Source organism: Streptomyces sp. NPDC048419 (assembly GCF_043200415.1).
GTDB lineage: Bacteria > Actinomycetota > Actinomycetes > Streptomycetales > Streptomycetaceae > Streptomyces.
On sequence record NZ_JBICXT010000026.1, the window covers coordinates 1 to 57,412 of the forward strand.

47 protein-coding genes and 1 pseudogene are annotated in these 57,412 nt (G+C 71.8%); 31 read left to right on the forward strand and 17 right to left on the reverse strand.

The annotated features are described in order from the left end of the window. Both ACGFYN_RS37565 and ACGFYN_RS37570 read left to right on the forward strand, forming a co-directional pair. Positions 1-417, forward strand: a 417-nt coding sequence (locus ACGFYN_RS37565) for a cbb3-type cytochrome c oxidase subunit I (RefSeq protein WP_393870457.1), incomplete at its 5' end; no start/stop codon positions are given. Continuing rightward, a complete protein-coding gene (locus ACGFYN_RS37570; RefSeq protein ID WP_393870458.1) occupies positions 414-749 on the forward strand; it encodes a hypothetical protein in 336 nt (111 codons plus the stop codon). The genes ACGFYN_RS37565 and ACGFYN_RS37570, both read left to right, overlap by 4 nt. Before the next feature lie 7 nt (positions 750-756). On the opposite strand, the gene ACGFYN_RS37575 is transcribed toward ACGFYN_RS37570, so the two are convergent. Continuing rightward, positions 757-2,724 carry a ricin-type beta-trefoil lectin domain protein gene (locus ACGFYN_RS37575; RefSeq protein WP_393870459.1) on the reverse strand — a complete coding sequence of 656 codons (1,968 nt, stop codon included), beginning with the start codon at positions 2,722-2,724 and terminating at the stop codon, positions 757-759. Positions 2,725-2,945: 221 nt separating this feature from the next. Here ACGFYN_RS37575 and ACGFYN_RS37580 point away from each other — a divergent pair, with 221 nt between their 5' ends. Further along, entirely contained in the window at positions 2,946-4,187 is a 1,242-nt protein-coding gene (locus tag ACGFYN_RS37580) for a glycosyltransferase (RefSeq protein WP_393870558.1), read from the forward strand. Here the strand turns inward: ACGFYN_RS37580 and ACGFYN_RS37585 are convergent. After that, complete coding sequence (locus ACGFYN_RS37585; protein WP_393870460.1) at positions 4,165-4,821, reverse strand: TetR/AcrR family transcriptional regulator; 657 nt, start codon at positions 4,819-4,821, stop codon at positions 4,165-4,167. The two genes, ACGFYN_RS37580 and ACGFYN_RS37585, sit on opposite strands and share 23 nt — an antisense overlap. Before the next feature lie 203 nt (positions 4,822-5,024). On the opposite strand from ACGFYN_RS37585, the gene ACGFYN_RS37590 reads away from it, so the two are divergent. Together ACGFYN_RS37590 and ACGFYN_RS37595 are read left to right on the forward strand one after the other, a co-directional pair. After that, positions 5,025-6,281: a YncE family protein gene (locus ACGFYN_RS37590; RefSeq protein WP_393870461.1), complete on the forward strand. Its 1,257-nt coding sequence runs from the start codon at positions 5,025-5,027 to the stop codon at positions 6,279-6,281. A gap of 180 nt (positions 6,282-6,461) precedes the next feature. Next, positions 6,462-7,739: an MFS transporter gene (locus ACGFYN_RS37595; protein ID WP_393870462.1), complete on the forward strand. Its 1,278-nt coding sequence runs from the start codon at positions 6,462-6,464 to the stop codon at positions 7,737-7,739. 46 nt (positions 7,740-7,785) lie between these two features. Here ACGFYN_RS37595 and ACGFYN_RS37600 read toward each other — a convergent pair whose 3' ends face one another. Beyond that, positions 7,786-9,642: an endoglycosylceramidase gene (locus tag ACGFYN_RS37600; RefSeq protein ID WP_393870463.1), complete on the reverse strand. Its 1,857-nt coding sequence runs from the start codon at positions 9,640-9,642 to the stop codon at positions 7,786-7,788. A 94-nt stretch (positions 9,643-9,736) separates the two neighbouring features. Then, a complete protein-coding gene (locus ACGFYN_RS37605; protein WP_393870464.1) occupies positions 9,737-11,764 on the reverse strand; it encodes a GTP-binding protein in 2,028 nt (675 codons plus the stop codon). A gap of 229 nt (positions 11,765-11,993) precedes the next feature. Between ACGFYN_RS37605 and ACGFYN_RS37610 the strand changes: the two genes are divergently transcribed. From ACGFYN_RS37610 to ACGFYN_RS37640, 7 genes are all read left to right on the forward strand, one after another. Then, a complete protein-coding gene (locus ACGFYN_RS37610; RefSeq protein ID WP_393870465.1) occupies positions 11,994-12,464 on the forward strand; it encodes a (2Fe-2S)-binding protein in 471 nt (156 codons plus the stop codon). Next, positions 12,461-14,824 (forward strand): xanthine dehydrogenase family protein molybdopterin-binding subunit, encoded by a 2,364-nt coding sequence (locus ACGFYN_RS37615; RefSeq protein ID WP_393870466.1) that lies wholly within the window; start codon positions 12,461-12,463, stop codon positions 14,822-14,824. Before ACGFYN_RS37610 ends, ACGFYN_RS37615 begins: the two co-directional genes overlap by 4 nt. Further along, a complete protein-coding gene (locus ACGFYN_RS37620) occupies positions 14,821-15,675 on the forward strand; it encodes an FAD binding domain-containing protein (protein WP_393870467.1) in 855 nt (284 codons plus the stop codon). The genes ACGFYN_RS37615 and ACGFYN_RS37620 overlap by 4 nt, the downstream gene beginning before the upstream one ends. Before the next feature lie 6 nt (positions 15,676-15,681). After that, positions 15,682-16,587 carry an AAA family ATPase gene (locus tag ACGFYN_RS37625; protein WP_393870559.1) on the forward strand — a complete coding sequence of 302 codons (906 nt, stop codon included), beginning with the start codon at positions 15,682-15,684 and terminating at the stop codon, positions 16,585-16,587. Between the two features lie 65 nt (positions 16,588-16,652). Beyond that, positions 16,653-17,795 (forward strand): VWA domain-containing protein, encoded by a 1,143-nt coding sequence (locus ACGFYN_RS37630; RefSeq protein WP_393870560.1) that lies wholly within the window; start codon positions 16,653-16,655, stop codon positions 17,793-17,795. Next, the gene (locus ACGFYN_RS37635) at positions 17,788-18,897 is read left to right on the forward strand and encodes an XdhC family protein (RefSeq protein ID WP_393870468.1); all 1,110 of its coding nucleotides are present in this window, start codon (positions 17,788-17,790) and stop codon (positions 18,895-18,897) included. Before ACGFYN_RS37630 ends, ACGFYN_RS37635 begins: the two co-directional genes overlap by 8 nt. A gap of 10 nt (positions 18,898-18,907) precedes the next feature. Further along, positions 18,908-19,576, forward strand: a complete 669-nt coding sequence (locus ACGFYN_RS37640) for an SRPBCC domain-containing protein (protein ID WP_393870469.1) — start codon at positions 18,908-18,910, stop codon at positions 19,574-19,576. 18 nt (positions 19,577-19,594) lie between these two features. On the opposite strand, the gene ACGFYN_RS37645 is transcribed toward ACGFYN_RS37640, so the two are convergent. From ACGFYN_RS37645 to ACGFYN_RS37655, 3 genes are all read right to left on the reverse strand, one after another. Beyond that, complete coding sequence (locus tag ACGFYN_RS37645) at positions 19,595-20,509, reverse strand: aminoglycoside phosphotransferase family protein (protein ID WP_393870470.1); 915 nt, start codon at positions 20,507-20,509, stop codon at positions 19,595-19,597. Between the two features lie 218 nt (positions 20,510-20,727). Next, on the reverse strand, positions 20,728-22,158 hold the full coding sequence (locus tag ACGFYN_RS37650; protein WP_393870471.1) for an MFS transporter: 1,431 nt from the start codon (positions 22,156-22,158) through the stop codon (positions 20,728-20,730). A gap of 105 nt (positions 22,159-22,263) precedes the next feature. Next, a complete protein-coding gene (locus tag ACGFYN_RS37655; RefSeq protein ID WP_393870472.1) occupies positions 22,264-22,764 on the reverse strand; it encodes a metallophosphoesterase family protein in 501 nt (166 codons plus the stop codon). A gap of 114 nt (positions 22,765-22,878) precedes the next feature. On the opposite strand from ACGFYN_RS37655, the gene ACGFYN_RS37660 reads away from it, so the two are divergent. From ACGFYN_RS37660 to rfbC, 4 genes are all read left to right on the forward strand, one after another. Beyond that, a complete protein-coding gene (locus tag ACGFYN_RS37660; RefSeq protein WP_393870473.1) occupies positions 22,879-23,340 on the forward strand; it encodes a MarR family winged helix-turn-helix transcriptional regulator in 462 nt (153 codons plus the stop codon). 73 nt (positions 23,341-23,413) lie between these two features. After that, a complete protein-coding gene (locus ACGFYN_RS37665) occupies positions 23,414-23,998 on the forward strand; it encodes a hydrolase (RefSeq protein WP_393870474.1) in 585 nt (194 codons plus the stop codon). 115 nt (positions 23,999-24,113) lie between these two features. After that, positions 24,114-26,069 (forward strand): glycosyltransferase family 2 protein, encoded by a 1,956-nt coding sequence (locus tag ACGFYN_RS37670; RefSeq protein WP_393870475.1) that lies wholly within the window; start codon positions 24,114-24,116, stop codon positions 26,067-26,069. A gap of 4 nt (positions 26,070-26,073) precedes the next feature. After that, positions 26,074-26,679 (forward strand): dTDP-4-dehydrorhamnose 3,5-epimerase, encoded by a 606-nt coding sequence (rfbC, locus tag ACGFYN_RS37675; protein ID WP_393870476.1) that lies wholly within the window; start codon positions 26,074-26,076, stop codon positions 26,677-26,679. Here the strand turns inward: rfbC and ACGFYN_RS37680 are convergent. From ACGFYN_RS37680 to ACGFYN_RS37705, 6 genes are all read right to left on the reverse strand, one after another. Next, positions 26,669-27,472 carry a class I SAM-dependent methyltransferase gene (locus tag ACGFYN_RS37680; protein ID WP_393870477.1) on the reverse strand — a complete coding sequence of 268 codons (804 nt, stop codon included), beginning with the start codon at positions 27,470-27,472 and terminating at the stop codon, positions 26,669-26,671. The two genes, rfbC and ACGFYN_RS37680, sit on opposite strands and share 11 nt — an antisense overlap. Next, positions 27,459-28,340 carry a dTDP-4-dehydrorhamnose reductase gene (gene rfbD / locus ACGFYN_RS37685; protein ID WP_393870478.1) on the reverse strand — a complete coding sequence of 294 codons (882 nt, stop codon included), beginning with the start codon at positions 28,338-28,340 and terminating at the stop codon, positions 27,459-27,461. Before rfbD ends, ACGFYN_RS37680 begins: the two co-directional genes overlap by 14 nt. Then, positions 28,337-29,305: a dTDP-glucose 4,6-dehydratase gene (gene rfbB, locus ACGFYN_RS37690; RefSeq protein ID WP_393870479.1), complete on the reverse strand. Its 969-nt coding sequence runs from the start codon at positions 29,303-29,305 to the stop codon at positions 28,337-28,339. Before rfbB ends, rfbD begins: the two co-directional genes overlap by 4 nt. Then, complete coding sequence (locus ACGFYN_RS37695; RefSeq protein ID WP_393870480.1) at positions 29,302-30,369, reverse strand: glucose-1-phosphate thymidylyltransferase; 1,068 nt, start codon at positions 30,367-30,369, stop codon at positions 29,302-29,304. Before ACGFYN_RS37695 ends, rfbB begins: the two co-directional genes overlap by 4 nt. 99 nt (positions 30,370-30,468) lie before the next feature. Continuing rightward, positions 30,469-30,648, reverse strand: coding sequence for a hypothetical protein (locus ACGFYN_RS37700; RefSeq protein WP_393870481.1), 180 nt, complete (start codon positions 30,646-30,648; stop codon positions 30,469-30,471). Positions 30,649-30,805: 157 nt separating this feature from the next. Next, positions 30,806-33,247: a SpoIIE family protein phosphatase gene (locus ACGFYN_RS37705; RefSeq protein WP_393870482.1), complete on the reverse strand. Its 2,442-nt coding sequence runs from the start codon at positions 33,245-33,247 to the stop codon at positions 30,806-30,808. 195 nt (positions 33,248-33,442) lie between these two features. Here ACGFYN_RS37705 and lanKC point away from each other — a divergent pair, with 195 nt between their 5' ends. The 4 genes and pseudogenes from lanKC to ACGFYN_RS37725 all read left to right on the forward strand — a co-directional run. Then, the gene (gene lanKC, locus ACGFYN_RS37710) at positions 33,443-36,028 is read left to right on the forward strand and encodes a class III lanthionine synthetase LanKC (protein ID WP_393870483.1); all 2,586 of its coding nucleotides are present in this window, start codon (positions 33,443-33,445) and stop codon (positions 36,026-36,028) included. A 58-nt stretch (positions 36,029-36,086) separates the two neighbouring features. Beyond that, on the forward strand, positions 36,087-36,206 hold the full coding sequence (locus ACGFYN_RS37715; protein ID WP_393870484.1) for a SapB/AmfS family lanthipeptide: 120 nt from the start codon (positions 36,087-36,089) through the stop codon (positions 36,204-36,206). A 112-nt stretch (positions 36,207-36,318) separates the two neighbouring features. Then, positions 36,319-38,019 (forward strand): ABC transporter ATP-binding protein, encoded by a 1,701-nt coding sequence (locus tag ACGFYN_RS37720; protein WP_393870485.1) that lies wholly within the window; start codon positions 36,319-36,321, stop codon positions 38,017-38,019. Positions 38,020-39,107: 1,088 nt separating this feature from the next. Beyond that, positions 39,108-39,479: pseudogene (locus ACGFYN_RS37725) on the forward strand (ATP-binding cassette domain-containing protein); the annotation flags it as partial. Positions 39,480-39,785: 306 nt separating this feature from the next. On the opposite strand, the gene ACGFYN_RS37730 reads toward ACGFYN_RS37725, so the two are convergent. Then, positions 39,786-40,394: a LuxR C-terminal-related transcriptional regulator gene (locus ACGFYN_RS37730; RefSeq protein WP_393870486.1), complete on the reverse strand. Its 609-nt coding sequence runs from the start codon at positions 40,392-40,394 to the stop codon at positions 39,786-39,788. A 336-nt stretch (positions 40,395-40,730) separates the two neighbouring features. Here ACGFYN_RS37730 and ACGFYN_RS37735 point away from each other — a divergent pair, with 336 nt between their 5' ends. After that, positions 40,731-42,875: a SpoIIE family protein phosphatase gene (locus ACGFYN_RS37735; RefSeq protein WP_393870487.1), complete on the forward strand. Its 2,145-nt coding sequence runs from the start codon at positions 40,731-40,733 to the stop codon at positions 42,873-42,875. Between the two features lie 114 nt (positions 42,876-42,989). Here the strand turns inward: ACGFYN_RS37735 and ACGFYN_RS37740 are convergent, their stop codons facing one another. After that, a complete protein-coding gene (locus ACGFYN_RS37740; protein WP_393870488.1) occupies positions 42,990-44,414 on the reverse strand; it encodes a S1 family peptidase in 1,425 nt (474 codons plus the stop codon). 190 nt (positions 44,415-44,604) lie between these two features. Between ACGFYN_RS37740 and ACGFYN_RS37745 the strand changes: the two genes are divergently transcribed. The 5 genes from ACGFYN_RS37745 (at position 44,605) to ACGFYN_RS37765 (ending at position 51,655) form a co-directional block, all read left to right on the forward strand. Continuing rightward, positions 44,605-45,018 carry a PaaI family thioesterase gene (locus ACGFYN_RS37745; protein ID WP_393870489.1) on the forward strand — a complete coding sequence of 138 codons (414 nt, stop codon included), beginning with the start codon at positions 44,605-44,607 and terminating at the stop codon, positions 45,016-45,018. 456 nt (positions 45,019-45,474) lie between these two features. After that, on the forward strand, positions 45,475-45,690 hold the full coding sequence (locus ACGFYN_RS37750; RefSeq protein WP_393870490.1) for a type A2 lantipeptide: 216 nt from the start codon (positions 45,475-45,477) through the stop codon (positions 45,688-45,690). Positions 45,691-45,811: 121 nt separating this feature from the next. Continuing rightward, positions 45,812-46,618, forward strand: a complete 807-nt coding sequence (locus ACGFYN_RS37755; RefSeq protein WP_393870491.1) for an HlyD family efflux transporter periplasmic adaptor subunit — start codon at positions 45,812-45,814, stop codon at positions 46,616-46,618. After that, entirely contained in the window at positions 46,615-48,837 is a 2,223-nt protein-coding gene (locus ACGFYN_RS37760; RefSeq protein ID WP_393870492.1) for an NHLP family bacteriocin export ABC transporter peptidase/permease/ATPase subunit, read from the forward strand. Before ACGFYN_RS37755 ends, ACGFYN_RS37760 begins: the two co-directional genes overlap by 4 nt. A gap of 1 nt (position 48,838) precedes the next feature. Continuing rightward, entirely contained in the window at positions 48,839-51,655 is a 2,817-nt protein-coding gene (locus tag ACGFYN_RS37765) for an NHLP bacteriocin export ABC transporter permease/ATPase subunit (RefSeq protein ID WP_393870493.1), read from the forward strand. A 4-nt stretch (positions 51,656-51,659) separates the two neighbouring features. Here the strand turns inward: ACGFYN_RS37765 and ACGFYN_RS37770 are convergent, their stop codons facing one another. Both ACGFYN_RS37770 and ACGFYN_RS37775 read right to left on the reverse strand, forming a co-directional pair. Continuing rightward, entirely contained in the window at positions 51,660-52,187 is a 528-nt protein-coding gene (locus tag ACGFYN_RS37770) for an SRPBCC family protein (protein WP_393870494.1), read from the reverse strand. Positions 52,188-52,193: 6 nt separating this feature from the next. Continuing rightward, positions 52,194-52,538 (reverse strand): ArsR/SmtB family transcription factor, encoded by a 345-nt coding sequence (locus ACGFYN_RS37775; RefSeq protein ID WP_393870495.1) that lies wholly within the window; start codon positions 52,536-52,538, stop codon positions 52,194-52,196. 162 nt (positions 52,539-52,700) lie between these two features. On the opposite strand from ACGFYN_RS37775, the gene ACGFYN_RS37780 reads away from it, so the two are divergent. The 5 genes from ACGFYN_RS37780 (at position 52,701) to ACGFYN_RS37800 (ending at position 57,326) form a co-directional block, all read left to right on the forward strand. Then, entirely contained in the window at positions 52,701-54,203 is a 1,503-nt protein-coding gene (locus tag ACGFYN_RS37780) for an MFS transporter (RefSeq protein WP_393870496.1), read from the forward strand. 154 nt (positions 54,204-54,357) lie between these two features. Continuing rightward, positions 54,358-55,365, forward strand: coding sequence for a Ppx/GppA family phosphatase (locus ACGFYN_RS37785; RefSeq protein WP_393870497.1), 1,008 nt, complete (start codon positions 54,358-54,360; stop codon positions 55,363-55,365). A gap of 94 nt (positions 55,366-55,459) precedes the next feature. Beyond that, entirely contained in the window at positions 55,460-56,473 is a 1,014-nt protein-coding gene (locus ACGFYN_RS37790) for an iron-containing redox enzyme family protein (RefSeq protein WP_393870498.1), read from the forward strand. Then, on the forward strand, positions 56,474-57,148 hold the full coding sequence (locus ACGFYN_RS37795) for a HemK2/MTQ2 family protein methyltransferase (protein ID WP_393870499.1): 675 nt from the start codon (positions 56,474-56,476) through the stop codon (positions 57,146-57,148). Then, positions 57,129-57,326 (forward strand): CDGSH iron-sulfur domain-containing protein, encoded by a 198-nt coding sequence (locus tag ACGFYN_RS37800; RefSeq protein WP_393870500.1) that lies wholly within the window; start codon positions 57,129-57,131, stop codon positions 57,324-57,326. The genes ACGFYN_RS37795 and ACGFYN_RS37800 overlap by 20 nt, the downstream gene beginning before the upstream one ends. The last annotated feature ends 86 nt before the right edge of the window (positions 57,327-57,412 follow it).

The following is a 57,412-nucleotide window of genomic DNA, read 5'->3' on the forward strand; positions in this document are numbered from 1 at the left end:
GGCAAGATGCTCGACGAGCGCCTCGGCAAGATCACGTTCTGGACGCTGTTCATCGGCTTCCACGGCACCTTCCTCGTCCAGCACTGGCTGGGCGCGAACGGTATGCAGCGCCGGATTCCCGACTACCTGGCGGCGGAAGGCCTGACGACCCTCAACACCGTGTCGACGATCTCCTCGTTCCTCCTCGGATCGTCGCTCCTCCCCTTCTTCCACAACGTCTGGAAGACCGCGAAGTACGGCGTGAAGGTCGAGGTCGACGACCCGTGGGGCTACGGCCGTTCGCTGGAGTGGGCGACGTCCTGCCCGCCCCCACGGCACAACTTCGCGGCGCTCCCCCGTATCCGCAGCGAATCCCCGGCGTTCGACCTGCACCATCCTCAAGTCGCCACCCTGGAGAAGGAGTTGACGGCACCGTGAGCAGTGAGGACGCGCAGGTGCTCCTCGACGAGATCGAGGGGCACCTGCTGATCGCCGCCGCGCGCGAGGAGGGCCGCACCGCCGCCACGCGGTTCAGTGCCCCCTTCGACTGGCTCACCGAGGCGCAACGGGAGGAGGTGGAGCGCCGGTTCGAGACGGAGTACCTCGCACTCGCCCGCGGCTCGTGGCAGCACACGGCGGAGCGTGCCCGCGAGCTGCGGGGCGAGTACGAGGAGGTCTACCGTGGCCTCCGGCGCCGCCTGCTGGCCGGCTGGCTGCTGGCATGCGCCGCGATCGTGGCGGCCGGGGTCGTGCTGCTGCCGCTCGCCTAGGCCGGCGCTACGACAGCGACCACTTCTGGTTGGCCTGGCCGTTGCAGCTCCAGAGCACCATGTCGCTGCCGTTGGCCGTGCCGTTGTCGTAGGCGTCCAGGCAGAGCCCGGCGTGGACGTTGGTGAGCGTGCCGTCGCTGTTGACGTTCCACTTCTGGTTGTCCTGGCCGTTGCAGTCCCAGACGACGACCTTGGTGCCGTTGGTCGTGCCGAGGTTGTAGGCGTCCAGGCACTTGTTGCCGTAGACCACCAGCTCCTTGCGGGAGGTGTACGTCCAGGCCTGGTTCTGGCCGCCGTTGCAGTCCCAGAGCTCGGCCTGGGTGCCGTTGGAGATGGTGTTGTCGTAGATGTCCAGGCAGCGGCCGGACTGGGCGCCGACGACCTGGTGGCCGTCGGCTCCCGGCAGCGGGCGGACGGTGATGCCGGACAAGGCCGGTGCGCCGGAGAAGGTCAGCGTGTTCGTGGAGCCCTTGGCCAGGCCGACCATGACCGAGACCGTGCGCGGCGAGGAGCCGGTGGGCGGGAAGGAAACAGCCGTCGAGCCCTGCCCGTCGACCTTCAGGGTCGCCGTGCGGGCGCCGGCGGTGTTGTTGGTGTAGGCGACGTCCACGACCTTGATTCCGGTGCTGCCGGCGACCACGCCGGAGAAGGCCGAGGTCCCGGCGTAGCTGCTGCTCGACGCCTCGGTGCCGCCGGTGACCGTCAGCAAAACCGAGCCGCCCGCCGGGACACCGGTCGTGTAACCAGTGCCGTAGGAACCGACGTTGGAGCGTGTCCACAGGTCGCGCACGGTCGCGGAGGCGTTGGTCAGGCCGAGGTCGGACCAGCGGACGGTGATGTTCTGGGCGGAGGAGGTGCGGTTGAGCAGGACGACGGCCCGGTTGCCGGTGCCGGCCAGCACCTTGCCGTACACCTGGAGTCCGCTCGTGTCCTCGGCGACCTTGACGCCCTGGAGGCCGCGCGGGTCCTGGTCGACGGCGACGACCTCGGGGTTCTTGAGGATGCCGGCGGTCTCGCTCGTCATCGTGGCGAGGTTGTTGCCGGCGAGGAGCGGCGCGCCGGAGATCGCCCACAGGTTCATATGGGTGCGGTTCTGGGCGGCGGTGAAGCCGTCCATGCCGACCATCAGCATGTCCGGGTCGTTGTAGTAGCCGGTGTGCTGGGCGAGCGGGTGCAGGGTCTGGTCGAAGTTGGACAGCAGGTTCGTCGTCGACGGCGAGTTGCCGTAGTAGATGATGTCCGTGCTGGTCCGCCACATCGGGGCCTGGCCGGGGGCCCAGTTCCAGGGGTTCTGCTTGCCCCAGTTGCAGACCGAGAGGGTCAGCGGGCGGCCGGTGACGGCGGAGGCCTTCGCGACCGCGTCGCTGATCGACCGATACGTCGTCGCCGCGTCGAGTCCTTCGGCGTCGCCGCCGCACCAGTCGACCTTGACGAAGTCGAAGCCCCACTTCGAGAACTGCAGCATGTCCTGGTCGTAGTGGCCCTCGCTGCCGCTGCCCGGGGCGGCGGGGCGGCCGGTCGGGTAGTAGTAGCCGCAGCCGTCCTTGCCGGCGTCGGTGTAGATGCCGGCCTTGAGGCCCTTGCTGTGGATGTAGTCGGCGATGGCGCTCATGCCGCCGGGCCACTCGCCGGTGTCGACGGTGATGTTGCCCGCGCTGTCGCGGGTGCCCTGCCACCAGCCCTCGTCGATGTTGATGTACTTGTATCCGGCCGCCGGCAGGCCCGCCGCGACGAACGCGTCGACCTGCTGCTTGATGACGCTGTAGTCGATCTTCGCGGCGAAGCTGTTCCAGGAGGCCCAGCCCATGGGGGCGGTGGGCACGGCGATCTGACGGGTCGTCGCCGCCTGCGCCGGGGCGGGCGTCACGAAGAGGAGTGTGGCGGCGGCAGTCAGGGCGAGGGCGAGGAGACGTGCGGCGGCGGCTCTGCACCGGCGGGCGAGTCCTCTGCGAGGCGAGCGCGGAGGGAGGGTCATGTGGCTCCTTCATGGGGGGGACGAACTCGCGAGCGGATTGCGGCAGTTATTCGATATACCGAACATAGATCGGTGAACCGAACGCGTCGCGCGCCGAAAGTAGAGCGACCGGGACAGGGAAGTCAACGGAAGTGACAGGCGTGAAGTGGCCGTTGCGCACGGGTCGTTCTCGCCGAGCGGCGCACCGCGGAGCCATACTGGCCCTCGTGCGGGTAGCGATCATGACGGCGGGATCCCGGGGCGATGTGGCCCCGTACACCGGACTCGGAGACGGGCTCGCCCGTGCCGGGCACGAGGTCACCCTGGTCACCCATGCCCGTTTCGAGCCGCTCGTCGCGGGGTCGGGGGTGCGCTTCCATCCCCTACCGGTCGATCCCAGGGCCGAGTTGGAGTCCTCGCGCGGGCGCGGGCTGCACCGCAGCGCGACCGGCGCGGGGAAGCTGGTGCGGGTGGTCGGGCTCGCCCGGGCGCTGGTCGGGCGGATGACCGACGATCTCGTGGCGGCGGCCCGGCAGAGCGACATGCTGCTCCTGTCCGGCTCGGTGGGACCCCTTGGGCACACGGTCGCGGAGGGACTGTCGCTGCCGTATCTGGACCTGCCGCTCCAACCACTGGCCCCCACAAGGGAGTTCGGTCCACCCATGCTGGGCGGTCGCTCACTGGGAGGCGCGGTCAACCAGGCTGCCGGGCACGGGGTGAGCCTGGCCGTGGAGCTCGTCTTCGCCGGGGCCCTGCCCGCCCTGCGGCAGCAGTTGGGCCTGCCCCGCCGCAGTGCCGCCGCCGCGTGGCGGGAGCGTGAGCGGCAGGGGCGTCCGGTGCTGCACGGCTTCAGCCCCTTGGTGGTGCCGCGGCCCCACGACTGGCGACCGGGCCTCACGGTGACCGGATACTGGTGGCCCTACGACGCCGCCACCCAACTCCCTGCTCCTCTAGGGGACTTCCTCGACGCGGGACCGCCACCGGTGTACGTCGGCCTGGGCAGCGCCACCGTGCCCGAGCCCGAGCGGCTCAGCGGTGCCGTCGTGCGCGCCCTGCGGCGGGCCGGGCTGCGTGGCGTCATCCAGCGCGGCTGGGCCGGACTCGAGGCGTCCGGCGACGACATGCTGACCATCGACGAGGTCCCGCACTCCGCGCTCTTCCCCCGCATGGCCGCCGTGGTCCACCACGCGGGCGCGGGCACGACGGCGGCGGGCCTGCGCGCGGGGGTGCCCGCCGTACCGGTGCCGGTCCAGTTCGACGAGTCGTTCTGGTCCGCCCGTCTGGTCACCCTCGGCGTCGCCCCACGCGCCCTCCCCCTGCGCCACCTCACCACCGACACTCTGGCCACAGCACTGATGCGCGCCACCCGCGACCCGTCCTTCGCGCGGCGCGCCGCGAAGGTGGGGGCACTGATCCGGGAGGAGGACGGGGTGGCGCCGGTGCTGGCCGCGGTGAACGGGGTCAGCTCTCCCCCCACCCCGTAGGCCGCATGATCGCCAGCAACTGCCGGACCAGTTCGTCCACCACTTCGTCCAGCGTCGCGTTCACCCATCCCGCGCTCCAGTCGTGCAGGAGCCCGTTGACGCTGCCGATGAAGGCCGTCGCGGCGATGCGGTAGTCGCGGGGGGCCGCTTCGCCACGGGCGGCGGCCGCGTCGGCCTCGGCGCATATGAGGTCCACCCAGCGGGAGCGGCGGGCGAGGCGCTGTTCCTCCAGGCGGGCACTCACACCGATGATCTCGACGAAGGTGATGCGGATCCGGCGCGTATCGCCGGTGACGTTGGCGGCGTAGGCGCGGAAGATGTCGGTGACGCGCTCGGCGAGCGGCCGGCCCTCGACCTCGGCGAAGGCCGTGAGAACGGCCTCCTCGGCCCATTCGTTGACCTGGAGGTGCAGCGCGGCCAGCACGTCCTCGAGGGTGCGGAACTCCTCGTAGAACTGCCGGGTGGAGAGGCCGGCGGCCTCGCTCAGCGCGGCGACCGTGGTGGCCCGGTAGCCGGGGTCGGCGCCGAACAGTTCGAGCGCGGCGTCCAGGAACCTCCTGCGCCGCTCGGCCTGTCGTTCCGCGGCGGTCCTGCCCCCGTACCGACCGGTCGGCGCCTTGAGCCTGCCCGCCACTGAACCTCCCTTGTCGCCCGTGCCGCCAATTTTGTCGTGTACGCAGTCTTGTGGAGAAGGGCGCCTCTTCCTTACTTTCCAGTAAGTAGGAATCTGAAGGCATCTCACTTCAGATTCGCACCCCCTCGCTTGGCATGCACTGATCACGTCCACGCACCCTCGCTTCCCCCTGCCCGCCCCACCTTTCAGAGGAGAGAGCACTCATGCCTGCCTTCAGACCCAGGCACCTTTGCTCCGTAGCCGCCGCCCTCGTCCTGACCGTCGCCGCTCCCGCGACGGCCGCCACCGCCGCCGACCCGGCCTCAGCCACCGCCCTGCGCGAGGTGATGTTCGTCGGCAACAACTGGGACGGCACCGCGGACGTCATCAGGTCCAGCGGTGACTTCGCGAAGGTCGGTCATCTGAACGTCGTCCCGGACAAGGACCAGCGGATGGCCGAGATCAACGCCGACCCGATCAAGTGGATCTACTTCATGGCGATCCGCAACGGCGTCGGCGAGGGCCACGACCAGTTCGTGGACGACATGTACTCCACGCCTGACGGCAGGTCGGTGGTGGTCTCCCGGCCGAGCTTCGCCGACGTCGTCTCGATCGACCTCACCACCGGCAGCATCAACTGGCGCTTCCCGGTGTCGGGTTACCGCTCCGACCACATGGCCGTCTCCCCGGACGGCACCCGCGTGGCGGTGTCCGCCTCGACCTCGAACACCGTGCACGTGCTGGACATCGACACCGGCAAGCAGCTGGGCTCGTTCGCGACGGGCGACAAGCCGCACGAGAACATCTTCACCAAGGACGGCAAGTACATCTGGAACATGGCGATCGGGGACGTCAACACCTCCCTCGACGACCCGGCCTGGGACTGGACGAAGGGCGACCGGCACATCACGGTCGTGGACGCGACGACGTACAAGCAGGTCAGGACGATCGACATGCGCCAGCGGCTCGACGCGTTCGGCCTGAAGGACTTCTCCGACGCCGTCCGTCCGGCCGTCTTCTCACCCGACGAGTCGAAGCTCTACTTCCAGGTGTCCTTCTTCAACGGCTTCTTCGAGTACGACGTCGCCGCCGACAAGATCACCCGGATGAAGACGCTGCCGAAGAACCCGGCGACCAGCGAGGACCGCACCACCTGGGTCAACGACTCGCGCCACCACGGCATTTCGATGAACCCGGCCGGCACCAAGCTGTGCGTCGCGGGCACGATGGACGACTACGCGACGGTCGTCGACCGCGCCACGCTCCAGGAGGGTCCGCTGATCACCGCGTCCAAGCCCTACTGGGCCACGGTCAGCGGCGACGGCAAGGACTGCGTCATCTCCGAGAGCGGCGCCGACCAGGTCACCGCCATCGACTTCGCGACCGGGCAGAAGGTCACGTCCGTCGCGGTCGGCGACCATCCGCAGCGGGTGCGGCTCGGGCATGTGCAGGCCGACTGGACGGGACCGTCCGGTCAATGACCCCGGCCGAACGGCGCCGGACGACCGCGTCCGGCGCCGTTCGCGCTGTCCGGGGACGGGCCGTCGCCGAGATGCGGACCCGTCGGGGAGCGCCAATGATGAAAGTCGTTGTGGGAGATCGGACGCCCCGAGCCGCCGTCGGCCGCCGGGCGCCCGGCGCGGCGAAGCTGGAGCATGCTCATGACCGGCCCCATCAGCGACCACACGAGCGGCCCCCGCACTGATCCCGGCACCGCGCCGGGCCGGCCGCCCGCCGCGGCCTGGCGCAACCTCGTGGTCGCGACCCTCGGCTTCGCCCTCACCTTCTGGGCCTGGAACCTCGTCGCCCCGCTGGCCGGCGACTTCGACGCGCGCCTGCACATGAGCTCCTCCGCGCAGTCCCTGCTGGTCGCGGTCCCGGTGCTGGTCGGCTCGCTCGGGCGGGTGCCGGTGGGCGCGTTCACCGACCGCTACGGGGCCCGGCTGATGTTCCCGCTGGTGAGCGCCCTGACCATCGTGCCGGTCCTGCTGCTCATCCCGGCGAAGGGTTCCTACGGTGCGCTGATCGTGGTGGGCTTCTTCCTCGGCCTCGGCGGTACGACCTTCGCCATCGGCGTCCCCCTGGTCAACGCGTGGTTCCCGCCCGCCCACCGGGGCGCGGCACTGGGCGTGTTCGGCATGGGCATGGGCGGTGTGGCCCTGTCCGGGTACTTCACGCCGCGCATGTACAAGCACAGCGAGAACCTGCCTTTCCTGGTGCTCGCGGCGGCCCTCGCGGTCTACGCCGTCCTGGCGGCCCTGCTGCTCAGGGACCGGCCCGACCGCCCCATCCCGTCCACTGCGCCGACCCACCGCCTCGCGCAGGCCGGCCGGCTGCGCGTGACCTGGGAGCTCTCCGCGCTGTACGCCATCGGCTTCGGCGGCATCGTCGCGTTCGGCGTCTACCTGCCCACCTACCTCAAGACCTGGTACGAGCTGAGCCCCACCGAGGCAGGCACCAAGGCGGCGGGGTTCGCGCTCGTCACCGTGATCTTCCGGCCCATCGGCGGCTGGCTGGCCGACCGCATCCACCCGGCCGTCGTCACGTCCTGGGCGCTCGGCGAGGTGGCCCTCCTCGCCGTCGTCCAGGCCTTCGACCCCTCGCTGTCGCCCGGCGCGACGATCAGCCTGCTGCTGATGGCCGCAGGCCTCGGCACGGCCAGCGGCTCGGTCTTCGCCCTGGTCGCCCGGGTCACCCCGCAGCCCCAGGTGGGCAGCGTGACCGGCATCGTAGGCGCGATGGGCGGCCTCGGCGGCTTCGTCCCGCCGCTGGTGATGGGCGCCGTCTACAGCGCCAAGAACTCCTACTCCATCGGCTTCATGCTCCTCTCCGACCTCGCCCTGGCAGGCTGCGTCTACGCCTACGGCCGCATGCGCGACGCGGGCCGGACCGTGGACACCGGGAAGCGGAGGGATGTGTCCGAGAAGGTGCCCGGGTAGCACGGTCCGGCGGTTCACGACGGGCCACGTCCGCGTCGGCGCCGCGTCAGAAGTGCCCCGCCGCCCAGGCCGACAGCTCCGCCTTGGCCGCGTTCAGCAGGGTGGCCGCCGGGGACGTCGCGCCGTTCGTCACCAGGGCGTAGTGCAGGGCGCCCGAGTCCGGATCGGTGAGGAGGAGGCGGCGGCTGCCGGTGCCACCGGGTTCGGGGGCCGCGGCGATCGGGGCCGACGGGGTGTAGGCGGGCGGGGCGCAGACCGTGCCGAGGTCGGAGACCACCGTGGTCGTCGAGGTCGGGAACGAGGCGGGCAGATGGAGTTCGGTGGGGGCCGAGCCGGAACCCGAGCGCCAGACGAGCAGGCCGTACTGGCCGGAGCCGACCAGCCGGGACACGTTCGGCAGTGAACCGGGTACCGGGTTCCAGGTCAGGGTCGTGGAGCCGTCGCGCGAGCGGTCCTCGTAGGTGAAGGCGAGCGTCGTACCGGCGGTGGCGCTCGGGTAGACGCGGTCCAGCAGCCGAGCGTCCTGACGCAGTGTCACCACGCCGGAGTCGTCGAGGCGCACGGCGGAGAGGTCCTCGTCGTTCCAGGCGTCGCCGGACGTCCGCACCTTGTCGGGGTTGTCGTTCATCAGCTCGTGATGGCGACCGTTGTAGATGTCCCACTGCCACTGGCTGCCGCTGAGCACCGGGCCGGAGGCGGCCGGGTCGCTCCACCAACTCGCGCCGGGGACACGGGAGTCCAGCGCCTGGTACATGGCCTTGTCGACCGTCGGCGCCTTGCCGGCCACCGTGCCCGACAGCGGATGCCCGAACTCGCTGACGACCGCGGCCGTTCCGGCGGCCGAGGCGCGGTCGCGGACCGTACCGAAGTCGGTGGCGTACTGGCCGTCGGAAGCGTTGCCCCACATCAGGATTCCGGAGATGGCCTTCTGGTCGTAGAAGTGCGTGTTGAAGACGTAGCGCGGGCCGAGTGTGCCCGCGTCGAGGAGGCCGCCCTCCTGCTTCTGCGAGTCGATGTTGGCGTTCCAGAAGAGGTTCGGCTCGACGAAGGCGGGCTTGTCCTGCCAGCCGGCGGCGTCCATCCGGGCCCGGAACTCCTCGTAGAACGGCCACAGCAGACTCTGCTCCCAAGTGCGGCTGCTCTGACCCGGGTCGTAGCTGCCGGCGTAGGGCTCGTTGTACGGGTCGAAGCCGACGACGCCCGCGAACTCGGCGTCGCTCAGATGCTCTCCGACGTACGTCATCGTCTTCTGGGCGGTGTCGAGGAACGAGTCCTGAAGGCCGTAGGTGTTGTGCCAGAAGTCGTACTGGGCCTTGGTCACGGCCTGGTTCTGGGTGATGTTCTGGCCCCAGAAGAAGCAGATCCCGCAGGACTCCTTCGGGTAACCCCCCAGGTCCACCGCCCACTTGGGGGCGCCGTCGCCCGTGTACCAGCTGCCGGAGTCGAAGAGGTGGCGGGAGTACAGGTCCTGGTGGAAGTCGGGGTAGACGCGGATACCGGCGTCGAGGAAGGCCCGCATCTGCGCGGTGGCGGCGGCCAGATACGTCGTGTCGACCGTGCCGCGGGTGGGCTCGGCATGGGCCCAGGAAAGCAGGAAGCGGACCGAGTTGCCGCCGCCGAGGGCGCGCAGCGCGGTCGCCGACTTCTTCGCGTCGGCCACCGAGGCGAACGGCAGACCGCTGTTCTCCTTCAGCTTGGTCTCTCCGGAGACGTTGTAGCCGCGCAGCACGATCTCGCGGCCGTCGCCGTCGACGAATCGGCCGTTCCGCACGGTGAGGGGTGTTTCGTCGAACCAGAGGGAGCCGGGGAGAGTGGCGGCGGTGGCGGGCGGCGCGCCCGCCACCGTCAGTGATCCTAGGAGGACAACCAGAACAACGAGCAGACGTGCCCGGATATTCGGCATGTCCACTACAGTCCGGCGATGTCCTGACAGCGTCAATACTTCTGACTCCTGAGTAAGTATCAGGATTTCGGCCGGGTCCCTTCCCGGTCCCGGCTCAACTCCCCACCCGGCGGGTGACGTTCAAGAGATACTCCTTGCGGTTGAGGGGGTTGTGGTCGGTACGCGGACGTTCGGGAACCACTCCGTGCGCGACCGGTGCGTAGTGGTCGAACGCACTCTCCAACTCGCCCTCGCCGCGCGTCAGTCCGGGCAGCCGCTGCTCCATTTCGTGCACGCGGCCCGCCGGTACCGCGCCCTCCAGCACACAGGCGGCACCCCGCGCATCGGTCGTCTGCGGCACCGCCCGCAGCGCCGCGAGCACCGGCAGCAGGGCGCCCAGCGTGTCGGCCGGCGCCTCCAGCCGGAATCGGTGCATCGGCTCGTACACCTGGGTGCCCGCCCGGCGCAGCGCCTCGATCAGGACCAGCGGGGTCACCCCGCGGAAGTCCGCGCCCGTGCTCGACATGCTCTTGTCGAAGCCCTGGTGGGCATGGCTCTGCCGGGGCGAGTAACCCGAGTGGGTCATCGTGACCGTGCAGTCGGTGACCTGCCAGCCGTGCAGACCCTGGCCGAGGGTCTCCCGGACGGTGTCCTCCACGGCCTTGAAGAAGGCATACGGCATGGCACCCAGCTCCACCTCAAGGCGGAAGCCGATGCCGGTGCCGGCCGGGGCGGGGTCGACGCGCAGGCCGACGGTGGCCAGGAAGGGGTTCGGGTCCTTCTTGTTGAACTCCACCGCCGCTCCCGTGCCTGACGGACGCTCGATGCAGATCGTCGTGGTCTCCCGGAAGGTGACCTCGAGTCCGAAGTCCTCGGCGAGGGTGGCCTCGATGACCTCCTTCTGCACCTCGCCGTAGAGCGACACGGCGGTCTCCCGGCGCACCTCGTCGTGGCGCAGGTCGATCAGCGGGTCCTGTTCGGCGAGCCGGGTGAGCGCGAGGTGCAGCTTCCGGCCGTCCACGCCCGGGCCCGGGACGACCACCGTCTCCAGCGTCGGCGGGGCGAAGAAGTGCTCGTACGCGTTGCGCGGCTCGCCGATCGCGTCCCCGATCCTGATGTCGGTCAGGCCCCACAGCCGGGCGATCCGGCCCGCGGGCACCGCGTCGGCGCGGGCGTCGGCGCCTTGGTCGAAGACGCTGATCGCGGTGATCCTGCCCTCCTGCCGGGTCTCCGCGAACGGGATCCGGTCGCGGGTGCGCAGCGTCCCGGAGAACATCCGCGCGTACGCCACCTTCTCCCCGGCCGTGCCCCGCTCGACCTTGAAGACGGTGCCCGAGACCGGCCCGTCGGGGTCGCCGCCGGCCGGGGGCAGGAGTTCCTTGATCCCGGCGACCAGGGCGTCCACGCCGGCACCGGTGATGGCGGAGCCGAAGTAGACGGGGTGGACGAGGGCCTGGCGGGTCTGGACGATCAGGGCAGCGCGCAGGTCGCCATGCGACACGGCACCGGCGACAGCGGCGCCCCCCTGTCCGTATGCGGCACCGACGCGCCCGTAGGGGTCCCCCTCCACATACGCCGCCAGCAGCTCATCGTCCTGATCGGCCAGCACTTCCAGCGCCTGAGCACCGAGCCCCGGCCGGAACCACGCGTCGGCCGTGCCCAGCGCCTCCGTCGCCCTCATCGGCACGGCCGACGGCGTGAGCCGGTCGGAGATCTGGCGCAGGACGGCGTCGTGGCGGGCGCCGCGGCGGTCGATCTTGTTGACGAACAGCAGGGTCGGGATGCGCAGCCGCTGGAGGGTCCGCATCAGGATGCGGGTCTGCGCCTGGACGCCCTCGACGGCCGAGACGACCAGGACGGCGCCGTCGAGCACGCCGAGCACCCGCTCCACCTCGGCGATGAAGTCGGGGTGACCGGGGGTGTCGATGAGGTTGACCGTGACGTCGTCGATCGCGAACGAGACGACCGCGGACTTGATGGTGATGCCGCGCCGGCGCTCCAGCGCGAGGGTGTCGGTGCGGGTGCTGCCGGCGTCCACGCTGCCGATCTCGTCGGTGATCCCGACCGTGTGCAGCAGCCGCTCGGTGAGGCTGGTCTTACCTGCGTCTACGTGCGCGAGGATGCCGAGGTTGAGCAAGTGCACGGGGCTTCATGTCCTTGATAGAGGGGGTCTTTCCTTCCTGGGTGGACATGAGCGGTGTGCGCATTGCTTCTCCTGGATCGCGTGACGGCGGGACTCGGGAAAGTCCAGCAGAGCCGGGCCCCGGGCGGCAATGGATTAACGCTCAACGAACTGCGCCACAGCACTCGCCGTCGCTCCTACTCGGTCATAGAGTGACGAACATCACGTCCCCGTGGTCCTGGGAGGGCCAATGACCCACATCTCGGTGAAGGTGGACGGAACGACGTACGAGGACGACGTGGAACCTCGTCTCCTCCTGGTCCACTATCTGCGCGATCGCCTCGGTCTGACCGGCACCCCGATCGGGTGCGACACCTCCAACTGCGGGGCCTGCACGGTCGAACTGGACGGTGTGAGCGTGAAGAGCTGCTCCGTGCTCGCCGTACAGGCCGACGGAGGCGAGGTGACCACCGTGCAGGGGCTCGCCCGCGACGGTGAGCTGACCACCCTCCAGCGTGCCTTCCACGAGAAACACGCCCTCCAGTGCGGCTACTGCACCCCGGGGATGCTGATGGCCGCCCGCGACCTGCTCCGCGAGCACCCGCACCCCACCGCGGACGAGATCCGCCACGCCCTCGAGGGCAACCTCTGCCGCTGCACCGGCTACCAGAACATCGTGCGGGCCGTACAGGCCGCCTCCGAAGAGGAGGTCCCGGCATGACGGACCAGGCCGTGGAACCCGAGGTCGGCCGCGCCCGGGCCCGCAAGGAGGACGCCCGGCTGATCACCGGCCAGACCAACTGGACCGACAACATCAGCGTCAACGGACTGCTGCACATGGCGATCCTGCGCAGCCCGATGGCGCACGCCCGCATCTCCCGCGTCGACGTCTCGCCGGCGCTCGAACGCCCGGGCGTCATCGCGGCGTTCAGCGGCGCCGACCTCGCCGAAGGCCTGGGCTCGCTGCCCTGCGCCTGGCCGGTCACCGAGGACATCGTGCTGCCCGACCACCCGCCGATGGCCGTCGACGAGGTGCGCTACGCCGGAGACCCGGTCGCGCTCGTGGTGGCCCGTGACCGCTATGCGGCCGCCGACGCCCTGGAGGCGATCGAGGTCGACTACGAGCCGCTGCCCCCGGTCCTGGACCTGGAGGCCGCGCTCGCCGAGGACTCCCCCCTGGTCCACTCGGACAAGGGCACCAACCGCAGCTACGTCTGGCCGCTGAAGACGGGCGAGGACTTCGACTCCGTACGGCAGCGCGCCGAGGTCACCCTCAAGCGGCGCTACCACCACCAGCGGCTCATCCCCAACGCGATGGAACCGCGCGCGGTCGTCGCCACCCCGCTCGCCGCGTCCGGCGAGTACACGCTGTACTCCGCCACCCAGATCCCGCACATCGTGCGCGTCATGATGGCCGTGGTCACCGGCATCCCCGAACACAAGATCCGGGTGATCGCCCCCGACGTCGGCGGCGGCTTCGGCTCCAAGCTCCAGGTGTACGGCGAGGAGGCGCTCGCCCTCGCCGTCGCGCGGAAGATCGGCCGGCCGGTGAAGTGGACGGAGTCCCGTTCCGAGGGCTTCCTCGCCACCCACCACGGCCGCGGGATGATCCAGGACCTGGAGATCGCCGCGAACCGGGACGGCAAGCTGCTCGGCCTCAAGGTCGACCTGCTGACCGACATGGGCGCGTACCTGATGCTGGTCACCCCGGGCATCCCGATCCTGGGCGCGTTCATGTACCCGGCCATCTACAAGATGGACTCCTACGACTTCACCTGCACCGGCGTCTTCACCACGCGGACGCCCACCGACGCCTATCGCGGCGCCGGGCGCCCGGAGGCGACGTACGCCATCGAACGCATCATGGACGAGCTGGCCGTCGAACTCGGCCTGGACCCGGTGGAGTTGCGGCGCCGGAACTGGATCGGGCACGAGGAGTTCCCGTACACCTCGATCGCGGGTCTGACCTACGACAGCGGGAACTACGAGGCCGCCACGGAGAAGTCCCTCGCGCTCTTCGACTACGACAAGCTGCGTGCGGAGCAGGCCGACCGCAATCGGCGGGGAGACGCCGTACGCCTGGGGATCGGCGTGTCGACGTACACCGAGATGTGCGGGCTCGCGCCGAGCCGGGTGCTGCGCGACCTCAGGTACGCGGCCGGCGGCTGGGAGGCGGCGAGCATCCGGATGCTGCCCACCGGCAAGGTCGAGGTCGTCACCGGCACCAGCCCGCACGGCCAGGGCCATGTGACCTGCTGGAGCCAGATCGCCGCCGATGTGCTGGGCGTGCCGTTCGAGGACGTCGAAGTGGTGTACGGCGACACCAAGGCGTCCCCGCAGGGCATGGACACCTACGGGTCCCGGTCACTGGTCGTGGGCGGGTCCGCCGTCCACCACGCCGCGCAGAAGGTGGTCGACAAGGCGCGGAAGGTGGCCGCCCACCTACTGGAGGCGAGCGAGCAGGACCTGGACTTCACGGACGGTGTGTTCTCCGTGAAAGGCTCCCCGGAGGCCCGCAAGACGATCCAGGAGATCGCCTTCGAGACCTTCACCTCGCACGACCTGCCGGACGGCGTCGAGCCCAGCATCAACGCCGAGCACCTGCTCGACCCGGACAACTTCTCCTATCCGCACGGCACCCATCTGTGCGCCGTGGAGGTCGACACCGAGACGGGGCAGACACACATCCGCTCCTACGTCTGCGTCGACGACGTCGGCAAGGTCGTCAACCCGATGATCGTCGAGGGACAGGTGCACGGAGGTCTCGCGCAGGGCATCGCGCAGGCGCTGTACGAGGAGGCCGTGTACGACGACGAGGGCAACCTGGTCTCCGGCACGATGGCCGACTACTTCGTGCCGTCGGCTGCGGACCTGCCCGAGTTCACCACCGACCGGACCGAGACGCCGGCCACGTCGAATCCCCTTGGCGTCAAGGGAGTCGGCGAGGCGGGGACCATCGCGTCGACACCTGCCGTGGTCAACGCGATCGTGGACGCGCTGCGCCCCTTCGGGGTCAACGACATCAAGATGCCCTGCACCCCCGAGCGGGTCTGGCGAGCGGTGAGGGAGGCCCAGGCATGATTCCCCCGGCATTCGACTACACCCGGCCGGCCACGGTCGACGAGGCGGTGCGCACGCTCGCCGACGCCGGCGAGGAGGCGAAGGTACTGGCCGGCGGGCAGAGCCTGCTGCCGCTGATGCGGCTGCGCCTGGCCTTTCCCGAGCTGGTCGTGGACGTCGGCCGCATCGCCGAGCTGCGCGGGGTGCGCGAGGACGGCGGCACGCTCGTCATCGGCGCGATGACCACGCACCACGACGTGATCCACGATCCGCTGGTGCGCCGGCACGCGGCGCTGCTGGCCTCCGCCACGGCGACCGTCGCGGATCCCGCCGTACGCCACCGGGGCACCCTCGGCGGCTCGCTCGCGCACGCCGATCCGGCCGCCGACCTGCCCGCGGTGGTGCTGGCACTCGACGGCGAGCTGGTGGCGCAGGGGCCCGGCGGACGGCGCACGATCCCGGCGCGTGACTTCTTCGTCGACTACCTGCAGTCCGCGCTGGCGCCCGACGAACTCCTGGTGGAGGTGCGGGTGCCGAAGACGGACGGCTGGGGCTTCCACTACGAGAAGTTCCACCGGGTCGCGCAGAGCTACGCGATCGTCGGCGTTGCCGCGCTGGTGCGGCGCGACGACGGGCACATCGCCGAGGCGCGGGTCGGCCTGACCAACATGGGCTCGACGCCGCTGCGCGCCTCGGCCGCCGAGGAGGCCCTGACCGGTGCCGGGGACGCCGACGCGATCGGGCGGGCCACCGAGGCGGCGGCCGAGGGGACGCGGCCGTCGCAGGACATGTCGGCCTCCCCCGAGTACCGCGAGCACCTGGCACGGGTGCTCACCAGGCGGGCGGTGCTGACCGCCGCCGGAATGGGGTGAGGACCGATCACGCACAAGCACGACCCGAGCGCGGACATCGGCGGCCCGGAGCAGGTACGGGGCCGCCTGGAGGAGACGGGATACCTCGTCGACGACGGGCTGGCGACGGCCTGCTTCCTGGCCGTGCGGCTGCACCGGCCGATCTTCTGCGAGGGCGACGCGGGCGTGGGCAAGACCGCGCTGGCGTCCGCCCTCGCACAGGTGCTCGGCGCTCCGCTGATCCGGTTGCAGTGCCACGAGGGCATCGACGCCTCGCAGGCCCTGTACGACTGGGACTTCCCCCGTCAGCTGCTGCATCTGCGGGCCGCGGAGGCGGCCGGTGTCACGGACGCCGACCGCCTGGAGGGCGAGCTGTACGACCGGCGCTTCCTGGTCGCCCGGCCGCTGCTCAAGGCGCTGGAGACGCAGCCGTCGGTGCTGCTGGTCGACGAGATCGACCGTGCAGACGACGAGTTCGAGGCGTTCCTGCTGGAGCTGCTGTCGGAGTTCTCGGTCACCATCCCGGAGCTGGGCACCCTGCGCGCCGAGGTGCCGCCGGTGGTGGTGCTGACCTCCAACCGCACCCGCGAGGTGCACGACGCGCTGAAGCGGCGCTGCCTGTACCACTGGTTCGACCACCCGGGCTTCGCCCGCGAACTGGCCATCGTACGAAGGCGGTTGCCCGGTGTGTCGGCGCGGCTGGCGGAGCAGGTGACCACGCTGGTGCAGGCGTTGCGCTCCCAGGACCTGCTCAAGCCGCCGGGGGTGGCCGAGACGATCGACTGGACGGAGGCCCTGGACGCGCTGGGCGCGACCGAGGTGGACGCCGAGCTGGCGGTGTCGACACTGGGTTCGGTCCTGAAGTACCGCGAGGACGCGGAGCGTGCCAAAGGGCTCGATCTGGCGGCGGTGCTCGCGGCGCGGGGGGCGTGAGCGGGGTGGCGGACGGCACGGCGTGGGTGGACGGCGGGAGACGAGAACGCGGCGACGGGCACGGCATGGCCGGCGGACACGCCGACGCCGTCCTGCTCGGCTTCGCGCGCGCCCTGCGGGCCGCCGGTGTCGACGCGAGCGCCGAGCGGGTGCACGCCTTCCTGCGGGCGGTGGACGAGTTGCGGCCCGGGATGCGGGCCGACGTGTACTGGGCGGGGCGGCTCACGCTGTGCGGCGGACGGGACGACCTGGAGCGCTACGAGAGGGTGTTCGCCGCCTACTTCGGGGGCGGGCTGCCGGCCGGGCGGAGGGCGCCGCCGACTCCCCCGCCGCGGCTGCGGCTGGTCCTGCGGGAGAGTCCCGGGCCCGGCCCGGCCGCCCGGGAGGAGGACCCGCAGGCGCCGCCCGCGGCCGCGCTCGCCAGTGGTTCCGAGGTCCTGCGTCACCGTGACGTCGCCGACCTGGACTCCGCCGAACGCGAGCAACTGCGCCGTCTGCTCGCCGCGTTCGCGCTGCGCGGCGAGGTGCGGCGCACCGCGCGCCGGCGGCCGGCCCGGCGCGGGGACGTCGATCCGCACCGCACGGTGCGCGAGCTGCTCCGGCGCGGCGGAGAGCCCGCACGGCTGCGCCGGCACGCCCGGGCCGACCGGCCGCGGCGGGTCGTACTGCTCGTGGACGTCAGCGGTTCGATGGCGCCGTACGCGGACGCGCTGCTGCGCTTCGCGCACGCGGCCGCCCGTGGCAGCCGTACGGAGGTCTTCACGATCGGCACCCGGCTGACCCGCGTGACCCGCGAACTCTCCCACCGCGACCCGGACCTGGCGATGACCGCCCTCGCGGCGGCCGTACCGGACTGGCGCGGCGGCACCCGGCTCGGGGAGCTGCTGCGCGAGTTCCTGAACCGCTGGGGGCAGCGCGGCATGGCGCGCGGGGCGGTCGTGGTGCTGCTGTCCGACGGCTGGGAGCGCGGCGACCCGGAGCTGCTCGGGATCCAGATGCGCCGTCTGCACCGGCTGGCGCACCGGGTGATCTGGGCCAACCCCCTCAAAGCACGCCCCGGTTACGCGCCCCTGGCCGCCGGGATGGCGGCGGCGCTGCCGAGCGTGGACGCCTTCGTCGCGGGCCACAGCCTGGCGGCGCTGGAACAGCTGGCAGCAGTGGTACGCGGGGCCGAGCGGGCCCGCGTGGAAGGAGCCGATCGTGCGTGACATCCTCCCGGCCCTCGGCCAGTGGTACACGGCGGGCGCCCCCTTCGGCCTCGCCACCGTCGTCACCGTCAGCCGCAGCGCACCGCGCGACCCCGGCGCGGCCATGGCGGTGGGGCCGGGCGACGAGGTCGTGGGGAGTGTGTCGGGCGGCTGCGTCGAGGGCGCGGTGTTCGAGCTCGCCAAGGAGGTCGTCGAGAGCGGTGAGGCACGACTGGAGACCTTCGGATACAGCGACGAGGACGCCTTCGCGGTCGGTCTCACCTGCGGGGGTGAGATCACGCTGCTGATCCGGCCCGTCACCGGGGCGACCGATCCGGGGTTCACCGAGGTCGCGGAATCCGTCGCGGCGGGCCTGCCGGTGACGGTGGCGACGGTGACGGACGGGCCCGCGCCGATGGGGGCCACCCTCGCCGTCTGGCCGGACAAGGTCTCCGGCACGCTCGGTTCGACCGGTCTGGACGTGGCCGTCACCGCCGACGCGCGCGGTGAACTCGCCCTCGGTGCAACGGGTCTGCGCCACTACGGCCCCCACGGCGAGCGCCGTGAGGACGCGGTCACCGTCTTCCTGCACTCCTTCGCCCCACCGCCGCGCATGCTGGTCTTCGGCGCGATCGACTACGCGGCCGCGGTCGCCCGCATCGGCACCTTCCTCGGCTACCGGGTCACGGTCTGCGACGCCCGCCCGGTGTTCGCCACGCCCAAGCGCTTCCCGGACGCCGTCGAGGTGGTCGTCGACTGGCCGCACCGCTACCTCCGCAGCACCTACACCGACGAGCGCACGGTGATCTGCGTCCTGACCCACGACCCCAAGTTCGACGTGCCGCTGCTGGAGGAGGCGCTGCGCCGGCAGGCCGCGTACATCGGGGCGATGGGCAGCCGCCGTACGCACGACGAGCGCATGAAACGCCTGGTCGAGGCTGGACTCACCGAGGCCGAACTGGCCCGGCTGCGCTCACCGGTCGGTCTCGACCTCGGCGCCCGTACGCCCGAGGAGGTCGCCGTGTCCGTCGCCGCGGAGATCGTCTCGCTGCGCTGGGGCGGCACCGGGGCCCCGCTGACGGCCACCGGTGGCGCCATCCATCCGTCGACGCAACGTTCGTAGGAGGCAAGTCATGGAACTGCACCACGAGTTCACCGTGCCGGTCCCGGTCGACGACGCCTGGGGAACGCTCCTCGACATCGAGCGCGTGGCGCCGTGCATGCCCGGGGCGGCCGTCGAGGACTACGACGGCAAGACCGTCACCGGCTCGGTGAAGGTCAAGGTGGGTCCGGTGACCGTGACGTACAAGGGCACCGCCGTCTTCGAGGAGCAGGACGAGGCGGCGCACCGCATGGTGCTGGCCGCCAGCGGCCGGGAGACCCGCGGCCAGGGCACCGCACGCGCCAAGGTGACCGCGACGATGGCCGAGCACGACGGCGGTACGACCGTGTCGGTGCGGACCGATCTGACGGTGACCGGGCGTCCGGCGCAGTTCGGGCGCGGTGTGATGGCGGAGGTCGGCGACCGGCTCATCGGCCAGTTCGCCGACTGCCTGTCGGAGCGGATCGGCGAGCCGGCGGCCGAGGACGAGCCCGCGGCGGGCGAGCAGCCGGCAGCGGACGGCCAGTCCGCAGCGGGCGGGCGGGCCGCCGCCGTCAAGGAGCCGCCCGCGGAGGCGGAGCCCATCGACCTGCTCCGTACGGCCGGGCTGCCGGTGGCCAAACGGGCGGCGGTCGGAGCCGCAGCGGTGCTCGTGGTGGCAGTGGTGGCCCTGGGGCTGCGGCGCAGGCGGCGGCATTGACGCCCGCCGGCCGGTGCGTCAGGAGCCGGTCCCCCGGTGGTCGGCGATGATCTGCTCGAGGTGGTGCAGGGCCGCGGTGATCCGCGCCGGGTGATCCCGGAAGAAGGGGTCGTCCGGCACCGGCAGCGAACCTGCGAGCGCCCAGCCCCGGGCCCGTGCCCAGGTCGCCTCGTCCGCGCCGACCCGCACGCGGAAGACCTCCCGTGCCCGCGCCGGCAGCACCTTCCAGGCCGGGACCAGGTCCACGGCGGGGTCGGCAACGGCCAGCGTGCCGAAGTCGATGACCGCGCTGAGCCTGCCGTTCCTGGTCAGGAAGTTGCCCGCGTCGAGATCGCCGTGGATCCACACCGGCGGCTGCTGCCAGGCGGGCGCGGCGAGCGCTGCCTCCCACACCTCGGTGACCGCGTCGGTGTCGACCAGGCCGGTCCCCTTCAGCGCCTCGATCTTGGGCCGCACGCGCGCCTCCACGGCGATGGAGTCACGAGGGTCGCCGAGGGGCACGCCGCGGAAGGCGTTGCTCTGCTCCGGGCCGGGCCCGCCGGTGGCGTCGGCGGCCTGGAGCGCGGTGAGGAATCCGGCGAGGTCGAGGGCGGTGCGGACCGGGTCGGCCAGCTCGCCGGGCGTCATCGTCGTACCGTCCAGCCACCGGTAGACGGACCAGGGGTACGGGTAGCCCTCGCCGGGCTCGCCCTTGGCCAGTGGCTGGGGGACGGGCAGCGGCAGGTGCGGGGCCAGACGGGGCAGCCACCGGTGCTCGCGCTCCACCTGGCCGACCCAGTGCGCGTAGCGCGGCAGACGGACGGACAGTTCCTCGCCGAGCCGGAATGTGGCGTTGTCCATGCCGGACTGCGGCACCGGGGCGACCGGAAGATGGGCCCATTGCGGGAACTGGGCGGCGAGCAGACGGCGTACGAGCGTTTCGTCGATCAGCACACGGTCCAGTTCACCGGGACAGCGGGCTCAGATCCACCGAATTTCGATGTGTGAGGCAGAGGGGGATGGGTAGTCGGCGCTCAACGGAGGAGAAAGCGCCTCCGCGCACACAGCACCTTCTGCGGGAAGGAGGTCCGTGACTAACGCACACTCGCAGCGCCCGGGCCGCTTCCATTCGCCTGAAGCGGCCCGGATCCTGCCGAATGGCCGCGTCCGGATCACCTCTCGCCGCCGCCCGGGAACAGCACTCCGGGCAGGATGACCAGCGCGAGCACGGCGGCCGCCGCGTACAGACCCGCGGCTCCCAGTGCCACCGCGTGGAATCCCCGCACGAATCGCGCCCCGTCGCCGGGCTCACCGGCGACCGCGCCCGCCACCGCGATGCCTATCGCGCCGCCCGTCTGACGTGCGGTGTTGTTCATCGCGGAGGCCAGCCCCGAGCGCTCGGCGGGAACGGCCCCGATGGCCGCGGCGACGACCGCCGGGGTCAACAAGCCCATGCCCGCGCCCCACAGCAGGAAGGCGGGCAGCAGGACCGGGTACGGCGACTGCGGTCCGGCCAGGACCAGGAGTGCGAGTCCCGCCGCGCCCATGAGCAGCCCGGCGGTCGCCGGCAGACGTGCGCCGATACGGCTGGTGACGCGCCCGCCGAACGGCGCGATGACGGCGAGCGGGGCGAACAGCGGTATCACCGTCGCGCCCGCGAGCAGCGCGGAGCGGCCCTGCACCGACTGAAGGAACAGCATCAGCACGAACAGTGTGCCGAGCGTGCCCATGTTCATGGCTCCGGCCACCGCGTTCGCCGCGTCGAAGACCGGTCGCCGCAGCAGAGCCACGGGCAGCATCGCGTCGTCCCCGCGGCGCACTTCGACCACGGCCAGTGCCGGCACGGTGAGGATCGCGAGCACGGCGGCGGTGAGCACCTGTGGCGCGGTGGCGCCCGCGCGGCCGCCCTCGATGAAGGCGTACGTCGTCGCCAGCAGCAGCACACCGGCGAGCAGCAGTCCGGGCACGTCGGGCCGCCGGGCCTGCGCGTCCCTGCTCTCGCGCACGATCGCCGCGGCCCACACCAGGGCCACCAGCACGATCGGTACGTTCAGCAGGAAGATCGCCCGCCAGCCGAGAGCCTCGACGAGTGCGCCGCCGAGCAGCGGGCCCGCGGGCAGGGCGAGGCTTCCGACGCCGGCCCAGACGCCGATGGCCCGCGCGCGTGCGGCCTTGTCGGGGAACGCACGGCTGATGATCGCCAGCGTGCCCGGCAGCAGCAGCGCCGCTCCGACGCCCTGGATCACCCGGGCGGCGACGAGCACGGGGACGTCCGGCGCGAGTCCGCAGGCGAGCGATCCCGCGCCGAAGACGACGAGTCCGGCGAGCACCACTCTCCGGTGCCCGTAGAGATCTCCGGCCGTCCCGCTGGTCAGCATCAGCGCGGCCAGCGCCAGTGCGTAGCCGTCGACCACCCACTGCAGGCCGCCGACGTCGGTGCCCAGGCCCGAACCGATGTCGGGCAGCGCGACGTTGACGATGGTGACGTCGAGCAGCACCAGGAAGTACCCGGTGCACATGACGAGCAGGACGGTGCGCGGCGAGCCCTCGTGGCGTACCGGGTTCACTGCGCGCCGCAGAAGCGTTGCCGGTGATCCAGTCATGGTTCCTTGGTAACAGGCAGGTCTGACAACGCCCGGCGCACGCCGGTCGGCCCCGCGCGGGCGCCGCTGCCGGGTGCCCCCTTTCCCGCACCCCGAAACTGGCCGCTACCTGCGGGGCAGCCGGTGCAGTTCCACGTCCGTGAGCAGGCCGTCGGCCACGGTGGCGGTCATGTACGTGCAGTGGGGCTGCCTGCGGCGGTCGGTCGGTGAGCCTGGGTTGAGCAGCCGCAGTCCGCCCGGGGCGGTGGTGTCCCACGGGATGTGGCTGTGCCCGAAGACCAGGACGTCGACGTCCGGGAACCGGGCGGCGCAGCGCGCCTCGCGGCCCTGCGCCGCGCCCGTCTCGTGCACGCATCCGAAGCGCAGCCCGCCGAGTTCCGCGTGCGCCACCTCGGGCAGCCGGGCCCGTAGCGCCGGACCGTCGTTGTTGCCGTGGACACCGACGAGTCTGCGGCAGCGGGCCTCGAACAGGTCGAGGGTTTCGGTGTCGACCCAGTCCCCGGCGTGGAACACGACGTCGGCGCGCGGGAGTTCGGCCAGGAGCGGGGCGGGCAGCTCCTTGGCACGCTTGGGGAGGTGGGTGTCGGTCGTCAGCAGAAGGCGCACGACGGCAGCCTAGGCAGGCCGGCGAGCCGAGTTGAGGAGACCCGCCGGGAATCTACAGGCCAAGCTGTTCAGCCTGAGCTGGACAGTTCCGTCTTACGGTTTTACCGTGGGGCCATGAACGCGAAGGCCGCCGAACCCACCGAGGGCATCTCCGACTCCGCATCCCGTGCGGCGCGCGACCTGCGGGTCGTGTTCAGCCGGCTGCGCCGCCGCATCAGGGAGGTCGCGGAGAGCGAGGAGCTGACACCGCCCCAGGTCTCCGCCCTCACCCTGATCGCCAAGCACGGCGCCGCGACGGCGAGCGCGCTGGCCGTCGCGGAGGGCGTACGGCCGCAGTCGATGGCCACCACGCTCGCCGCGCTGGACCGGCACGGGCTGATCCGGCGCAGCCCCGACCCGGACGACGGCCGCCGCCAGCTCGTCACGCTGACCGACACCGGCCGGCAACGGGTCGAGGGCGACCGGCAGGCGCGTGAGGAGTGGCTGGCCCGCGCCCTCCAGGACCGCTTCACCGAGGACGAGCGACAGAAGGTGCTGGAGGGGCTGACGCTGCTGGAGCGGCTCACCGGGCCCTGACACTCCTCCGCTCCCGGCCGTCCGCGACCCGACCGTTCACCGAGCAAGCCCGCCCCCCGAAAGGCCTGACCTCATGACCGTCACCGCCCTCGACCCGCGCACGGCCCTGGTCGTGATCGACCTCCAGGCCGGCGTCGTCGCCGCGCCCGCCCAGCCTTACACCACCACCGAGGTCGTCACGCGTACGGCCGAACTCGCCGACGCCTTCCGCGCCCGTGACCTGCCTGTCGTCCTGGTGCGGGTCTCCTTCGCCGCGGACGGCTCGGACGCCGTGCCCGGCCGCAACGAGGCCTCTCGTCCAGGCGGCACCCGCCCCGACGGCTGGGACGTCATAGTCGACGAACTGGCCGGCCACCACGGCGACATCACCGTCACCAAGCGCAACTGGGGTGCCTTCCACGGCACCGACCTCGATGTCCTGCTGCGCCGCCGCGGTGTCACGCAGATCGTCCTGACGGGTGTGGCCACCAGCATCGGCGTGGAGTCCACCGCCCGCGCGGCCCACGAGCACGGCTACCACGTCACGCTCGCCACCGACGCCATGACCGACCTGGACCCCGAGGCCCACCGCAACAGCGTCGAGCGGATCTTCCCGCGCCTGGGCGAGCGGGGCACCACGGCGGAGATCCTGGCACTGCTCGCCAAGACGCACACCTGACCGACCCGCCGAGACGCGGCGGAAGGCCCCGGAGTGGGACGAAGCCCCCGGCGGAGATAGCATCCTGCCACCCGCACCCACACACGGCGAGCGACCCGAGGGGGCCCGGAGCACGATGCCGGTAAAGGTCAGCGTCATCGTCCCCGTTTACAACCCGGGGCCCTACATCGAGGACTGCATCGCCTCGCTGCTCAGGCAGTCCCTCCCACCCGACGAATACGAAGTGATCTTCGTCGACGACGGCTCCACCGACGAGACCCCGGCCCGGCTCGACGCGCTCGCCGCGGACGAGCCCCGGGTCAGGGTGATCCACCAGGAGAACTCCGGCTGGTCGGGCAAGCCCCGCAACGTCGGAATCGCCGCGGCCCAGGGCGAGTTCGTCATGTTCGTCGACAACGACGACCACCTCGGCGACGAGGCCCTGGAGCGGATGTACGGCTACGGCGTGGCGAACGGCGCCGACGTGATCGTCGGCAAGATGGCCGGCCAGGGCCGCCAGGTGCCGGTGGAGCTGTTCCGCAGCAACCGGCCGCGTGCGAACGTCGAGGACGCCCCGCTCATCGACAGCCTCACCCCGCACAAGATGTTCCGCCGGGCCTTCCTCGACGAGATCGGCCTGCGCTTCCCCGAGGGCAGAAGGCGTCTCGAGGACCATGTCTTCGTGGTGGAGGCCTATCTGCGCGCGGCCAACGTCTCCGTCATCGGCGACTACGTCTGCTACTACCACATCCGCCGCGGCGACTCCTCCAACGCGGGCTTCCAACGCTTCGACCCCGTCGGGTACTTCAAGAACCTGCGGGAGGCGCTCGACGTCGTCGAGCGGTACACCGAGCCGGGCCCGGTCCGCGACAGCCTCTACCGGCGCTGGCTGCGCGTCGAGATGGTGGAGCGGATGCGCGCCAAGCGGTTCCTCGCCATGCCCGACGACTACCGGCGCAAGCAGTTCGAGGAGATCCACCATGTCGTCACCGAGCGCTTCGGGCCCGCCGTCGCCGCCGAACTGCCGCCCACGCAGCAGGTCGTGGCCTCACTGATCAGCGCCTACCGGTACGACGACCTCGTGGCCTTCGCCGAGTGGGAGGCCGGGCTCAAGCTGCGCGCCCGGCCCGGCACGCTCGAGTGGCGGGACGGCAGGCTGAGGTTCGACTACGCCGCCGAACTCACCTCCGGCGACGCGCCGTTGACGTTCCCCGGCAGCGGGGTGCCCACCCCGCTGGACGGCCCGCCCGCGAGCACCGACGCGGCGATCGCCTGGGTGGGCGCCGACACCGTCGCCCAGTTCGGGCAGGCGACGCTGGACCTGCTGGTGCGCGAACGCTCCACCGGCGCCCAGTACTTCCAGCCGGTCGAGGTCACCCGCGAGATCGTGCCGGTCGAGGACAGCGGACGCGTGCGCCTGGTGCTGCGCGCGACGGTCACCTTCGACCCCGCCGGCGCGGTGGAGGGTGCACCGCTGCGCATCGGGCTGTGGGACACCTACGCCCGTGCCAGGGTGGGCGGTTGGAGCAAGGAGGCCCGTATCGGACCGGGCCCGCGCAAGGCCCGCGCCGCCGCCTCCGCCGCCGTCGTGGCCGGGCACGTGGTCCTGCCGTACTGGACCGACCAGCACGGCCATCTCTCCCTGGACGTCGACCGTGCGAGCAAGCGGCTGGGGCTGGGCGGTCTGTCCCCCGACACCGTGGACCTGTCGGGGAACCGGTTGCGCGTGCCGCTGCCGCTGCACGTGCCGGCCGGCACTGCGGTGCTGCTGCGGCTCACCTCGCCCGCCCGGTCGGTCGAGACGCCCGGCACGCTCTCCCCGGCCGGGGACGGTGCCGTTCTGGAGGCCGACCTGCCCGTCGCCGACCTCGGCGGTGCGACCTGGCGCACCGCCCTGTGCGCGGCCCCCGATGCCGCCGACCGGCGCTTCCTGCCGCTGCCGCTCGCCCTGCGCGCGAACGCCCACTCGGTCGAGGTGGCACGGGCCCCACAGCCCTCGGCCCTGCGACGGCTGGCCCGCAGGGTGCGGCGCGGGCTCGCCGTGGTACTCGGCCGACGCACCGACTCGAAGACCAAGACCGGAAAGGCGTGACAGCGTGCGATCACTGGGCATGGAGGGCGCCTGGGCGCTCGAGCCGAAGGTCTTCCCGGACGAGCGGGGCAGCTTCCACGAGTGGTACCGCGGCACTGAGTTCCGTGAGGCCACCGGGTACGACCTGGCGCTGAAGCAGGCGAACTGCTCGGTCTCCCGCTGGGGTGTCGTGCGCGGCCTGCACTTCGCCGACGTGCCGCCCGGGCAGGCCAAGTACGTCACCTGCGTGCGCGGCGCGATCCTCGACGTGGTGGTCGACCTGCGCGTCGGCTCGCCCACGTTCGCGCAGTGGGAGGCGGTGCGCCTCGACGACGACAACCGGCACGCGCTGTTCATCGCGGAGGGGCTCGGGCACGCCTTCATGGCCCTGACCGACGACGCCACCGTGGTGTATCTGACGTCGGAGGGCTACGCGCCCGAGCGCGAGCGCTGTGTGCATGCCCTGGACCCGGAGCTGGGGATCACCTGGCCCGAGGGCATCCGCCCGCTGCTGTCGCCGAAGGACGCCGAGGCTCCCTCACTGGCCGAGGCGCAGCGGGACGGACTGCTGCCGTCGTACGAGGCCTGCACCGCCTACTACGAGAAGCTTCGCAGCGGGGTCAGCGACTGACCGCGTACGGCTCCAGGGCCGAGCTCAGTGCCTTCCAGCCGCGGGCTCGGCTCAGGCCGCGGTTGCGGGCACGCACCATCGGGCGCCAGAAGTCGGCACCCATCAGCGTCTCCGGCTTGACCGCCTTGACCCGCTCCAGGACCGCCTCGGGCACCTTCTGCGGGTCGGGCACCTCGAACTCGGCCATGATCTCGTCGTACTTGTCCTTCAGCACGGTGCTCTTGGGGTCCGCACCGAAGATGACGAGCTGGCCGGTGGGCTGGGTGTCGACGAGCACCAGCTCCAGGTCGGGCCGGTAGCGGGTCAGGATCTCGATGACCTTGTAGACGTCACCGGTCCAGGCCGTGGTGTGCCGGTCGCGGGCCGCCTCGTCGATGCTGCGCGGCAGCATGTCGTCGAAGACGATCACGCTGGCCCAGTCGGCGTGCTTCTCGATGTTGATGAAGTCCCGCAGCGCGAACTCGAACAGGTGCATGCCGTCGATGAACGCCAGGTCGAGCGTGGTGCGCCGCCAGTACCCGATGGGGCTGCGGCCCCGGCGCAGGTTGCGCAGCGGGTGCCGGCCGCCGCGCAGATACTGCAGCGGGTTGTCGCGGGCGAAGAAGTCGTCACTGGTGGCCTTCACCAGGTGGACGTCGCACTTGATCTCCGTGACCACCTTGAAGGCGGGGTCGACCGCGATGCTGGGGACGCGCGACAGCGTGAGGCTGCGGCCGTCGTTGACTCCGATCTCCAGGTAGTTGCGGTTGGCGGTGACCTTGTGCAGTTCCCGCAGGAACTCATGGCGTTTCACGAAGGGACTCCTTGCGGATCAGTGGAAGAGCTTCGTGCAGGGCGGCCTGCCAGTCGCGCAGAGGCGGCAGGCCGAGCTCCTGCCAGCGGCCGTGGGCGAGGGCGCTGTAGGCGGGCCGGGGCGCGGGCCGGACAAAGGCCTCGCTGCCCACGGGCCGCACCCGGTCGGGATCGGCGCCCAAACCCCTGAAGACCTCGCGGGCCAGCTCGTACCAGCTGGCCTCGCCGGAGCTGGTGGCATGGAAGACACCACTCGCGCCGCGCCCCAGGTGCGGGCCCAGGTCGGCGAGGCGTGCGGCGACGTCCGCGCTCCACGTGGGCTGTCCGCGCTGGTCTTCGACGACGTCGAGGGTGTCGCGGCGTGACTCCAGATCGATCATCGTGCGGACGAAACTACGCCCGTGGACCCCGTAGAGCCAAGCGGTTCGCACGATTGCGCTCGATGTGGGCAGCTCCTTCGCCACGGCCTGCTCCCCGGCGAGCTTGGTGCGGCCGTAGGCGGTGTGCGGCGCGGTGGGGTGGTCCTCCGGGTACGGGGTTCCGGCGTCGCCCGCGAAGACGTAGTCGGTGGAGACGTGGATCATGCGGGCGCCGTGCGCCGCGCAGGCGCGGGCGAGGTGGCGGGGCCCGTCACCGTTGATCAGCAGGGCCTGTTCCTCGTCGGTCTCGGCATCGTCCACGGCTGTGTACGCGGCGCAGTTGACCACCAGGTCGGGGCGGTGTTCGGCCAACATCTCGTCGACGGCCGCCTGTTGGGCGATGTCGAGGGCGGCGCGGTCAAGGCCCACCACCTCTTCGCCGCGCCGGGCCAGCTCGTCGACCGTGTCCCGGCCGAGCATGCCGCCCGCTCCCGTGACCAGCCACCTCATGCCGACCGCCCCTTCAGTGGCTCCCACCAGGCGCGGTTGTCTCTGTACCAGGCGACGGTGTCGGCGAGGCCGGTGGTGAAATCGTGGCGCGGGCGGTAGCCCAGCTCGTCGCGGGCCTTGCTCCAGTCGACCGAGTAGCGCAGGTCGTGGCCCTTGCGGTCCTCGACGTACTCCACGCGGTCCCAGCCGGCCCCGCAGGCGTCCAGCAGCAGGCCGGTGAGCTCCTTGTTGCTCAGCTCGGTGCCGCCGCCGATGTTGTACACCTCCCCCGGCCGGCCCTTGGTGCGGACGAGTTCGATGCCCTGGCAGTGGTCCTCCACGTGCAGCCAGTCGCGGACGTTGAGGCCCTCGCCGTAGAGCGGGACCTTCTTGCCGTCGAGGAGGTTGCTGACGAACAGCGGGATGACCTTCTCGGGGTACTGGTGCGGCCCGTAGTTGTTGGAGCAGCGCGTCACGCGCACGTCCAGGCCGTGGGTGCGGTGGTAGGCCAGCGCGAGCAGGTCGGAGGACGCCTTGGAGGCGGAGTACGGCGAGTTGGGGGCCAGCGGATGGTCCTCCGGCCAGGAGCCCGACTCGATGGAGCCGTAGACCTCGTCGGTGGAGACGTGCACGAAGGGGCCCACCCGGTGGCGCAGGGCCGCGTCCAGCAGGATCTGGGTGCCCACCACGTTGGTCAGCACGAAGTCGGTCGCGCCGGCGATCGAGCGGTCCACGTGGGACTCGGCGGCGAAGTGCACCACTTGGTCCGCCTCGCCCATCAGCTTGTCGACGAGTTCGGCGTCGCGGATGTCGCCCTGGACGAACTGGAGTTGGGGGTGGTCGAGATCGAGGTTGTCGAGGTTACCGGCGTAGGTGAGCTTGTCCAGCACGGTGATCCGGAGTCCCTCAGGTGCTCCGGAGGCCAGCAGGGTGCGGACGTAGCAGGAGCCGATGAATCCGGCGGCGCCGGTGACGAGGAGGTTCATGTATGGATCTGCACCTTGCTGTGGTCTCCGAGGACGAGGCGGTGGGCGCTGGGCACGTTGGGGGCCGGTGTCACCTCGGCGTGCCGGCCGATCAGGGAGTTCTCGATCCGTCCCACTCCGAGGATCGAGGAGTCGCGCAGCACGATGGAGAACTCGAGCTCGCTGTCGGTGATCCGGCAGTTCTCCGCGACGGAGGTGAACGGGCCGACGTAGGAGTCCTCCACCACCGTGCCCGCGCCGATCACGACGGGGCCGACGATGCGTGAGCGCACGATGCGCGCGCCCTCCTCCACGACCACGCGCCCGATCGCCTCGGAGCCCTCGTCGACCTCGCCGTCGATACGGCGGTCGAGGGTCTCCAGGACCGTGCGGTTGACCTCCAGCATGTCGACGACGTTGCCGGTGTCCTTCCAGTAGCCCTTGATGACGGTGCAGCGCACGTCGGCGCGCTCGTCGATCAGCTGCTGGATCGCGTGGGTGATCTCCAGCTCGCCGCGCCAGGACGGCCGGATGGCGCGCACGGCGTCGTGGATGCGGGGCGTGAACAGGTAGACGCCCACCAGCGCGAGGTCACTCTTGGGGTCCTTCGGCTTCTCCTCCAGGCCGACGACCTGGCCTTCGGCGTCGAGCTCCGCGACACCGAAGGCACGCGGGTCGGCCACCTTGGTGAGCAGGATCTGGGCGTCGGGCCGGTTGCGGCGGAACTCGTCGACGAGGGGGCTGATGCCGCCGACGATGAAGTTGTCGCCGAGATACATGACGAAGTCGTCGTCGCCCAGCCAGTCCCGCGCGATCAGCACGGCGTGCGCCAGCCCGAGGGGCCGCTCCTGCGGGATGTAGGTGATTTCCAGGCCGAACTTGGATCCGTCGCCGACGGATTCCTGAATCTCCTCGGCGGTGTCACCCACGATGACGCCCACCTCGGTGATACCGGCCTCCGCGATGGATTCCAGTCCGTAGAAGAGCACGGCCTTGTTGGCCACGGGGACTAGTTGCTTGGCCGATGTGTGTGTGATCGGCCTCAATCGGGTACCGGCACCGCCGGACAACACGAGAGCCTTCATCTGATTCACCCTAGCGTCGATCACGGTAAGGCGAACGTTTACAAGGTGGCTTCTTGGTAAGGACTGCGCAGCCTCACCGGCCGTCCCGGGAGAACGGTCTCAGTCCTCGCCCCGCACGATGTTCCCCTCCAGGCCGTACTGGTCCGTCCGGGTCGCGTCGCCCTCGGGGACGGCCGGGATACAGGTCCGTACGACGTCCTTGCCCCGATGGCGCCGCGCCTTCGACCAGCCGGACTCAGGCCTGCGTATCGCGAGCTTCTCAGTGAGCTGAGCGGTCACGGTGATTCATCCTCTTCCTACGTCGTTGCCCGCCTTCCGGGTTTCCCGTGCCGCCCGGACGAAACGCTGTTCGGGCCGGTTCACCGAGGAGGAGCGACCGGTGGTCCTGAACAGGACGCCCTGGCCAAGCGGCTCCTGCGGCTGATCACGGCCAACGTCACGGCCAGCTGATCGGGACCTCGGCCCACACCTGCTTGCCGCCGCTGACCGGCACCGTCCCCCAGGTGTCCGACATGGCCTCGACGAGGAGGATGCCGCGTCCGCCGGTGGCCTCCCAGCCGATGCTGGTCGGCTTGACGGGGGTGCGGGGCGAGGAGTCGGCGACCGAGATGCGCACCCGGTTGTCGAGCAGCGTGAGGTCGAGGCGGACCTGGCCGTCGGTGTGCACGAGGGCGTTGGTGACGAGCTCGGAGACGATCAGGAGCACGGTGTCCGCCTCCTCCCGGGACACGCCCCAGGTGCGCAGCGTGCGCCGGGTGAAGCGGCGGGTGTGCCCGACCGCCTCGGGGACGCGCCACACCGTCCAGCTCTCGCGCTGCGGGCGCAGCGCCATGCCGTCGTAGCGCAGCAGGAGCAGGGCGACGTCGTCGCTGCGGTGGGCGTTGCCGAGCAGGGCGTCGGCGACCTGGCCGAGGTGGGCGGGGTCGGCCACGGACAGTTCGTGGGCCAGGCGGTCGAGGCCCTCGTCGATGTCGGCCTCGGCGGACTCGACGAGACCGTCGGTGGTCAGCGCGACCACGGTGCCGGGCTGAAGACGCAGCACGCTCATGGGGAAGTCGGCCTGTGCGACCACGCCCAGCGGCGGTCCGCCCTCCGCCTCCGGCATGTGGGTGCTGCCGTCCGGGTGGCGCAGCACGGGCGGCAGATGCCCCGCGCGGACGTACCAGGCGGAGCCCTCCTCCATGTCCACGTCGACGTAGCAGCAGGTGGCGAAGAGGTCGGTCTCCAGGTCCACCAGGAGCCGGTTGGCGTGCGAGACGACCACGTCCGGCGGATGGCCCTCCACCGCGTAGGCGCGCAGTGCGGTGCGCATCTGGCCCATCAGGGTGGCGGCCGCCGCGCTGTGGCCCTGGACGTCGCCGATGACGAGAGCGACGTGGTTGTCGGGCAGCGGGATCACGTCGTACCAGTCGCCGCCGACCTCAAGCCCCGCCGTGGTGGGCAGATAGCGCGCTACGGCGACCGCGCCGGGCAGCTTGGGCAGGCGGCGCGGCAGCAGCTGGCGCTGGAGCATGCCGACGAGTTCGTGCTCGGCGTCGAAGGCGTGGGCGCGCATCAGGGCCTGGCCCGCGAGGCCGGCGGAGGCGGTGAGCAGGGCGCGTTCGTCGGTGCCGAACTCGTGCGGGGTGTCCCAGCCGATCAGACAGGCGCCGGCCATGCGGTTCCCGGCGGGTAGCGGCAGGACGGCGAGTCCGCCGGGGCCGACGTCGGCGAGCGCGGGTTCCAGGGGCGTGCCCGCGGGCCAGATGTGGGCGCGGCCCTCACGCAGCGCGGCGGCGAGGGTGGGCATGGCGCGTACGGGCGCGTCGGGCCACTCGGAGCGCCACTCCAGGCGCCACAGCTCGGGCCAGGACTCCGGTTCGGGCGGGTCGAGGACCGTCACGACGAGCCGGTCGCCCTCCAGCTCCGCGAGCGCGATCCGGTCGGCCTGCAACGGCTTGCGCAGGGCGGAAACGACGGCCTGGCTGACGTCGCGGACCGTGCCCGCGGTGGCGAGCATGGCGGCGAGACGCTGTACACGGGCCACGTCGGTGAGGTCGGAGCGCAGTTTGGAGGCGTCGGCGACCGTGCCCTCGAGCCGGGCGGGCTGCCCGTCGCCGCCGGGCACCAGGCGGCCGCGCAGCCGCAGCCACATCGGCGGGCCGGACGGCTGAAGCACCCGGAACTCCAGGTCGCGGTCGCCGAGGGCCGCGTGGTCGGCCTCCACGACGGACATCAGCGCGGGCAGGTCCTCCGGCACGGTCAGGCCCAGCAGCGTCTCCACCTTGCCGTCGAACTCGGCGCGGGTGAGGGCGAACAGATCCAGGATGTCGTCGCCGACCGCGACCCGGCCGCTGTCCATGGCCAGGCTGAACGCGTTGGCCGGCAGTTCGCCGCCCTCCTGGGCCCGGGCCGGGGCGGGGCAGCCGACGGCGTCGGCGATCAGCTCCAGGCACTTGCGGTCCTCGGTGCCGAAGCCGTCGGGCCGCTCGCTGACGGCCAGCAGACAGGCGCCGCCGCCGTCGCCGTCCCCGCGCACGGGCAGCACCGTGAGGAAGAAGTCCCGCGCCTGCGCACCGGCGCACGCGTCCTCGGGCCCGAGCGACACCGGGCAGCCGGAGCGGTGCGTCTCGGCCACGGGAGAGCCGCCCGAGCGCGGATAGGTCTCCCGCAGGCCGAACAGCGTCCTCGGCACACCCGCCGATTGGGCGAGACAGAGCAGGTCGGCGTCCTCCCCCGGCGCGTACACGGCGACCAGGGCCGCTCCGGCGAAGACCAGCGCCTGTTCCAGGAAACGGTGCACCCGATCGGGTGAGGCCGGACCGGAGGTGAGCGCTTTGAGGGCGTCTTCGGCACGCAGCGTTCCAGTTCTGCGTCCCTCAGCGCCCTCACTGACCACGTCCGTATTACAGCGCGTATGAGACGCGTGCGCAGCCCCTGTGCGTATTCCGGGCGGCTCGCCGGACTCGTCCGGTCGAAACCCACCGAACATGTGTTGACGCATGCGTATCGCACGGTGTTCTGGTGACACCCGTGACTGTCCCGCTCCCCCGCCCGGCTGGAAATCTCGATGCCGGACCACGGAGGGGGACGTATGGACAAGCGGTACGAGGTGTACGCGCTCGCCGACAGACACTTCTACGAGACGCCGGACCGGCTCGGTGCCGGCGGACAGCAGGACGCGCCCTCGTTCGCGACCGCACGTCGCCGGGTGCCGGAGGGCTGGGAGTCGGCGCGGATCGGCGACTGGCTGATGCTGCAGCCGCTCGGCGAGGACGGGAGCCCGGTGCCGGGCCCGGCCCAGGGCTGGAAGATCCACGCCTCGGCCACGCGGGCCGACGCGGAGCGGATCGCCGCGGCCGTGTGGGCCTACTGCGTACCGCGCCGCATCCCGTTCAAGTTCGTGCCGGCTCCGCATCTGCTGCACCTGCGCAACACCAAGTACGCGGGCCGCGACACCAGCGGCAAGTTCGTCACCGTCTACCCGGTCGACGAGGACCAGCTCCAGCAGGTCCTGCGCGAACTGGGCGCGCTGCTGGAGGGTCTGGAAGGCCCGTACATCCTCACCGATCTGCGCTGGAACGAGGGTCCGCTCTACGTCCGTTATGGCGCCTTCGCCCGCACCTTCACCGTCGACGAGCGGGGCTCGCTCGTGCCGGCGGTGCGCGACGGCGAGGGGCGGCTGGTGCCGGACCGGCGGGCACCGTCCTTCCAGGTGCCGGAGTGGGTGACGCTGCCGGCGTTCCTCGAGCCGCAGCTGGCGGCCCGCAACACCACGACCGTGGGCGACCTGCCCTACCGCATCGAGAAGGCGCTGCACTTCTCCAACGGCGGTGGGGTGTACGCGGGCACCGACACCCGCGACGGTCGCAAGGTCGTCCTCAAGGAGGGCCGGCCGCACGCGGGGCTGGCCTCCGACGGCGCGGACGCGATCGCCCGGCTGGAGCGCGAGAAGCAGGCCCTGGAGCAGGTCGCGGGGACGGGCGTGGTGCCGGAGGTGCGGGACTGGTTCACCCTCGGCGACCACCGGTTCCTGGTCATGGACTTCCTCGAGGGGCGCCCCCTCAACTCCTACTTCGCGGAACGGCATCCGCTGCTCACGCCGGACCCGGATCCGGACGCCGTGGCGCGCTACACCGCATGGGCGGTACGCATCCACGGGGCGGTCGAGCGCGCGGTGGAGGCGATGCACGCGCGCGGGATCGTCTTCAACGACCTGCACGTCTTCAACATCATGGTCGCCCCTGACGAGGAGTCGGTGTTCCTGCTCGACTTCGAGGCGGCGGCCCCGGTGGCGGAGAACGGCCGCCAAGTCGTCGCCCACCCCGGCTTCTTCGCCCCGCCCGACCGCACCGGCACCGCCGTCGACCGCTATGCGCTCGCCTGCTTACGGCTCGCACTGTTCCTGCCCGTCACCACCCTGTTCGTGGTCGACCGGGGCAAGGCGGCGCATCTGGCCGAGGTGATTGCCGAGCAATTCCCCGACGTGCCGCGGCAGTTCCTGGACGAGGCGGTCACGGAGATCACGCGAGGCGCCGACGCGGGCGCCCCGGCGTACGTACGGCCCGCCGACCGGCCGCACAGCCGCGAATCGATGGCCAAGGCGATCCTCGCCTCGGCCACCCCGGACCGCGACGACCGGCTCTTCCCGGGCGACATCGCCCAGTTCTCCGACGGCGGCGGCCTAGGCCTCGCGTACGGCGCGGCCGGCGTGCTGTACGCGCTGGCCGAGAGCGGGGCCGAACGGTACGAGGAGGGCGAGCGCTGGCTGCTGTCCCACACCGACCCGCCGCCGGCCGGCACGCCGCTCGGCCTGTACGACGGACTCGCGGGCGTGGCCCACGTGCTCGAACGGCTCGGCCACCGGCAGCCGGCCCTTGACCTGATCGAGGTCGTCCTCGGGGAGAGGTGGCAGAACCTCTCCTCCGACCTCCAGGGCGGCCTGGCCGGCCTGGGCCTGGTCCTCGGCGAACTGGCCGACCGCACGGGCGAGTCGGAGCTGCGCGAGCGGTCCGCCGAGGCCGCGGACCTCCTCGTCCGGCGTCTCGCCGAGCCGCGTCCCGAGACGCGCAGGCGGCGGGCCGGCCTGCTGCGAGGGGCGGCCGGTCCCGCGCTCTTCCTGCTGCGGCAGTACGAACGCACCGGTGAGTCAAGGCTGTTGGAGGCTGCCCGCGAGGCGCTGGGCCGGGACCTCGAGTGCTGCGTCGTTCAACAGCGCGGTGGCGGCCTGGAGGTCGACGAGGGCTGGCGCACGCTGCCCTACCTCGGGGACGGCAGCGCCGGACTGGGCATGGTCCTCGACGACTTCCTGGAGCACGCCGACGACGCGGAGTTCGACAAGGCGCGCGCCGGCATCCTCACCGCCGCCGCCTGCCGCTTCTACGCGCAGCCCGGACTCTTCCAGGGCCGCGCCGGGTTGATCCTGCACCTCGGCCGCACCACGCAGCCGGAGGCGACGGCCCGGCGGCTCACCGAGCAGATCGACGGGCTCGGCTGGTACGCGATGGCGTACGAAGGTCAACTGGCCTTCCCCGGCCATCAGATGATGCGGCTCTCCATGGACCTCGCCACCGGAACGGCAGGCTGTCTGCTCGCGCTCGACGCGGCCTGCGACGGCAGCGCCCACCTGCCGTTCCTGCCGCCGCTGAGGCGGCACCCACGACTCGGCTCCGCAACCTGACGGAGTCGTGACCCAACCCCGTCCCCACGGATGGACACCGAAGGAAAGGACCACCAACATGGCACTCCTCGACCTGCAGACGATGGAATCCGACGAGCACACCGGCGGCGGTGGCGGCGCCAGCACCGTCAGCCTGCTCTCCTGTGTCAGCGCGGCGAGCGTCATCCTCTGCGTCTGACGGTCACCGTACGCCCACGGCTCCGGGCGGTCCGCTCCCGCGAGGGACGGGCCGCCCGCGGTCCTGCGCACCCCTGCGACCCCGGATGCGAGGCAGCGGTCGTATGGCGACCATGACGACGCGTGCCGCAGATCCCGCCGCTCTGCTGAACTCGGCCACCCGGCACAGCGGGGCCCGAAGTGTGGTCCTGTGCCTGCTGAGTGTGGCGTCGACCGGTGCCGGTCTGCTTCTGCCGGCCGCTCTCGGCCGCACCCTCGACCTGCTGCTGGCCCACGCCCCCGCGACCCGCTGGGTGCTGTGCTGCGCGGGACTCGTGCTCCTTGCCGTGGTGCTCGACGCGTGCGAGACCGTGCTCGGCGGCACCGTCGACGCGCGGACGACGGCGTGGCTGCGGCGGCGGCTGACGGGGCATGTGCTGGCGGCCGGCCCGCGCGCGGCCGCCCGCTTCGGGCCCGGTGACCTCGTCGCCCGGCTCGTCGGCAACGCCTCCCAGGCGGGAACGGCTCCCGCCGCCCGCGCCGCCCTCCTCGCCGCGCTCGCCGGACCCGTCGGCGGCATGGTCGCGCTCGGCCTCATCGACCCCTGGCTCGCGGCCGTGTTCCTGGCCGGGGCACCCGTGCTGACTCTCCTGCTGCGCGCCTTCGCCCGTGACACGACCCGCTGCGTGGCCGACTACCAGCAGGTGCAGGGGCGGATCGCGGCCGCGCTGGCGGAGGCGGTCGCCGGTCACCGCACCATCGAGGCGGCGGGCACGGCGGACAAGGAGGCGGCGCGGATCCTGCGACCGCTGCCCGAACTGTCCCGCGCGGGGCACCGCATGTGGCGGGTGCAGGGGCGGGCCGCGGCGCAGGCGAGCACCGTGGCGCCGCTCCTCCAGCTCGGCGTCGTCGCCGTGGCCGGAGTGCTCCTCGTCCGGCACCGGCTGTCGGTCGGCGAGGTGCTGGCGGCCTCCCGGTACGCGGTGCTCGCGACCGGAGTCGGCGTGCTGGTCGGCCAGTTCGCGAGTCTGGCCCGGGCCAGGGCGGCCGCCGGGCGCCTCGACGAGGTCCTCTCGGAGCCGGCCACCGCCCACGGCGACCGCCAACTGCCTTCAGGTCCGGGGCGCTTGGAGCTGCGCGGCGTGACGGCCCGGCGCGGCGGACGCACCGTGCTCGACGGCGTCGACCTCGTCGTCCCCGGCGGCACGACCCTCGCCCTGGTCGGCCGCTCCGGCACGGGCAAGTCGCTGCTCGCCGCGCTCGCCGGCCGCCTGGCCGACCCGGACGCCGGCGAGATCCTGCTCGACGGCGTCCCCCTGCGTGACCTGAGCCGCAGCGAACTGCGCCGCGCCGTCGGCTACGCCTTCGAGCGCCCCGCCCTGCTCGGCACGACCGTCGAGGACGCGGTCGCTCTCGGCCCGCGGCCCCTCTCCCCCGCGACCGTCCGCGAAGCAACCCGCCTCGCGTGCGCGGACGACTTCGTACGGCGCCTGCCGGACGGCTACGCCACCCCCCTCGGCGACGCCCCGCGCTCCGGCGGCGAGTCCCAACGGCTCGGCCTGGCACGCGCGTTCGCCCACGGCGGCCGTCTGCTCATCCTCGACGACGCCCTCTCCAGCCTCGACACGGTGACGGAAGCCCGGATCACCGGCTCCCTCCTCACCCACGGCACCCACAGCACCCGCCTCCTCATCGCCCACCGAGCGGCCACGGCGGCCCGGGCGGACGCGGTGGCGTGGCTGGACGGCGGGCGGGTGCGGGCGGTCGGAACGCATGCGGAGCTGTGGCGGCTGGACGGATACCGGGCAGTGTTCGGGGACGGGGGGTCCGCGTGAAGGACGGGTTGCAGGTGAAAGTCGGGGTCCGCGTGAAGGACGGGGTTCGGCGGCCGGGCCGCCGCGACAGCCTCCGGGCGCGTGGCCTGCGTTTCCTGTGGTCCCGCCGTGGAGTCCTCCTCCGGCTCGGATGCTGGTCCGTACTGGAGACCGGTCAGACCTTCCTCACCGGGTACGCCCCGGCGCGCGCCCTCGACGCGGGGTTCCTCACCGGACGGGTGGACGTCGGGCTCGCCTGGCTCGGAGTGGCCGGGCTCGGGGTCGTCGTGGGGGCGTACGGGACCGGGCGGGTCTACGCGTCCGTCGCCGCGCTGGTCGAACCCCTGCGGGACCGGCTCGTGGAGCGGGTGGTCGGCCGCGGGGTGCGCGAGGCCGGCGGCGGAGCGCTGTCGGGGCTCACCCAGCAGGTGGAGATCGCGCGGGAGACCTTCGCCGGGCTGGTGATGGTGTCGCGGTCGTTCCTGTTCACGGCGGTGGGGGCACTGGCCGGGCTGTTCTCGCTCGCCCCGATGCTGCTCCTGGCCGTAGGACCGCCGCTGCTGGCCGGAGTCGCCCTGTTCGCGGTGTCGCTGCGGCCGTTGGCCCGCCGGCAGGAGGCGTTCCTCGTCGCCGACGAGGCTCTGGCCGAAAGCCTCGGTGCCGTCTGCCCGGGGCTGCGGGACATCACCGCCACCGGCGCCGAGGAACGGATCGCCGCCGACACGGGAGAGCGCGTCGACGCCGAGCTGCGCGCCGCCCGCTCCCTCGCCCGCTGGGGCGTCGTACGGGTGGCGGCGCTCGCGATCGGCGGCCAGGTCCCGATCGTGCTCCTGCTCGCCGCCGCCCCCTGGCTCCTGTCCCACGGCGTCACCGCCGGCGCCCTGGTCGGCGCCCTCGCCTACGTCACCCAGTCCCTCCTGCCGGCCCTGGGCAACCTGGTCCACGGCCTGGGCACGAGCGGCTCACGCCTGACGGTGGTCCTGCGGCGCCTGGCATCGGCACCCGCGCCCCAGGCGCCGGCGCCCGAGCGGGCACGCCCCGCCGAACACTCCCCCGCCCTCTCCCTCACCTCCGTCACCTTCGCCTACGGCCCGGCCGCGACCCCTGTGATGCAGGACCTCGACCTCTGCCTCTCCCCCGGCGCCCACCTGGCCGTCGTCGGCCCCAGCGGTATCGGGAAGTCCACGCTCACCGCGCTGGTCGCCGGGCTGCTGGAACCGCGCCACGGCACGATCCGGGTCGGCGGGCTGCCGGTGCCCTCCGACGCGGCAGCGCGCCATCGCGTGCTCATCCCGCAGGAGGCGTACGTCTTCACCGGCACCGTCGCCGAGAACCTCACCCACCTCCGGCCGGACCCGGTGCCGGAGGCCGAACTGCTCGCGGCGGCCGATGCCGTGGGGCTCCGTCCGCTGCTCGACGCGCTCGGCGGGCCCGGCGCCCCACTCGACCCGGCGGCACTCTCCGCCGGTGAACGGCAGCTGATCGCGCTGACCCGGGCGTATCTGTCGCACGCCCCGCTCGCCCTGCTCGACGAGGCGACCTGTCATCTCGATCCGCAGGCCGAGGAACGCGCCGAGCGTGCTTTCGCGCGGAGGCCGGGCGGCACCCTGGTCGTCGTGGCACACCGCATCAGCTCGGCCCGGCGCGCGGACCGCGTACTGATCATGGACGGGCGCGGCACGGCGTACGGCACCCACGACGAGCTGCTGGAGGCGTCGCCGCTGTACCGGGAGCTGGTCGGCAGCTGGACGCCCGCGCCGCCGGGCGCGGCCCTTCCCGGGACACCGTCACAGCCAGCCCTCCCCCTGCGAGATCCGGATCGCGTCGATACGGTTCCGGGCCCCGGTCTTGCGGGTGATGGCCGCCATGTAGTTGCGCACGGTCCCGTGCGACAGGTGGAGGCTGCCCGCGATCTCCGCGACGGAGGCACCCTCGGCGGCCAGGGATAACACACTCAGCTCGCGCCGGGTCAGCGGCATCTCGGCGGCCTTCAGGAAGCCGTAGCCGAGCGAGTCGTCGACGAATCGTTCCCCCGAGGCGACCCGCCGGATCCCGCGCACCAGGTGGTCCGGTGGTCCCGCCTTGTCCACGTAGCCGGTCGCCCCGGCCTCGATGGCCCGCTTCAGCAGGCCGGGCCGGTGGGCACTCGCCAGGACGAGAAGTCTCGGCCGTATCTCGTCCTGGCCGCGTAAGCACAGGTCGCCGAGTGGTGGAACGCCGTATGTGTCCGCGGCCTCCAGATCCGCCGCGCACACATCGGGGCGCAGCAGCCGCGCCCGGCCGTACGCCCCCCGCCAAGGTGTGTCCTCCACTCGGAGGTCCGGTTCCCGTCGCAGCCACTCCGCCAGAACCGATCGCACCAGACACGCATCGTGCACCAGTAATACCCGGATCACAGCCCGCCCCTCGTTCAACGTCCGCCGGTCTGATTAGTGGTGAACGCGTGCCCATTCTTCGCGCCGGCGACCACCCGAGGGGCGCGAAGATCCGGCCATTGCGGGGCGCGGGGGCGCACGCGGGGCGTACGCGCACCACCGCGCGCAACGAGTGAGAGGGAATGGTTCCGGGCCGAGGGGGTACGAGGCCGTCCTTCACCGTTCCGGGAGCACTTCTGCGCCCGAACGCGTACCCGGCCGGCGCCTCGTCGCACCGCTCGCCGTGCGGGAGCGGCCGTCACGGGGCAGATTTAGTCCCTGGGACCCGTCGCGCGGCCGTGCGAGGAGGTGGTCGGCGTGTCCGACGGGCAGAGGTCCGTACAGGCGCCGGCCGCCGCGAGAACGCGGGTGGGCCGGCCGCTGCTGTCGCTGGCGCTCGCTTCGATGATGGACGAGGTCCACGCGCACTCCGGCGCGGTGTATCTGCTGGCGTCCGGTGAACCCGTGCTGGAGATGGCCGTGATGGCCGGGCTGCCCCGCGCCTTCGCCGCCCCCTGGGAGCGGGTCGGGCTCAGCGCGCCGATCCCGGTGGCCGACGCGGTGCGGGAGCGGCGGCTGGTGTGGGTGGGCGGCGAGCAGCAGATGGCGCACAGCTATCCCCGGATCTCCGTCGTGCTGCCGTACCACTTCTCGCTGGCCGCGCTGCCGGTGGCGACGGAGTCGACGGTGTACGGCGCGGTCTTCGTGACCTGGCCCGGCGCCCATCCGCCCGAGCTCTCCGACCGGGAGCGCGAGCATCTGACCGCGGCCTGCGGCCGGCTCGCGCTGCGGCTGGAGCGTGCCATGGCGGACAGCCGCCCCGTGCTGCAGGAGCCCGATCTGCTCGGCGTGCCCACGGTGACCGGCGCGTCCGGCTCGCTCGGCTCGGTGGAGGCGGCCCGGATGGTGTCGCGGCTGCCGTACGGGCTGTGCTCGCTCGATCTGCACGGCCGGGTCAGCTTCGCCAATGCCGCGGCGGCCGAGCTGATCGGGCTCCCGGTCAGCCGCCTGCTCGGCACCCAGCTGTGGGCGTCGGTGCCGTGGCTGAACGACCCCGTCTACGAGGACCGCTACCGGGGCGCGCTGCTCAGCCAGCAGACCACGTCGTTCGTGGCGCTGCGCCCGCCCGGCGACTGGCTGTCGTTCCGGCTGTATCCGAGCACGTCCGGGCTGAGCGTCCGGGTCACCCGGGCGCGGGCGGTGGCGGAGATGCACAGGGCCGCCCCGCAGCCCGACGACGCCCCGTCCCGGCTGGTCACCATCTCCCAGGTGCTGACCCTGGCCGGGGCGTTGACCGAGGCGGCGGGCGTGGAGGACGTGGTGCAGCTGGTCGCGGACGAGGTCGCGCCTGCCGTCGGCAGCCAGGCACTGGTGATGCTCGGCTCACGCGCGGGACGGCTGCATGTGCTCGGGCACCGCGGCTACGAGGACCCGCACGTCGTGGAGCGGTTCAACGGGCTGCCGCTGGCGGAGCCGACGCCGGGAACGCACGCCCTCAACACCGGGGTGCCCGCGTTCTTCGACTCGCAGGAGCAGCTGGAGCGCCTGTATCCGTCGCGGCACGCCACTCCCGACGGCTTCGCGGCCTGGGCCTACCTGCCGCTGGTCGCCTCGGGCCGCCCGGTGGGCACCTGCGTGCTCGCCTACGCCGAACCGCACGCGTTCCCCGCCGACGAGCGAGCCGTGCTGACGAGCCTGGGCGGCCTGATCGCGCAGGCCCTGGAGCGGGCCCTGCTCTACGACGCCAAGCACCAGCTGGCGCACGGTCTCCAGGCGGCGCTGCTGCCGCACTCCTTGCCCCCGCTGCCCGGCCTGGAGGCGGCCTCGCGCTATCTGCCCGCCACGCACGGCATGGAGATCGGCGGTGACTTCTACGACCTGGTGCCCTCGCAGGGCGTGGCCGCGGCGGTGATCGGGGACGTGCAGGGCCACAACGTGACCGCGGCCGGCCTGATGGGGCAGATCCGTACCGCCGTGCGCGCCTACACGACGGTCGGGCAGGCTCCGGAGGAGGTCATGCGCAGCACCAACCGCCTGCTGATCGACCTCGGCGTCGACCTGTTCGCGAGCTGTCTCTACCTGCGGCTCGATCCCGCGCGCGGGCGGGCCGTGATGGCCAGGGCGGGACATCCGCCGCCGCTGCTGCGCCGCCCCGACGGGCGGGTGCGGGTGCTGGACCTGGCCGGCGGTCCGCTGCTCGGCATAGACGAGGCCGCCGTGTACCCGACGACGGAGGTCGACCTCGCGCCGGGTTCCGTACTCGCCCTCTACACCGACGGGTTGATCGAGTCCCCCGGCATGGACATCGAGGACGCGCTCGCCGGTCTCGGAGAGCGGCTGGCCGAGGCAGGGGAACTGCCGCTGGACGAGCTCGCCGACCATCTCGTACGGCACAGCCCGGCCGCACGCGAACGCCTCGACGACGTGGCACTGCTGCTCCTCAGGGCCCGGTCGCAGGCCTGAGGGCCGGGCGCCGGAACGACGCGGTCCGACCCTCCCGCCGGAGGGCCGGACCGTCCACCGTCGACCTGGAACCGCTGATCCGGCCGATCAGTGGGTCCTCTGAAGTGAGACGACTCAGTTGGTCCCGGTGAGCGACGACGATCCGTCGCCCGCGCCGGCACCGCTCTGGTCGCCCGTACCCGCACCGCTCTGGTCGCCCGTACCCGCGCCTGACTGGTCGCCCGTACCCGCGCCGGACTGGTCGCCGGCGCCGGCCCCGGACTGGTCACCGGTACCGTCGCTCGCCGTGGCGGACGGGTCGGCCGTGTCGCCACCGCCGACCGCGTCGCCGCCACCGGCCTGGTCGCCCGCGGAGGCGGACGGGTCGGCGGAGCCGCCGGCGCCCGCGCCACCGTCGCCGAGCGTGGCGCCCGTGGCCTGCAGGGCGGCGGTGACCGGCTGGAAGAAGGTCTCGCCGCCGCTGGTGCAGTCGCCGCTGCCGCCGGAGGTCATGCCGACCGCGCTGCCGTCCTGGGTGAACAGGGAGCCGCCGCTGTCGCCTGCCTCGGCGCAGACGTCGGTCTGGATGAGGCCGGTGACGGTGTCGACGCCGTTCGGGTCGGTCTCGCTCTGGAAGTTGACCGTGGCGTCAAGGCCGGTGACGGTGCCGTCGTGCAGCCCGGTGGTGCTGCCCATCCGGAAGACCTGCTCACCGACGGTGGCGTCGGCGGCCTGGGTGATCTGGACGGTCTTGCCCTCGCCGGTGTTGACCTCGCTCGCGGCCTGGGTGTTGGGGTCGTCGTACTTGATGAGCGAGAAGTCGCCGTTGCCGGGGAAGGTGGCCTGGTCGACCGTGGCGATGGGCTGTCCGGTCTCGGAGTCGGACCACTGCTTGGCCGCCACTCCGCAGTGACCGGCGGTCAGGAAGGCCGGACTGCCGTCGCTGGCCTTGACGTTGAAGCCGAGGGAGCAGCGGACGGTGCCGCCCTGCACCTGGGAGAAGATGGCGTCGCCGCCGGAGACGAGCGTCTTGAAGGAGCCGGAGGACTTCTTCACGGTGGCCATGCCGTCGCCGAGGCTCTTGACCGTGGACGTCAGTCTGTCCCAGTCGGCGCCGGTGACCGTGGAGTCGGCCGTGACGGCGAGCTTGTTGGTCTTCGGGTCGACCGCCCAGGCCGTGCCCGGGATGGTCGCCTTGGCCTTCAGGGTCTGCGCGCCCGTCTTCAGCGCGGCGAGGCTGTTGCTGACCTCGCGGACCTTCGCACCCGCCTTCTTCGCCTGGACGACCACGTTGTTGTTGTCGCCCGGTATGACGTTGACGACCAGCTGCTGCGCGGCGGCGTCGTAGTACGACCCGGCGAAGGCCTGGCCGAGAAGGCCCTGAAGCTGCGAGGCGAGATCCGAGGCGTCGGTCGCCTTCATGGTCCTCGGGGCGGCGTCGGTCGACGAGCCGTCCTGCGACGCGTTGGCGTGAGGCAGCAGGATTGCGGCCGCGCCGAGCGCCACGACGCTGCCCGCCGCGATCGCGGCCTTGCGCTTCGGAATTCGCTTGTGACTCAAACTTCTCGACCTCCTGGGGGGACCGGAGTCTGTGCCGCCGTGCGGCAGCTGTTCTGTTCGGGCGCCTGGATGGCTGTTGGTACGCACGGGCCGCACGGTGCGTTCAATTCCGTTTGCCAACTCGCTTTGCCCGATGCCGAATCGGCCATGACCCGCGTCCGGCGAACCGGCGCGGGGAACAATCGCCCATATGACGATGACCACCGCCGAAGCCGACAAGATCCTCTCCGCCAACTTCGCCCCTTGGGTCCTCGAACTGGACCTGACCGTTCAGGCGTTGGGCGACGACCGGGCCACGCTGCGACTTCCCTGGTCGGACCGGCTGTCGCGGGAGGGCGGCGGGCTGTCGGGGCAGGCGCTGATGGCCGCCGCCGACACGGCCACCGTGATCGCGGTGTCGGCCGCGCGCGGGGCGTTCGTCCCGATGACGACGGTGCAGCAGTCCACGTCGTTCCAGCGGGCGGTGACCGGTGCGGATGTCCTGATCGAGGCGGTGCTCACCAAGCTCGGCCGCCGGACGGCGTTCGCGGACATCGCGATGACCGACGCGGCGTCAGGGGAACTGGCCGCGCGTGCGAGCACGGTCTACGCGCTGCTGGGCTGACACGGTCCGCAGTCGAACGACGACCCTCCGTTCAGAACACGGATCTGAATCCAAGCTTCAACCAATCTGCACAGCCAATACGCAACGGAGTCACCCCCCGCGAAGGATCTGCACACACAGACGGCTTGCGCCACGCCGTTGTGACGGGAGTGTCGGATTCGTCGATCCGGCGGCAAGGCCCCGGGCGGGCCGATGCCGTGACGCATGTGAAGAAGTGGCCACCGATTCGTGCGCAGCCCTGCACCGATCGGTACCCCTGAGGTCCAAGTTGCCTGATGAGAGGCCTGGTTGATTGGAAGCCCGGCCCCGCACCGTGCTTTGATCCATCGCACCGCGGGGGCCGCGAAGGGTTCCCGGCAACGGGCGCCCGGCGCTCGCGGTCGCGGCCGTCGCTCTGTCCCCCAGAGGGGGGCCGCTCCCCCCTTGTGAAATATCCATACGAAGGGAAGTTCCATCATGAACTCCACCCCCCGCGTTGAGACCGTCGAGATCTCCGACGCCGAGCTCGACAACGTCTCCGGCGGCCTTTCCGTGAACGCGGTCAACACCGTCACGGGTGCGCTCGACGGCGTTGCCCCGGTTTCCGGCGTCCTGAACACCGCCATCGGCACCGTCGAGGGTGTGACCGGCCTGAGCACCGCTCCGGTCACCAACCTGGTCGCCGGTCTCTGATCGCACCTTTTGTGATCGTTGAGTCCCGGAGTCGCACCGCGGCTCCGGGGCCTTCGGTTGTCGTGACTCAGCCGGCTCGCGCGAGCCGGTCCTCTCTCGTTTTCAGGTGAGGGAAAGTTCCGTGCAGTTCCGCCAACAGGCCCTCGCCAAGCTCCAGTCGCCGGAGGAGCTGGACCTTCCGGTGCGCTTCGCCCGCCCCCAGGGCTGGCTCGTGCTGTCCGTCACGGTGGTCGCCATCGCGGCCGCCTCGGTGTGGGCGGTGACCGGCTCGGTGACCTCCACCGTCGGCGCGCCCGCCATCCTCACGCACGGCGAAGGCAGTTACATCCTGCAGAGCCCGGTCGCGGGCCAGGTCACAGCGGTCCTCGCCCAGCAGGGCGAGCGCCTGCCTGCCGACGCACCGGTCCTGAAGGTCAAGACCGCCCAGGGCGACACCGTCGTCCGCACGGTCGCCGCGGGCCGGATCACCGGCCTCGCCGCCACCATCGGCCAGATCATCCAGACCGGCGCGAACGTCGCCGCCGTGGAGAAGGTCGCCAAGGCCGACGACCCGCTCTACGCCACGATCTACGTCCCGGCCGAGAACGCCGCCTCCATACCCGCCGACGCCACGGTGGACCTGACCGTCTCCTCGGTGCCCACCCAGACGTACGGCGTCCTGCACGGCCATGTGAAGTCGGTCGACCGCTCCGCGCAGTCGTCCCAGCAGATCGCCGCGTTCCTCGGGGACAGCCAGCTGGGCGAGCAGTTCACCAAGAAGGGCCGCCCGGTGGCCGTACTGGTCAAGCTGGACAAGTCGTCGAGCACGAAGAGCGGCTACCGGTGGTCGTCCAAGGACGGGCCGCCCTTCCGCCTCTCCTCCATGACCATGGCCTCCGGCTCGATCCGGCTGTCCGATCAGCGTCCCGTCGATTGGCTGCTGCCGTGAGCACCGCACAGGAGACGCGGAGCAGGCGACGCGCCGCTCCGCCCAAGCGCCCCGTGCCCACGGGAAAGTCGAAGACCGTCCGCACCCCCACCGTCCTCCAGATGGAGGCCGTGGAGTGCGGCGCCGCCTCCCTCGCGATGGTCCTCGGCCACTACGGCAAGCACGTACCGCTGGAGGAGCTGCGCATCGCCTGCGGCGTCTCCCGCGACGGCTCGCGCGCCAGCAACCTGCTGAAGGCGGCGCGCAGTTACGGCCTGACCGCCAAGGGCATGCAGATGGACACGGCCGCCCTCGCCGAGGTGAAGACGCCGGCCGTCCTGTTCTGGGAGTTCAACCACTACGTCGTCTACGACGGCATGGGGCGCCGCTTCGGCCGCCGCGGGGTCTACATCAACGACCCCGGCAAGGGCCGCCGTTTCGTGCCCATGGAGGACTTCGACGGCAGCTTCACCGGCGTCGTGCTGGTGATGGAGCCCGGCGACGGCTTCACCAAGGGCGGCCGCAAACCCGGCGTCCTGGGCGCGATGCCGGCCCGGCTGCGCGGCACCGCGGGCACCATGCCCGCCGCGGTGCTGGCGAGCCTGCTGCTGGTCGTGGTCGGTGCGGCGGTGCCGGCGCTCAGCCGCACCTACATCGACGAGTTCCTCATCGGCGGCCAGACCTCTCTGCTGACCGTGCTGTTCGCGTCGATGGGCGCGTGCGTGCTGCTGACGGTGGTGCTGACCTGGCTGCAGCAGTCCAACCTGCTGCACGGCCGCATCATCTCCTCCACGCTCTCCAGCGCCCGCTTCCTGCGCCATCTGCTGCGGCTGCCGGTGACGTTCTTCTCCCAGCGCAGCCCGGCCGACCTGGTGCAGCGGCTGCAGTCCAACGACCAGGTGGCCGAGACCCTGGCCCGCGACCTCGCAGCGGCGGGCGTGGACTGCGTGGTCGTCGTGCTCTACGCGATCCTGCTCTACACCTACGACCCGCAGCTGACCTTCGTCGGCATCGGCGTCGCCCTGCTCAACATCGTCGCCATGCGGGTCGTGATCCGCCTGCGTGCCACCCGCACGGCCAAGCTGCGCGCGGACAGCGCCCGGCTGACCAACACCGCCTACACCGGCCTTCAGCTGATCGAGACGATGAAGGCGACCGGCGGCGAGGACGGCTACTTCCGCAAGTGGGCCGGGCAGCACGCCACCACGCTGGAGGAGCAGCAGCGGCTCGGTGTGCCGAGCGCCTGGCTGGGCGTGGTCGCGCCGACGCTGGCCTCGCTGAACAGCGCGGTGATCCTGTGGATCGGCGGCATGCGGGCGGTCGAGGGCGGCATCTCGGTCGGCCTGCTGGTCGCCTTCCAGTCGCTGGTCACCCGCTTCACCGCCCCGATCACCAGGCTCAACGGCGTCGCGGGCCGCATCCAGGACTTCGCCGCCGACGTGGCCCGGCTGAAGGACGTCGAGAACTTCCAGGCCGACCCGCTCTACGGCCGCCACGGCGCAGGCGACTCCACGCGCCGCCTGCAGGGCCACGTCGAGCTGCAGAACATCAGCTTCGGCTACAACCCGCTCGACAAGCCCCTGCTCACCGGCTTCGACCTGACCGTGGGCCCCGGCCAGCAGGTCGCCCTCGTCGGCGGCTCGGGCAGCGGCAAGTCCACCGTCTCGCGACTGATCTCGGGCCTGTACACCCCGTGGGAGGGCGTGATCCGCATCGACGGACGGCGCCTGGACGACATCCCGCGCGGCGCGCTCGCCGCCTCGGTCTCCTTCGTCGACCAGGAGGTCTTCCTCTTCGAGGGCTCGGTCCGCGACAACGTGGCGCTGTGGGACCCGTCGATCCCCGACGAAGCGGTGGTGGACGCCCTGCGGGACGCGGCCCTGTACGACGTCGTGACGCGACGCCCGGGCGGTATCCACAGCAAGGTCGAGCAGGACGGCCGCAACTTCTCCGGTGGGCAGCGCCAGCGTCTGGAGATCGCCCGCGCGCTGGTGCGCCGGCCCAGCATCCTGGTCCTCGACGAGGTGACCAGCGCCCTGGACGCGGAGACCGAGCTGGCCGTGATGGACAACCTGCGCCGGCGCGGCTGCGCCTGCGTGGTGATCGCGCACCGGCTGAGCACCGTGCGCGACAGCGACGAGATCGTCGTGCTCCAGCACGGCACGATCGTGGAACGCGGACGGCACGAGGACCTGGTGGCACGCGGCGGCGCGTACGCCGCGCTGGTCAGGGAACGGTGAGATGACGACCTCTCAGGAAGGCGACCTGGTTCTCGGCGCGCTCGGGTCCATGGGCTCGCGCATCGACTGCACCGGCCTGACCCGGCTCGACCTCGAAGGCCCGCAGGTGCTGTGGCTGGTCGCGTCCGGCAGCCTCGACCTGTTCGCGGTGGACGCCGTGCAGCAGGGCCACTGGCACCACCTCGGCCGCCTGGAGGCGGGCTCGCTGCTGCTCGGCCCGGTCCCGGGGCCGCAGCACACCCTGGTGGCGCGCCCGTTGCGCGACTGCGTGGTGCACCGCATAGGACTGCGCGAGCTGTACCAGCCTGCCAACACCCAGACCTGGTCCTACGACGAGTACGGCAACCCCCAGTACGTCCCGCCGCAGACCAGCCCCCTGGAGTACGCCCTCGCCCTCGGTGTGGGCCGCAGCCTGTCCATCCTCTTCCAGGCTCCGACGGCGACCGAACGCGCCGCCGAGATGACCGACGACGACGTCTTCTGGATGCAGGTACCGCCGGGCAGCGTCCAGTACGGCTCGATGTACGGCGCCGAGGCCGCCGCCGACCTGCTGATGGACCCGGCGATCTGGCAGAGCATGGTCGACCAGCAGTACCGGCTGCTGACCACGCTGGACCGCTGGATCGAGCAGCTGGAGCGCACGCACGAGACCCGGACGGCGGCCGGGATCAAGGCGGGCGAGGCGGTCCGGGCCCAGGCCGACCGCACACTGCTCGCCTCCATCGGCAAGTCCTCCTCGAAGCGCACCACGGCCGCCGACGCCGACGCCTCGTACGCGGCGTGCAGGCTGGTCGCCGAGGCGGCCGGGATCACGCTGGCCGAACCCGCGCAGAGCGGCACCGAGAACGACCGGCTGGACCCGGTGGAACTCGTGGCCGTCGCCTCCCGTGTCCGGACCCGGGCGGTACGCCTGGACGGCAGCTGGTGGCGGGACAACGTCGGCCCGCTGGTGGGACACCGGGCGCTGTCGGGTGCGCCGGTCTCGCTGCTGTGGCGACGCGGCGGCTACGTCGCCGTACACCCCGCGACCGGGCGTGAGACACCGATCGAGAAGGCGAACGCGGAGGAGTTCGAGCCCCGCGCGGTGATGTTCTACCGGCCGCTGCCGGACCGCGCGCTCAGCCCGCTGCGGCTGATGCGGTTCAGCATGCAGGGAACGGGCGGCGATCTGACCAACCTGCTGGTCAGCGGTCTGGTGACGGTGGCGATCGGCGCGCTGGTGCCGATCGCGACCGGCAAGGTGCTCGGCGAGTTCGTGCCGAAGGCCCAGACGAACCTGATCGTCCAGGTCTGTCTGGCCGTGATGCTCACCAGCCTGGTGGCGGCGGCCTTCATGCTGCTGGAGAACCTCACCATCCTGCGGATGGAGGGCCGGATCGAGGCCACCCTCCAACCCGCCGTCTGGGACCGGTTGTTGAGGCTGCCGACCAAGTTCTTCACGGAACGCTCGACCGGCGAGCTGGCCAGCGCGGCCATGGGCATCAGCGCGATGCGCCGTCTGATGGCGGGCGTCGGGCCCGTCGTCGCGCAGTCGGTGACCATCGGCGCGATGAACCTGGCGCTGCTGTTCTGGTACAGCGCCTCGATGGCCTTCGCGGCGATCGGCATGCTGGTCGTCATCGGCGCCGTCTTCCTGGCGCTCGGCCTGTGGCAGGTGCGCTGGCAGCGCAAGCTGGTGGTGCTCGGCAACAAGCTGAACAACCAGGCGTTCCAGACGCTGCGCGGGCTGCCCAAGCTCCGGGTCGCGGCGGCCGAGAACTACGCGTACGCCGCCTGGGCCTCGGAGTTCGCGCACAGCCGTGAACTCCAGCAGAAGGTGGGGCGGATCAAGAACCTCACCACGGTGCTGGGTGCGGTGTATCTGCCCCTGTGCACCCTGCTGATGTTCATGCTGCTGGCGGGTCCCGCACGCGGGGTGATGTCGGCGGCAGCGTTCCTCACCTTCAACACCTCGGTGACGATGGTGCTGACCTCGGTCACCCAGCTGACCGGCGCGTTCGTCTCGGCGGTGGCCGCGCTGCCGCTGTTCGAGGAGATCAAGCCGGTGCTGGAGGCCACCCCGGAGGTCCGCACCGGCTCCACCCGGCCCGGCCCGCTGACCGGCGCCATCGAGGCGCGGCGCCTGTCGTTCCGGTACTCCGACGACGGCCCGCTCGTCCTCGACGACCTCTCCTTCGAGGTGCGGCCCGGCGAGTTCGTGGCGGTCGTCGGCCCCAGTGGCTGCGGCAAGTCGACCCTGCTCAGGCTGCTGATCGGCTTCGACAGGCCGGTCTCGGGCAGCGTCCTGTACGACGGCCAGGACCTGGGCGCGCTCGACCAGTCGGCGGTGCGCCGGCAGTGCGGTGTGGTGCTGCAGCACGCGCAGCCGTTCACCGGCTCCATCCTGGACGTCATCTGCGGCACCGAGCCGTACACGCCGGAGGAGGCGATGGCGGCGGCCGAGATGGCGGGCCTCGCCGAGGACATCAAGCGGATGCCGATGGGGCTGCACACGATCGTCTCGGGCAGCGGGGCCGTCTCCGGCGGCCAGCGTCAGCGACTGATGATCGCGCAGGCACTGATCCGCCGGCCGCGCATCCTCTTCTTCGACGAGGCGACCAGCGCCCTGGACAACGAGACGCAGCGCACGGTGATCGAGTCGACCAAGGCCCTGAACGCCACCCGGATCGTCATCGCGCACCGGCTGTCCACCGTGCTGGACGCCGACCGCGTGATCGTGATGGAGGACGGCAAGATCGCCCAGCAGGGCCCGCCCGCACAGCTGCTCGCGGACACCGGCGGGCGGCTGCACGAGCTGGTGCGGCGGCAGATGGCCTGAGGGGTCAGTCGAGGCCGGGAACGGGCGCCCCGCTGGGCACACCGGCCTCGATGTAGCGGTCGTAGAACTCCTTCCACGGTGTGCTCGCCCCGGCGTGCGGTTCCTCGAACCGCTCGCCGCGTGCCTTCGCGTCGAGTGCGGCCAGGCACACCTCCCAGCCGGCGCCGTTGCGCGAGGCGGTGTCGGCGGCCTGCAGGACGTTGGTGAGGGTGAAGCGGGTGCGCTTGTCGTCGAGCGCCTCCAGGTCGAAGTGGAGTTCGTCGCCGCCCCATTCGAAGGAGAGGTGGCGCGGCTCGTCGAGGCCCAGCACCCGGCCCGTGGACTCGGGCATGTTCGGGTCGCCGCTGAAGGTGATCGTGCCGCCGGGGCGCGGGTCGATCTCGGCCCGGGAGGGGAACCACTGGGCGAGTTCCCCGGCGTCGGTCACGAACTGCCAGACGCGCTCGATCGGATGGTCGTAGATGCGGCTGAAGCGGACGGCCGGGCGGCCGTCGTCCAGGGTCAGATAGGTGCCGGTGAGATCAGCGGCCATGGTGGATCAGTCCTTCGGGGCGGGTTCCTCGGGATCGTCCGGCGCCGTCTCGTCGAGGCGCCGGGCCAGCTTGTCCAGGCTGCGGTTCCACAGCTCGCGGTAGGGCGCGAGCCACACGTCGAGGTCGGCGATCGGGGCGGGGTCGAGGGCGTAGACGCGACGCTGCGCGTCCTGCCGTACCCGGACCAGACCTGCCTCGCGCAGCACCTTCAGATGCTTCGAGGTGCTCGGCTGACTCAGGCCGCACGCCTCCACGATCTCGCCCACGGGCCGCGGCCGCTCCAGGAGCAGCGCGACGATGGCCCTGCGGTGAGGGTCGGCGAGAGCGGTCCAGAGAGCGCTGTCGGACATGGTTCCAATATGCCGCCGCGGTTATATTCCTGTCAACGAATACATGACGCTCGTCACGTCCAGCGAAACGTTGCCGTTTCGCTCGGGGTGGTCTAATCTCGACGTGTACGAAACCGTTTCGTTTAGAAACTGCTCGAACGACTTCCCTGGAGTGGTTCTCCCATGTCCCAGAAAACCTTGAGCGACGGCACCCAGCAGGGTGCGGTCGAGGCGCCGGCCGAGGCGTCGTCCAAGCGGTGGTGGATCCTCGCGGTCATCGCCGTCGCCCAGCTGATGGTGGTGCTCGACGCCACCATCGTGAACATCGCCCTGCCCTCGGCCCAGGCCGACCTCGGCTTCTCCGACGGCAACCGGCAGTGGATCGTCACCGCCTACGCCCTGGCCTTCGCCTCCCTGCTGCTGCTCGGCGGCCGTATCGCCGACCTGTTCGGCCGCAAGACCGCCTTCCTCATAGGCGTGGTCGGCTTCGCCGGCGTCTCCGCACTCGGCGGTGCCGCGAACGGATTCGGCATGCTGGTCACCGCGCGCGCCCTGCAGGGTGCCTTCGGCGCGCTGCTCGCCCCGGCCGCGCTCTCCCTGCTCAACACCACGTTCACCGACGCCAAGGAGCGCGCGCGGGCGTTCAGCGTCTACGGCGCCATCGCCGGTGCCGGCGGTGCGGTGGGTCTGCTGCTCGGCGGCGTCCTGACCGACGCGTTCGACTGGCGCTGGACGCTGTACGTGAACGTGCTGATCGCCGTCGTCGCCTTCATCGGCGGCTGGGTGCTGCTGACCAACCACCGCGACGACGCGAGCGCCAAGCTGGACGTACCGGGCACGGTGCTCGTCGCCGCCGGTCTGTTCTCCCTCGTCTACGGCTTCTCCAACGCCGAGACGCACGACTGGGGTTCGCCGCTGACCTGGGGCTTCCTGATCGCCGGTGGCCTGTTGCTGGCCGCATTCGCCTGGTGGCAGACCCGGGCCAAGCACCCGCTGCTGCCGCTGCGCATCCTGCTCGACCGCAACCGGGCCGCCTCGTTCCTCGCCGTGCTGATCTCCGCCGGCGGCATGTTCGGCGTCTTCCTCTTCCTCACCTACTACCTCCAGCTCAACCTCGGCTTCAGCCCGACGAAGACGGGCGTCGCGTTCCTGCCGATGGTCGGCGCGCTGATGGTGGCGGCACAGCTCGGCACCACGGTCCTGGTGCCGCGGATCGGCCCGAAGGCGGTCGTGCCGCTGGGCTTCGCGATCGCGGCGGTGGGCATGGCCTGGCTGGCCGGGATCGACATCGGCTCCAGCTACGCCGGCGCGGTGCTGCCGCAGCTGATCATCATCGGTGCCGGTCTCGGCCTGGTGATGCCGGCGGCCATGCAGCTGGCCACCGGCGGGGTGGCGGCCGAGGACGCGGGCGTCGCCTCGGCCACGGTCAACGCCATGCAGCAGGTGGGTGGTTCGATCGGTACGGCCCTGCTGAACACGCTGGCCGCGAGCGCCGCCACCAACTACCTGGTCGGCAGGAACCCGGCCGACAAGCTGGTCCGGGCCCAGGCGACGATCGAGAGCTACACCACCGCCTTCTGGTGGTCGGCGGGTCTGTTCGCCGCCGGCACTGTGATCGCGTTCCTGCTCTACCGCCGCGGGGTTCCGGAGCAGCACGAGGACGCCGCACCCGTCGTCCACATGTGATCCGGGGGACCCGAGCCGCACCGGTCCGAGAGGCCGCCGTCCGCAGGGAGACGGCGGCCTCTCTTCATGCCCTGCGCCCAGCGCGGCTCTGCCGGTTCGCCTTCGGCACCCACGGCGTGCGTGTGGGCGTTCGGACCGGGGTACCCACCGGGCCATGAGAATAAGCGTGGTGGATGTGGGATCGAACACGGTCCGGCTGGTGGTGGCGGACGCCGAGGGCGGGGTTCCGCTGCCGGTGCACACCGCGAAGTGGCGACTGCGGCTGAGCGAGCAGGTGAGGCCGGGCAGCGACATCCCCGAAGAGGCGGTGGAGCGGCTGGTCACGGCGGTCGCGGAAGCGAGCCGGACCGCGACCCGCTGGGGTGCCGCCGGTCCGCTGGCCTTCGCGACCGCCGTGGTGCGGGCCGCCCCGAACCGCCAGGAGGTGCTGCGCGCCGTCCGGTCGCGGACCGGGGTCGCGCTGTGCACCCTGCCCGGCGAGCTGGAGGCCGAGCTGACGTTCCTGGGGGCGCGGCGCTGGATGGGCTGGCGGTCGGGGCCGCTGGCCCTGCTGGACATCGGCGGCGGTTCCCTGGAGGTGGCCTTCGGACGCGGCCGGCTGCCGGACTTCGTGGCCTCGCTGCCGCTCGGCGCGGGACGGCTGACCCATGAGTTCTTCCCGGACGACGGGCTGCCCGCGCCGGACCAGATGCGGGCACTGCGCCGCAAGGTCCGGCACCAGCTGCGGGACGTGGCGGCGCGGATCCGCTGGGAGGGACCGCGCACCGCGGTGGTCACCTCTCGTACGTTCCAGCAGCTGGGCCGGTTGTGCGGGGCGGCGCCCGGGCGTCACGGCCCCTTCGAGGAACGGCAGTTGCACCGCGGGGACCTGCGGGAGGCGGTCGACCGGCTGGCCGCCCTGCCGGTCGCCGAACGCGCCGCGCTGCCCGGCATCTCCGCGCCGCGCGCCCGGCAGAGCCTGGCCGGGGCCGTGGTCGGGCACACCGCACTGAAGCTGACGGGCCTGAAGACGGTCAGCATCTGCCCGTGGGCGATCCGCGAGGGCGTGCTGCTGCGCCATATCGAGGACGGCGCGTCCTGGTGGGCGGAGATCACCCGCGCCGCCGAGGCGCCCACTCCCCCGGACCCGGTGCGGCTGCGGCTCGCGGCCGCGACGACCTGAACCGGGGAAGCCCGGGTGACCGGGGCCGGTGGGGTGCCATTCCGCCCGGCCCCACGCCGTGGATGGCCCGGCGTCGCCCGGGTACCCGGCCCGCATGACGCACGACCACACGGGCCCGCGGCTGCCGATCCCCCGGGGACCGGTCTCGGCCGCCGTGAAGGGCCATCTGCTCGACGCCGGTCCGCTGCCGCGCCCCGAGGAGGTCGCGGCGGCGGGCGCCTACGGCGACGACCTCCAGCTCGCCCTCTACCTCTGTTACGAACTGCACTACCGCGGCTTCGCGGGCGTCGGCCCGGACCACGAGTGGGAACCCGAGCTGCTGCGCACCCGGGCGGCGCTGGAGCACCGCTTCCTGACCGCCCTGCGCACGGACACCCCGGTGCACGACACCGTCGAGGACGCGGTCGGCGAGCTGCTCGTCGAGCCCGTCGACGGCAGTGGCGTCACCCATTTCCTGCGTGACGAGGGCGAGTTGTGGCACCTGCGTGAGTACGCCGCGCAGCGCTCGCTGTACCACCTCAAGGAGGCCGACCCGCACGCCTGGGTGCTGCCGCGGCTCACGGGCCGTGCCAAGGCGGCCATGGCGGCGGTGGAGTTCGACGAGTTCGGCGGCGGCCGCGCCGACCGGGTGCACGCGCGCCTGTTCGCCGACCTGATGACGGACCTCGGCCTGGACATCGCGTACGGCCGCTATCTCGACGCGGCGAGCGCGGAGATGCTCGCCACGGTCAACCTGATGTCGCTGTTCGGCCTGCATCGCTCCCTGCGGGGCGCGCTGGTGGGCCACTTCGCGGCCGTCGAGATCACCTCCTCGCCCGGATCGAGGCGGCTCGCCGAGGCGATGCGCCGCACGGGCGCGGGACCGGCCGCCGAGCACTTCTACGACGAGCACGTCGAGGCCGACGCCGTCCACGAACAAGTCGTACGCCACGAGGTCATCGACGGCCTGCTGGCCGACCAGCCGCACCTGGCGTCCGACGTGGTGTTCGGCATCGGCGCCACCGGGTACACCGAGGACCGCCTCGCCGCCCGGCTGCTCGGTGACTGGCGCGAGGGCAGGTCGTCGCTGCGAAGGCCCGCCTCTTCCGAAATCTCCTTTATTTCCTGAATGCCGGGGTACTTGTGCCGGGTGAAACCACTGGTGACGCCGGGCGTCTACGCCCCGCAGGACGACACTGACCTCCTGGCAGGAGCCCTGTCCGAGGAACCGCTGCCCCCGGGTGCGGACGTCCTCGACGTAGGCACCGGAACCGGCGCCCTCGCGCTCGAGGCCGCCCGGCGCGGCACCCGCGTGACCGCCGTCGACCTCTCCTGGCGGGCGGTGTGGACCGCCCGCGCGAACGCCTGGCTGGCCGGGCTTCCGCTGCACATCCGGCAGGGGAACCTGTTCGCGCCGGTACGAGGCCAGTCGTTCGACCTGATTCTGTCCAACCCGCCGTACGTGCCGGCTCCCACAGCCCGTGCCCGCCCGCACAGCGCGGCCCGGGCCTGGGACGCGGGCGGCGACGGCCGCCTCGTCGTGGACCGGATCTGCCGGGAGGCCCCTGAACTGCTGCGCCCGGGCGGCGTGCTGCTGATGGTGCACTCCACGCTCAGCGATCCCGACCGCACGCTCGGCCACCTGCACAGTGCCGGGCTCAAAGCGGCGGTGACCCGCCGTCGGCGGATCGCGTTCGGTCCGGTGCTGCGCTCGCGGGCCGGCTGGCTGCGCGGGCAGGGCCTCATGTCCCCCACCGACGAGAAGGAAGAGCTGGTGGTCGTCCGTGCCGAACTCCCCGTCTGAGCCCGCACGTCGCGTCAAGGTCCAGCGCCGGGGCCCGCTGCTCGTGGAGGGGCCGGTCGAGGTGGAGCTGGAGGACGGCAGCACGGTCCGCTCCGACCGCTTCCAGGTCGCGCTGTGCACCTGCCGCCGCAGCCGCCGCTTCCCGTGGTGCGACACGAGTCACCGCGACCGCAAATAAGGACGCAGCAAACCGAGTTGTCAAGCAATCTTGCCCGCGTTCATCAGGTCGAGTGAACCAAGGCCGAGGCGCCCTTCAGCAGGGAT

Bases quoted from the DNA above. Each gene is read 5' to 3' on its own strand.
- rfbD (WP_393870478.1), bottom strand. From the start codon at position 28,340: ATGAGGTGGCTGGTCACGGGAGCGGGCGGCATGCTCGGCCGGGACACG.
- ACGFYN_RS37775 (WP_393870495.1), bottom strand. From the start codon at position 52,538: ATGTCCGACAGCGCTCTCTGGACCGCTCTCGCCGACCCTCACCGCAGG.
- ACGFYN_RS37795 (WP_393870499.1), top strand. From the start codon at position 56,474: ATGCCGGGGTACTTGTGCCGGGTGAAACCACTGGTGACGCCGGGCGTC.
- ACGFYN_RS37785 (WP_393870497.1), top strand. From the start codon at position 54,358: ATGAGAATAAGCGTGGTGGATGTGGGATCGAACACGGTCCGGCTGGTG.
- ACGFYN_RS37610 (WP_393870465.1), top strand. From the start codon at position 11,994: ATGACCCACATCTCGGTGAAGGTGGACGGAACGACGTACGAGGACGAC.
- lanKC (WP_393870483.1), top strand. From the start codon at position 33,443: ATGGACAAGCGGTACGAGGTGTACGCGCTCGCCGACAGACACTTCTAC.
- ACGFYN_RS37660 (WP_393870473.1), top strand. From the start codon at position 22,879: ATGAACGCGAAGGCCGCCGAACCCACCGAGGGCATCTCCGACTCCGCA.
- ACGFYN_RS37770 (WP_393870494.1), bottom strand. From the start codon at position 52,187: ATGGCCGCTGATCTCACCGGCACCTATCTGACCCTGGACGACGGCCGC.
- ACGFYN_RS37630 (WP_393870560.1), top strand. From the start codon at position 16,653: ATGGCCGGCGGACACGCCGACGCCGTCCTGCTCGGCTTCGCGCGCGCC.
- ACGFYN_RS37720 (WP_393870485.1), top strand. From the start codon at position 36,319: ATGACGACGCGTGCCGCAGATCCCGCCGCTCTGCTGAACTCGGCCACC.
- ACGFYN_RS37575 (WP_393870459.1), bottom strand. From the start codon at position 2,724: ATGACCCTCCCTCCGCGCTCGCCTCGCAGAGGACTCGCCCGCCGGTGC.
- ACGFYN_RS37665 (WP_393870474.1), top strand. From the start codon at position 23,414: ATGACCGTCACCGCCCTCGACCCGCGCACGGCCCTGGTCGTGATCGAC.
- ACGFYN_RS37640 (WP_393870469.1), top strand. From the start codon at position 18,908: ATGGAACTGCACCACGAGTTCACCGTGCCGGTCCCGGTCGACGACGCC.
- ACGFYN_RS37715 (WP_393870484.1), top strand. From the start codon at position 36,087: ATGGCACTCCTCGACCTGCAGACGATGGAATCCGACGAGCACACCGGC.
- rfbB (WP_393870479.1), bottom strand. From the start codon at position 29,305: ATGAACCTCCTCGTCACCGGCGCCGCCGGATTCATCGGCTCCTGCTAC.
- ACGFYN_RS37600 (WP_393870463.1), bottom strand. From the start codon at position 9,642: ATGCCGAATATCCGGGCACGTCTGCTCGTTGTTCTGGTTGTCCTCCTA.
- ACGFYN_RS37765 (WP_393870493.1), top strand. From the start codon at position 48,839: ATGACGACCTCTCAGGAAGGCGACCTGGTTCTCGGCGCGCTCGGGTCC.
- ACGFYN_RS37595 (WP_393870462.1), top strand. From the start codon at position 6,462: ATGACCGGCCCCATCAGCGACCACACGAGCGGCCCCCGCACTGATCCC.
- ACGFYN_RS37650 (WP_393870471.1), bottom strand. From the start codon at position 22,158: ATGACTGGATCACCGGCAACGCTTCTGCGGCGCGCAGTGAACCCGGTA.
- ACGFYN_RS37670 (WP_393870475.1), top strand. From the start codon at position 24,114: ATGCCGGTAAAGGTCAGCGTCATCGTCCCCGTTTACAACCCGGGGCCC.
- ACGFYN_RS37750 (WP_393870490.1), top strand. From the start codon at position 45,475: ATGAACTCCACCCCCCGCGTTGAGACCGTCGAGATCTCCGACGCCGAG.
- ACGFYN_RS37580 (WP_393870558.1), top strand. From the start codon at position 2,946: ATGACGGCGGGATCCCGGGGCGATGTGGCCCCGTACACCGGACTCGGA.
- ACGFYN_RS37590 (WP_393870461.1), top strand. From the start codon at position 5,025: ATGCCTGCCTTCAGACCCAGGCACCTTTGCTCCGTAGCCGCCGCCCTC.
- ACGFYN_RS37790 (WP_393870498.1), top strand. From the start codon at position 55,460: ATGACGCACGACCACACGGGCCCGCGGCTGCCGATCCCCCGGGGACCG.
- ACGFYN_RS37620 (WP_393870467.1), top strand. From the start codon at position 14,821: ATGATTCCCCCGGCATTCGACTACACCCGGCCGGCCACGGTCGACGAG.
- ACGFYN_RS37745 (WP_393870489.1), top strand. From the start codon at position 44,605: ATGACGATGACCACCGCCGAAGCCGACAAGATCCTCTCCGCCAACTTC.
- ACGFYN_RS37615 (WP_393870466.1), top strand. From the start codon at position 12,461: ATGACGGACCAGGCCGTGGAACCCGAGGTCGGCCGCGCCCGGGCCCGC.
- ACGFYN_RS37780 (WP_393870496.1), top strand. From the start codon at position 52,701: ATGTCCCAGAAAACCTTGAGCGACGGCACCCAGCAGGGTGCGGTCGAG.
- ACGFYN_RS37695 (WP_393870480.1), bottom strand. From the start codon at position 30,369: ATGAAGGCTCTCGTGTTGTCCGGCGGTGCCGGTACCCGATTGAGGCCG.